The sequence below is a fragment of the Streptomyces tremellae genome (genome assembly GCF_039540215.1).
Lineage (GTDB): Bacteria > Actinomycetota > Actinomycetes > Streptomycetales > Streptomycetaceae > Streptomyces > Streptomyces tremellae.
In genome coordinates, this window is the sequence record NZ_BAABEP010000016.1 from 1 (window position 1) to 56,189 (window position 56,189).

Annotated in this window: 52 protein-coding genes and 3 pseudogenes (1 of these 55 running past the window's edge); 22 read left to right on the top strand and 33 right to left on the bottom strand. The window is 73.8% G+C overall.

Annotated elements, in window-relative coordinates; translation table 11 throughout:
* Window positions 1-175: 175 nt before the first annotated feature.
* Window positions 176-728, top strand: a pseudogene (locus ABEA77_RS13935) (GNAT family N-acetyltransferase).
* Between the two features lie 274 nt (window positions 729-1,002).
* Here ABEA77_RS13935 and ABEA77_RS13940 read toward each other — a convergent pair.
* The 6 genes and pseudogenes from ABEA77_RS13940 to ABEA77_RS13965 all read right to left on the bottom strand — a co-directional run bounded on the left by ABEA77_RS13940 (window position 1,003) and on the right by ABEA77_RS13965 (window position 8,959).
* Window positions 1,003-2,727, bottom strand: coding sequence for a type IV secretory system conjugative DNA transfer family protein (locus ABEA77_RS13940; protein WP_345646150.1), 1,725 nt, complete (start codon window positions 2,725-2,727; stop codon window positions 1,003-1,005).
* Window positions 2,728-2,731: 4 nt separating this feature from the next.
* On the bottom strand, window positions 2,732-4,189 hold the full coding sequence (locus ABEA77_RS13945; RefSeq protein WP_345646153.1) for an ATP-binding protein: 1,458 nt from the start codon (window positions 4,187-4,189) through the stop codon (window positions 2,732-2,734).
* Window positions 4,190-4,319: 130 nt separating this feature from the next.
* Entirely contained in the window at window positions 4,320-5,876 is a 1,557-nt protein-coding gene (locus ABEA77_RS13950) for an SCO6880 family protein (RefSeq protein ID WP_345646155.1), read from the bottom strand.
* A pseudogene (locus ABEA77_RS13955) lies at window positions 5,873-7,337 on the bottom strand (hypothetical protein). Before ABEA77_RS13955 ends, ABEA77_RS13950 begins: the two are co-directional and overlap by 4 nt.
* Complete coding sequence (locus tag ABEA77_RS13960) at window positions 7,327-8,166, bottom strand: hypothetical protein (protein ID WP_345646158.1); 840 nt, start codon at window positions 8,164-8,166, stop codon at window positions 7,327-7,329. The pseudogene ABEA77_RS13955 and the gene ABEA77_RS13960 overlap by 11 nt, the downstream one beginning before the upstream one ends.
* A 484-nt stretch (window positions 8,167-8,650) precedes the next feature.
* A complete protein-coding gene (locus ABEA77_RS13965; RefSeq protein ID WP_345646425.1) occupies window positions 8,651-8,959 on the bottom strand; it encodes a hypothetical protein in 309 nt (102 codons plus the stop codon).
* A gap of 566 nt (window positions 8,960-9,525) precedes the next feature.
* On the opposite strand from ABEA77_RS13965, the gene ABEA77_RS13970 reads away from it, so the two are divergent.
* The 5 genes from ABEA77_RS13970 (at window position 9,526) to ABEA77_RS13990 (ending at window position 14,694) form a co-directional block, all read left to right on the top strand.
* Window positions 9,526-10,074 (top strand): hypothetical protein, encoded by a 549-nt coding sequence (locus tag ABEA77_RS13970; RefSeq protein ID WP_345646161.1) that lies wholly within the window; start codon window positions 9,526-9,528, stop codon window positions 10,072-10,074.
* Window positions 10,071-11,894 (top strand): alpha/beta hydrolase, encoded by a 1,824-nt coding sequence (locus tag ABEA77_RS13975; protein WP_345646164.1) that lies wholly within the window; start codon window positions 10,071-10,073, stop codon window positions 11,892-11,894. The genes ABEA77_RS13970 and ABEA77_RS13975 overlap by 4 nt, the downstream gene beginning before the upstream one ends.
* A 92-nt stretch (window positions 11,895-11,986) precedes the next feature.
* The gene (locus tag ABEA77_RS13980; RefSeq protein ID WP_345646167.1) at window positions 11,987-12,445 is read left to right on the top strand and encodes a hypothetical protein; all 459 of its coding nucleotides are present in this window, start codon (window positions 11,987-11,989) and stop codon (window positions 12,443-12,445) included.
* Between the two features lie 67 nt (window positions 12,446-12,512).
* Window positions 12,513-13,526, top strand: coding sequence for an NlpC/P60 family protein (locus ABEA77_RS13985; protein WP_345646170.1), 1,014 nt, complete (start codon window positions 12,513-12,515; stop codon window positions 13,524-13,526).
* Window positions 13,527-13,920: 394 nt separating this feature from the next.
* Window positions 13,921-14,694, top strand: coding sequence for a phosphatase PAP2 family protein (locus tag ABEA77_RS13990; protein WP_345646173.1), 774 nt, complete (start codon window positions 13,921-13,923; stop codon window positions 14,692-14,694).
* Window positions 14,695-14,724: 30 nt separating this feature from the next.
* On the opposite strand, the gene ABEA77_RS13995 is transcribed toward ABEA77_RS13990, so the two are convergent.
* The 5 genes from ABEA77_RS13995 to ABEA77_RS14015 form a co-directional block, all read right to left on the bottom strand.
* Window positions 14,725-15,246, bottom strand: a complete 522-nt coding sequence (locus ABEA77_RS13995) for a sortase domain-containing protein (RefSeq protein WP_345646176.1) — start codon at window positions 15,244-15,246, stop codon at window positions 14,725-14,727.
* A gap of 164 nt (window positions 15,247-15,410) precedes the next feature.
* Window positions 15,411-16,436, bottom strand: coding sequence for a COG4315 family predicted lipoprotein (locus tag ABEA77_RS14000; RefSeq protein WP_345646179.1), 1,026 nt, complete (start codon window positions 16,434-16,436; stop codon window positions 15,411-15,413).
* Between the two features lie 236 nt (window positions 16,437-16,672).
* Entirely contained in the window at window positions 16,673-18,250 is a 1,578-nt protein-coding gene (locus ABEA77_RS14005) for an FAD-binding oxidoreductase (protein WP_345646428.1), read from the bottom strand.
* Between the two features lie 468 nt (window positions 18,251-18,718).
* Window positions 18,719-19,243: a TIGR03086 family metal-binding protein gene (locus ABEA77_RS14010; RefSeq protein ID WP_345646182.1), complete on the bottom strand. Its 525-nt coding sequence runs from the start codon at window positions 19,241-19,243 to the stop codon at window positions 18,719-18,721.
* A gap of 219 nt (window positions 19,244-19,462) precedes the next feature.
* Window positions 19,463-19,639 carry a hypothetical protein gene (locus ABEA77_RS14015; RefSeq protein ID WP_345646185.1) on the bottom strand — a complete coding sequence of 59 codons (177 nt, stop codon included), beginning with the start codon at window positions 19,637-19,639 and terminating at the stop codon, window positions 19,463-19,465.
* 182 nt (window positions 19,640-19,821) lie between these two features.
* Here ABEA77_RS14015 and ABEA77_RS14020 point away from each other — a divergent pair, with 182 nt between their 5' ends.
* Entirely contained in the window at window positions 19,822-20,679 is an 858-nt protein-coding gene (locus tag ABEA77_RS14020) for an SCO4651 family lipoprotein (RefSeq protein WP_345646188.1), read from the top strand.
* A 160-nt stretch (window positions 20,680-20,839) separates the two neighbouring features.
* Window positions 20,840-21,037, top strand: a complete 198-nt coding sequence (locus ABEA77_RS14025) for a hypothetical protein (protein WP_345646191.1) — start codon at window positions 20,840-20,842, stop codon at window positions 21,035-21,037.
* A 129-nt stretch (window positions 21,038-21,166) separates the two neighbouring features.
* Here the strand turns inward: ABEA77_RS14025 and ABEA77_RS14030 are convergent, their stop codons facing one another.
* Entirely contained in the window at window positions 21,167-21,529 is a 363-nt protein-coding gene (locus tag ABEA77_RS14030) for a metal-sensitive transcriptional regulator (protein WP_345646193.1), read from the bottom strand.
* 214 nt (window positions 21,530-21,743) lie between these two features.
* On the opposite strand from ABEA77_RS14030, the gene ABEA77_RS14035 reads away from it, so the two are divergent.
* Together ABEA77_RS14035 and ABEA77_RS14040 are read left to right on the top strand one after the other, a co-directional pair.
* On the top strand, window positions 21,744-22,364 hold the full coding sequence (locus ABEA77_RS14035; protein ID WP_345646196.1) for a DUF47 domain-containing protein: 621 nt from the start codon (window positions 21,744-21,746) through the stop codon (window positions 22,362-22,364).
* A gap of 5 nt (window positions 22,365-22,369) precedes the next feature.
* Window positions 22,370-23,368 (top strand): inorganic phosphate transporter, encoded by a 999-nt coding sequence (locus tag ABEA77_RS14040; RefSeq protein ID WP_345646198.1) that lies wholly within the window; start codon window positions 22,370-22,372, stop codon window positions 23,366-23,368.
* Between the two features lie 182 nt (window positions 23,369-23,550).
* Here ABEA77_RS14040 and pstB read toward each other — a convergent pair whose 3' ends face one another.
* The 18 genes from pstB to ABEA77_RS14130 form a co-directional block, all read right to left on the bottom strand.
* The gene (pstB, locus tag ABEA77_RS14045; protein WP_345646200.1) at window positions 23,551-24,327 is read right to left on the bottom strand and encodes a phosphate ABC transporter ATP-binding protein PstB; all 777 of its coding nucleotides are present in this window, start codon (window positions 24,325-24,327) and stop codon (window positions 23,551-23,553) included.
* Between the two features lie 35 nt (window positions 24,328-24,362).
* Window positions 24,363-25,442, bottom strand: a complete 1,080-nt coding sequence (gene pstA / locus ABEA77_RS14050; RefSeq protein ID WP_345646203.1) for a phosphate ABC transporter permease PstA — start codon at window positions 25,440-25,442, stop codon at window positions 24,363-24,365.
* On the bottom strand, window positions 25,439-26,455 hold the full coding sequence (pstC, locus tag ABEA77_RS14055) for a phosphate ABC transporter permease subunit PstC (RefSeq protein ID WP_345646206.1): 1,017 nt from the start codon (window positions 26,453-26,455) through the stop codon (window positions 25,439-25,441). The genes pstA and pstC overlap by 4 nt, the downstream gene beginning before the upstream one ends.
* 136 nt (window positions 26,456-26,591) lie before the next feature.
* A complete protein-coding gene (pstS, locus tag ABEA77_RS14060) occupies window positions 26,592-27,743 on the bottom strand; it encodes a phosphate ABC transporter substrate-binding protein PstS (RefSeq protein ID WP_345646208.1) in 1,152 nt (383 codons plus the stop codon).
* Between the two features lie 841 nt (window positions 27,744-28,584).
* Window positions 28,585-29,007: an NUDIX hydrolase gene (locus ABEA77_RS14065; RefSeq protein WP_345646211.1), complete on the bottom strand. Its 423-nt coding sequence runs from the start codon at window positions 29,005-29,007 to the stop codon at window positions 28,585-28,587.
* Between the two features lie 96 nt (window positions 29,008-29,103).
* On the bottom strand, window positions 29,104-30,201 hold the full coding sequence (locus ABEA77_RS14070; protein ID WP_345646213.1) for a CHAD domain-containing protein: 1,098 nt from the start codon (window positions 30,199-30,201) through the stop codon (window positions 29,104-29,106).
* A complete protein-coding gene (locus ABEA77_RS14075; RefSeq protein WP_345646215.1) occupies window positions 30,188-32,449 on the bottom strand; it encodes an RNA degradosome polyphosphate kinase in 2,262 nt (753 codons plus the stop codon). Before ABEA77_RS14075 ends, ABEA77_RS14070 begins: the two co-directional genes overlap by 14 nt.
* 551 nt (window positions 32,450-33,000) lie before the next feature.
* Window positions 33,001-33,921 (bottom strand): mycothiol synthase, encoded by a 921-nt coding sequence (gene mshD / locus ABEA77_RS14080; RefSeq protein ID WP_345646218.1) that lies wholly within the window; start codon window positions 33,919-33,921, stop codon window positions 33,001-33,003.
* Window positions 33,914-35,446 carry a sensor histidine kinase gene (locus tag ABEA77_RS14085; RefSeq protein WP_345646430.1) on the bottom strand — a complete coding sequence of 511 codons (1,533 nt, stop codon included), beginning with the start codon at window positions 35,444-35,446 and terminating at the stop codon, window positions 33,914-33,916. Before ABEA77_RS14085 ends, mshD begins: the two co-directional genes overlap by 8 nt.
* Window positions 35,447-35,760: 314 nt before the next feature.
* Window positions 35,761-36,504: a response regulator transcription factor gene (locus tag ABEA77_RS14090; RefSeq protein ID WP_345646221.1), complete on the bottom strand. Its 744-nt coding sequence runs from the start codon at window positions 36,502-36,504 to the stop codon at window positions 35,761-35,763.
* Between the two features lie 115 nt (window positions 36,505-36,619).
* Entirely contained in the window at window positions 36,620-37,849 is a 1,230-nt protein-coding gene (locus tag ABEA77_RS14095) for a S1C family serine protease (RefSeq protein ID WP_345646224.1), read from the bottom strand.
* 147 nt (window positions 37,850-37,996) lie between these two features.
* Window positions 37,997-38,587: a TetR/AcrR family transcriptional regulator gene (locus tag ABEA77_RS14100; RefSeq protein WP_345646227.1), complete on the bottom strand. Its 591-nt coding sequence runs from the start codon at window positions 38,585-38,587 to the stop codon at window positions 37,997-37,999.
* Window positions 38,584-38,913, bottom strand: coding sequence for a YciI family protein (locus ABEA77_RS14105; protein WP_345646230.1), 330 nt, complete (start codon window positions 38,911-38,913; stop codon window positions 38,584-38,586). Before ABEA77_RS14105 ends, ABEA77_RS14100 begins: the two co-directional genes overlap by 4 nt.
* Before the next feature lie 101 nt (window positions 38,914-39,014).
* Entirely contained in the window at window positions 39,015-39,944 is a 930-nt protein-coding gene (locus ABEA77_RS14110; protein ID WP_345646232.1) for a beta/alpha barrel domain-containing protein, read from the bottom strand.
* 7 nt (window positions 39,945-39,951) lie between these two features.
* The gene (locus tag ABEA77_RS14115; RefSeq protein ID WP_345646235.1) at window positions 39,952-41,532 is read right to left on the bottom strand and encodes an AMP-binding protein; all 1,581 of its coding nucleotides are present in this window, start codon (window positions 41,530-41,532) and stop codon (window positions 39,952-39,954) included.
* A complete protein-coding gene (locus ABEA77_RS14120; protein ID WP_345646238.1) occupies window positions 41,529-42,551 on the bottom strand; it encodes an LLM class flavin-dependent oxidoreductase in 1,023 nt (340 codons plus the stop codon). The genes ABEA77_RS14115 and ABEA77_RS14120 overlap by 4 nt, the downstream gene beginning before the upstream one ends.
* Before the next feature lie 213 nt (window positions 42,552-42,764).
* Window positions 42,765-43,757 (bottom strand): Ldh family oxidoreductase, encoded by a 993-nt coding sequence (locus tag ABEA77_RS14125; protein WP_345646240.1) that lies wholly within the window; start codon window positions 43,755-43,757, stop codon window positions 42,765-42,767.
* A 73-nt stretch (window positions 43,758-43,830) separates the two neighbouring features.
* The gene (locus ABEA77_RS14130) at window positions 43,831-44,325 is read right to left on the bottom strand and encodes a flavin reductase family protein (RefSeq protein WP_345646243.1); all 495 of its coding nucleotides are present in this window, start codon (window positions 44,323-44,325) and stop codon (window positions 43,831-43,833) included.
* Between the two features lie 78 nt (window positions 44,326-44,403).
* Here ABEA77_RS14130 and ABEA77_RS14135 point away from each other — a divergent pair, with 78 nt between their 5' ends.
* Window positions 44,404-44,910 carry a MarR family winged helix-turn-helix transcriptional regulator gene (locus tag ABEA77_RS14135; RefSeq protein WP_345646245.1) on the top strand — a complete coding sequence of 169 codons (507 nt, stop codon included), beginning with the start codon at window positions 44,404-44,406 and terminating at the stop codon, window positions 44,908-44,910.
* A gap of 13 nt (window positions 44,911-44,923) precedes the next feature.
* Here ABEA77_RS14135 and ABEA77_RS14140 read toward each other — a convergent pair whose 3' ends face one another.
* Window positions 44,924-45,955 (bottom strand): LacI family DNA-binding transcriptional regulator, encoded by a 1,032-nt coding sequence (locus ABEA77_RS14140; protein WP_345646248.1) that lies wholly within the window; start codon window positions 45,953-45,955, stop codon window positions 44,924-44,926.
* A 292-nt stretch (window positions 45,956-46,247) separates the two neighbouring features.
* Window positions 46,248-46,937: pseudogene (locus ABEA77_RS14145) on the bottom strand (winged helix-turn-helix transcriptional regulator); the annotation flags it as partial.
* A 326-nt stretch (window positions 46,938-47,263) separates the two neighbouring features.
* Between ABEA77_RS14145 and ABEA77_RS14150 the strand changes: the two are divergent.
* From ABEA77_RS14150 to ABEA77_RS14185, 9 genes are all read left to right on the top strand, one after another.
* On the top strand, window positions 47,264-48,181 hold the full coding sequence (locus ABEA77_RS14150) for an alpha/beta hydrolase (RefSeq protein WP_345646251.1): 918 nt from the start codon (window positions 47,264-47,266) through the stop codon (window positions 48,179-48,181).
* Between the two features lie 73 nt (window positions 48,182-48,254).
* A complete protein-coding gene (locus ABEA77_RS14155) occupies window positions 48,255-48,509 on the top strand; it encodes a MoaD/ThiS family protein (RefSeq protein ID WP_345646254.1) in 255 nt (84 codons plus the stop codon).
* Between the two features lie 10 nt (window positions 48,510-48,519).
* Window positions 48,520-50,160 (top strand): hypothetical protein, encoded by a 1,641-nt coding sequence (locus tag ABEA77_RS14160; protein WP_345646257.1) that lies wholly within the window; start codon window positions 48,520-48,522, stop codon window positions 50,158-50,160.
* 256 nt (window positions 50,161-50,416) lie between these two features.
* A complete protein-coding gene (locus ABEA77_RS14165; RefSeq protein WP_345646259.1) occupies window positions 50,417-51,169 on the top strand; it encodes an LmeA family phospholipid-binding protein in 753 nt (250 codons plus the stop codon).
* A gap of 270 nt (window positions 51,170-51,439) precedes the next feature.
* On the top strand, window positions 51,440-51,550 hold the full coding sequence (locus ABEA77_RS33975) for a putative leader peptide (protein ID WP_366746903.1): 111 nt from the start codon (window positions 51,440-51,442) through the stop codon (window positions 51,548-51,550).
* 194 nt (window positions 51,551-51,744) lie between these two features.
* The gene (locus ABEA77_RS14170) at window positions 51,745-52,584 is read left to right on the top strand and encodes a sulfurtransferase (protein ID WP_345646262.1); all 840 of its coding nucleotides are present in this window, start codon (window positions 51,745-51,747) and stop codon (window positions 52,582-52,584) included.
* A gap of 95 nt (window positions 52,585-52,679) precedes the next feature.
* A complete protein-coding gene (locus ABEA77_RS14175; RefSeq protein WP_266770873.1) occupies window positions 52,680-52,967 on the top strand; it encodes a DUF1416 domain-containing protein in 288 nt (95 codons plus the stop codon).
* A 121-nt stretch (window positions 52,968-53,088) separates the two neighbouring features.
* Window positions 53,089-53,394 (top strand): DUF3099 domain-containing protein, encoded by a 306-nt coding sequence (locus tag ABEA77_RS14180; protein ID WP_345646270.1) that lies wholly within the window; start codon window positions 53,089-53,091, stop codon window positions 53,392-53,394.
* 272 nt (window positions 53,395-53,666) lie between these two features.
* Window positions 53,667-54,335, top strand: coding sequence for a TetR/AcrR family transcriptional regulator (locus ABEA77_RS14185; RefSeq protein ID WP_345646273.1), 669 nt, complete (start codon window positions 53,667-53,669; stop codon window positions 54,333-54,335).
* A 15-nt stretch (window positions 54,336-54,350) separates the two neighbouring features.
* On the opposite strand, the gene ABEA77_RS14190 is transcribed toward ABEA77_RS14185, so the two are convergent.
* The gene (locus tag ABEA77_RS14190) at window positions 54,351-55,211 is read right to left on the bottom strand and encodes a GNAT family N-acetyltransferase (protein ID WP_345646433.1); all 861 of its coding nucleotides are present in this window, start codon (window positions 55,209-55,211) and stop codon (window positions 54,351-54,353) included.
* Window positions 55,212-55,328: 117 nt separating this feature from the next.
* Here ABEA77_RS14190 and ABEA77_RS14195 point away from each other — a divergent pair, with 117 nt between their 5' ends.
* The gene (locus ABEA77_RS14195; protein ID WP_345646276.1) at window positions 55,329-55,691 is read left to right on the top strand and encodes a helix-turn-helix domain-containing protein; all 363 of its coding nucleotides are present in this window, start codon (window positions 55,329-55,331) and stop codon (window positions 55,689-55,691) included.
* Between the two features lie 72 nt (window positions 55,692-55,763).
* Window positions 55,764-56,189, top strand: the 5' portion of a protein-coding gene (locus ABEA77_RS14200) for a hypothetical protein (RefSeq protein WP_345646279.1). The gene runs 198 nt beyond the window's last position; 426 of the gene's 624 nt are visible here — the first part of the coding sequence; the start codon lies at window positions 55,764-55,766; its stop codon lies beyond the right edge, outside the window.

Genomic DNA, 56,189 nt, shown 5'->3' on the forward strand with positions numbered 1-56,189 from the left:
GGTACTGCAAGGGGGACCTTGTGGGAGAGTAGGTCGCCGCCGAACAGTTTTTGAAGATGATGAATGTGGGGAGGGCCTGCACCTGGGTGGTGCGGGCCCTTTCTGCGTTTGTGGGGCAGTCGGGGGTGGGGGCTTTTCGTTGCGGCGTTGCGGGGAGCCGAGGATCATCGGCTCCATGAACCATGAGATTCGGGCCGTACGGCCCGAGGAGTGGGAGAAGGCCAGGGAGCTGCGGCTGCTCGGCCTCCAGGACCCTGCCGCCCCCATCGCCTTCCTGGAGACGTACGAGCAGTCGCTCGCGCGGCCGGACTCCTTCTGGTAGGGAGCGCGTGGCCGGCCGGGGCGGGCGGGCGTGCCAGTTCATCGCGGAGGCGCCGGACGGGACCTGGTGGGGGGCGCTGACCGTGCTCGTGGAGGAGGCGGGCAGCCTGGACTTCCTGAACACCGTGATCAAGCAGCGGCAGGGCCATGTGGTCAGCGTCTTCGTACGGCCGGAGCAGCGTGGCACGGGGCTCATCGGGGCGTTGGTGGACGCGGGGCTCGCGTGGGCCTGGTCGTGGGACGATCCCCCGCTGGAGCTGGTGCGGCTCTACGTCCACGAGGAGAACACCCGCGCCCGCGCGGCGTACGCGAGGATGGGATTCGTACCGACCGGTCTTGAGATCCCGTTCGCGCCCGATCCGAGCGCGCAGGAGCTGGAGATGGCGCTGGAGCGCCCGCGCCGCTAGGGACCGGCCCGGCCGGTTGGCGGGGGCGGCGGTGGCGCTGCCAGGGTGGGCTGAGTAGTGGCCCTTCGCGCCGTCGGGAGTGGCCGCGGCGAGGAGTCCGGCGCTGCGGGCGCTGGGCCTCGTACTCCGTGCGCAGGCCGCGCCAAGGGGATTCCGGTGGCGCGCCGGTCGGCCTCCTCGTCGGACTCGTCGAAGGGCAGGCGGGTGAGTGGGGGAGACGTGCCGGTGGACGCCGGCGGGCGCGGCGCCGGCTGTCTTCCGGATGTCCGTCCGCTCAGGGGGCGTCGCTGAGGGTGTGGCGGGGCCAGCGGGTGCGGCCCTGTTCGCGGGAGCGCATCAGGGCGAGCGGGGGGAGGCCCTGTGCTCGGCCCGTGGCCAGCAGGTCCGGGAGCATCGGCAGCGGGGCGACCGCGGCGACGTCGTCGAGGACGAGGGACATTGGTGGGTCGAGCCGGCCGTCAGGTGACCTGGCGGCCATGCGGCGGCCGTGCTCGACCACGTGCGAGGCGAGAGCCGTCAGCAGCGGCATCGCGCCGGGGCGTGAGCGGGGGTCCTCAAGGGGTTCACCCACCACGTACAGTGTCCCCCCTTCCGCCGCGAAAGACTCCAGTGAGGCGGCGTCATTTCGGTTGAAGGTGACGGCGTCCCGGATGTGTACGGAGGAGAGCGCCTCCACCGTGCGGGCGGCCAACTGCTGGGCGATCTCGCGGCGTTCGCGGTGAGCGGTGAGGGCGCTCTCCAGAAGGCCCGCGTAGCCGGCGGCGGCCCTCGGGTGGGTCCGCAGGACGCGCACGGCCTCCTGGGTGCCGGTGCCCTGGGCCCACCGGTGCACCTGGCGGAAGGGGCGGCCCTCCACGGCGGCGGCGTGCAGCCAGCAGCGCAGCAGGGTCTCCGCGGTGTCGGCCATGGCCGCGTCGAGCGCCGCGTGCGGTCGTACGGGGGCCAGCAGGGCGATGGCGCGGTCGGTGGCGGTCGAGGGGTCCTCGCAGCCGGTGGTGGGCGACCAGCGCAGCCTGGCTGGGGTGTCGCAGAGGTGGCCGGGGTCGAAGACGAGGACGGGTCCGAGCTTGGCCCGCGCGTCCTTGGTCTCGTCCCACACGGCGGGATTGGAGGTGACGACGAGGGCGGGGCCCTCCGCGTCCCTGATCGCGGCGACCGCGGTGGGCCTGCGGGTGGCGGCGTCGCCGTAGTGGACCTGCTGCGGGGCGCGTTGGCCGGGCAGGGGGGTGGCCGGTGCGGCGGGGGTGTGGGGGGCCGTCTCCCGGGGTGTGCCTGGCGTGACCCCGGCAGGCGCGGGGGACGTCGCGGCGACCGGGTCCTCCGGGGTGGGAACCGCGGGCGGGACGGGTGCCGGTGGACGGGCGGGCTGTGCCGTGAGAGGGGCGGCGGCCGGGGGGAGGTGTTCGGTGGGGACTTCGTGCGCCGGGCGCGGGGGCTCGGGGCGTGAGGGCTCGGGGTGCCGGGCGTGCGGGGGGTAGCCGTACGGTTCCTGCGCGTACGGGCGTTCCGCGTCCGGGCGTTCCGCGTACGGACGGTGCGCGTCCGGCGGGCCCGCGTACGGGGACGGGGCCTCGGGGGTCGGGCGGCGGGTGCGGTGGGCGGCCCGTACGGCGCGCCAGCGGGCCAGGGTGCCGAGGACGAACACGGTGAGGACGGTCAGCACCATCAGCTGGCTGATGAGCAGGCCCCAGAACAGGCCGTAGCCGCAGAGCCGGTCCTTCGGAGTGGCGGGCCACGCGGCGGCCAGGTCGTGCGGGTGGGTGACCAGGGAGCGCATCGCGCCGGGGGTGCGGGTGAAGGCCACCCCCGGGGGCCAGGCGCCGTGGGTGAACAGACCGCCGAGCCCTGTCGCGGTCCACACGAGGACCGTCAGGCCGAGGACGAAGGCGATCAGGCCGATCAGGACGCCGTCGGGGATGCCGCCCTGGCGGCCACGCGACCGCCCGCCGCGCGGGCCGTGCGGCGGGCGGGGCTCCGGGTACGCGTCGTCACGTGCCATGGGCTCACGCCACCGTCGACTCTGACGACTCGTTGAGGCGCCGCTGGTGTTCGAGGCGGGCGGCGCGCTGTTCGGTCTCCCACTCGGCGGCCCTGAGGTCGTCGGGCAGCGACTCGTACGGCACGGGGTCCGCGTCGCCGCCCTGCGGTCCGGGGGCGGCGGAGTCCTCCGTCATGGCGCGGTCGGTGAAGACGAGCGGGCGCTCCGCCTCGGTGACGAGGTGCTTGACGACCTGCACGTTGCCGTTGACGTCCCACACGGCGATGCCGGGGGTGAGGGTCGGGATGATCTCGACGGCCCAGCGGGGCAGGCCGAGCACCCGGCCGGTGGCGCGTGCCTCGTCGGCCTTCTGGGCGTAGATCGTCCTGGTCGACGCCATCTTGAGGATGGCCGCGGCCTCCTTCGCTGCGGCGCCGTCGACCACGTCGGAGAGGTGGTGCACGACGGCGACGAAGGACAGGCCGAGACGCCGGCCGAACTTCAGCAGCCGCTGGAACAGCTGCGCCACGAACGGGCTGTTGATGATGTGCCATGCCTCCTCGACCAGGAAGATGCGCTTCTTCCTGTCGGGGCGGATCCAGGTGTGTTCGAGCCAGACGCCGACGATGGCCATCAGGATCGGCATGGCGATCGAGTTGCGGTCGATGTGGGAGAGGTCGAAGACGATCAGGGGCGCGTCGAGGTCGATGCCGATGGTGGTCGGGCCGTCGAACATGCCGCGCAGGTCGCCGTCGACCAGGCGGTCGAGCACGAGGGCGACGTCGAGGCCCCAGGCCCGTACATCGTCCAGGTCGACGTTCATCGCCTCCGCCGACTCGGGCTTGGGGTGGCGGAGTTGCTCGACGATGTCCATCAGCACGGGCTGGCGCTCGGTGATGGTCTCGTTGACGTAGGCGTGGGCGACCTTGAGGGCGAAGCCGGAGCGCTCGTCGAGGCCGTGGCCCATGGCGACCTCGATGATGGTGCGCAGCAGCGCCAGCTGGCCCGTGGTGGTGATGGCGGGGTCCAGCGGGTTGAGGCGGATGCCGTCGTCGAGTGCCGCCATCGCGTCGAGCCTGATGGGCGTTATCCCCAGCTCCTGCGCGATGAGGTTCCACTCGCCCGCGCCGTCCTCGCCCTGGGCGTCGAGGACGACGACCTGCCGGTCGCGGAAGCGCAGTTGCCGCAGGACGTACGTCTTCTCGAGCGCGGACTTGCCGTTGCCCGACTCGCCGAGCACGAGCCAGTGCGGGGCGGGCAGTTGCTGTCCGTAGAGCTGGAAGGGGTCGTAGATGTACCCCTTGCCGCTGTAGACCTCGCGGCCGATGATCACGCCGCTGTCGCCGAGTCCCGGGGCGGCCGTGGGCAGATAGACGGCCTGGGCCTGGCCCGTGGAGGTGCGTACGGGCAGCCGGGTGGTCTCCACAGCCCCGAACAGGAAGCTGGTGAACGCGTCCGTGATGACGGACAGCGGATCTTTCATCGCGGACCCCTTTCGGCTCGGCGGTCGTTCGGGTGGCGGACGTTCGTGTGGCGGTTGTGGTGGCTGTCGCTGTGGTGGCTGTCGCTGTGGTCGGGACGGCCACCGGGGTGGTGGTCGGGGCCGGTGGGTGTCACCGGCGGATGCCGGTGGCGAACGGCAGGGTGTTCACGAACGCCCTGTGGTGCTCGCGGTCGCACCACTCCAGCTTGAGGTACGACTTGCCGGCGGACGCCCTGATCGTCCGCTTGTCGCGGGCGAGGGCCTCGGGCGAACGGGACGACACCGTGATGTACCCGACGAGGTTGACGCCCGCGGCGCCGCTCGCCAGATCTTCACCCCGCTGGTCGAGCCGGCCGTGTGCGGCGATGTCGCGCGGGTCGACCGTGCGGTTCATCTTGGCGGCGCGGCTCGCCTCGGCCTCGTCGTTGGTCTTCTCGGTGAGCATCCGCTCGATGGCGATCTCGGTGGGCTCCAGGTCCATGGTGACGGCGACCGTGCGGATCACGTCGGGGGTGTGGACGAGGAGCGGGGCGAGGAAGTTGACGCCGACCGGGGTCATCGGCCACTCCTTGACCCAGGCGGTGGAGTGGCACCAGGGCGCACGGGTCGCGGACTCGCGGGTCTTGGCCTTGAGATACGTCGGTTCCACCGCGTCGAGCTCGGCAGGCCAGGCGTTTCGTTTCGTCATCGCCTGGATGTGGTCGATGGGGTGGTCGGGGTCGTACATCGAGTGGATGAGGGAGGCGAGGCGGGCCTGGCCGAGCGGCTGGCGCACCCGGATGTCGGCCTCGGCGAGGCGGGCGCAGATGTCGGTCAGCTCGCGGGCCATGACGATGGCGAGGCCCGCGTCGTGGTCGAGGCGGCGGCCCGAGCCGCTCGCCTGGCGGGCGGCGCGCGCCATGGCCTGGGCCTCGGCGGCCAGTTCGCGGTTGAAGTGCATGCACGCGACGAGGTAGGCGCGGTGCTGCTCGCTGGAGGTGGAGACCATCGACTGGAGCTGGTCGTAGGAGTCGCGCAGCCAGGCGGGGGCGTCGTGGTCGCCGCGCTGGGCGACGTCCTTGGCGTGCGCGTCCGGGTCGGCGGGCAGGGTGCGGGCGAGCATCTGGAGCCGGGTGACGAAGCCGTCGCCGTTGGCGACGTGCTTGAGCAGCGTGCCGAACCGGTCGACGAGGGCCTCCTGGTCCTCGCTGTCGCGGAGGCCGACGCCCGGCCCCTCGATCTCGATGGCCGCGGTGACCGTGCGGCGGTCGGCGTGCAGCAGTACGGCGATCTCGTCGGGGCCGAACGGCGCGGCCAGCCAGTTGACATGGCCGATACCGGGCGGCGGGCCGATCTCGATCTCGCGGCCGTCGAACGACGTGCCCGCCTCCATCGCGGAGGACCTGTACGTCGTGCCGCGCCGCAGGATGCGCTTGTAACTGCGGTTGATCTCGAACCACTTGTAGAACGTGCGGTGCTTGTACGGCACGTACACGGCGGCGAGTGCCAGCAGCGGGAAGCCCATCAGGAACACGATCCGCAGGGACAGAACCGGCACGATGAGGCCGCTCATCATGCCGAGGAACGCGCCGGCGATGATCAGGGCGATCTCGCCGGTCTCGCGGTTCTTGCCGACGATCGCGTTCGGCCTCGCCCGGCCGATGAGATACGTGCGACGGGGCGCGATCGGGTGGGACTGGGTGGTCAACGCCCTCTACCTCCTGCTGTTGGTGCCTGGGCCGCCGGCGCCGCCGCCCGTGGAGCGCGAGCCGTGCGGGGTGCCGCTGGTGGGGCTGCTGCTGCGGGGCGGGGGTGCGGCGGAGGGAACATGTCCGCCGCCTGCCCCGCCCCCGGACGGGCGGGAGCCGTGCGCGGCGACGCCGCCGCCCATCGGGTTGGCGGGCCGTGCGCCGCCGCCGTCCCCGCCGCCCTCGCCGCCGCCGCTGCGCTGGGGGGCGCGGCTGGAGTGGGTCTTGATGCCCTGGGCGACGAGGTTGGCGGGGGAGGAGATGACGGCGGCGGCCTGCGAGCCGTCCGTGGCCTGCTTGCGGCCCGCCCGCGAGGAGGCGATCTCGTCGCCGAAGCCGGGCACGAAGCGGTAGATCATGGCGGAGGCGAAGATCGCGAGCAGGATGATGGCGAGGCCGGAGACGACGGCGGAGAACGCGTCGGGGCCGCTGTCGCCCGAGAGGGCGCCGGCGAGGCTCAGGACGACGACGATCACGGGTTTCACCATGATCACGGCGATCATGATGCCGGCCCAGCGGCGCACGTGGCCCCACATGTTCTTGTCGACGAGGCCCGCGTAGACGACGGTGCCGAGGAGGGCGCCGACATAGAGCAGGGCGGCCCTGATGACGAGTTCGAGCCAGAGGACGCCGGCCGCGAGGATCGACACGAGGGAGACCACGATCAGCATGATCGGGCCGCCGCCGATGTCGCTGCCCTTCTTCAGGGCGTCCTGGAAACCGCCGAAGAACACGTCGCTCTGGCCGCCGGTGCTCTTGGAGATGACGTCGGTGACGCTGTCCACGGCGGAGACGACCGTGTACAGGATGAGCGGGGTGAACGCGGAGGCGAGGACGGTCAGCCAGAGGAAGCCGACCGCCTCGGAGATGGCGGTGGTCAGCGGCACGCCCCGGACGGCCCGCTTGGCGACGGCGAGCAGCCACAGGACGAGCGTGAGGATGGTGGAGGCGGCGAACACGACGGCGTACTGGCGCAGGAACGAGGGGTTGGTGAAGTCGACGTTGGCCGTCTCCTGCACCGCGGAGGACAGCTTCCCCACGGTCCAGGCGGCGGCGTCGGCGCAGCCCCGGCCGAGGGAGGAGAGGGGGTCGAGGGCGTCGGTACCGGGGAGGAGGCTGGAGGAGCCGCCACTGCTGCTGCCCTTGTCGCAGAGGTCGCTGATGGGGCCGGGGACCGAGTCGGCGCACTTGTCGCTCGGCGTCGGCGAGGGGGAGGGGGCCGCGGCCGCGCGGGCGGCGAGGAGGAACACGGCGGTCTGGGCGCTCACCAGGGCTGCCAGGAAGGACCGAGGGCGCGGCAGGAGCTGCCTGGCCGCGCGGACACCGGCCGGGCCCCGGCGTCGGCCGAGGGACGCCCCGTGATCGGTGGCAGGCGTGGGCGGGTGCGCAGGGCTGTGGGCGGGGCTCGGGCTACCTTGCATATGTGAAGCCTCCGAACTGCTCGACAGCCTTGCTGATCTGATCCGCTGTGGACGCGGCGTCGTCGCCGGGCACGGGGGCCGGGCCGTTCTTCTGCGTGTAGGCCGTGGCCTTCCACGCGCCGCCGGTCCGGCGCAGGTCGAAGGTCCCCGTCTTCCAGGTCGTGGTGACCGGGTTCTTGGAGTCCGTGCCCGCCATGCCGATGAGGCCCGTGTACCAGACGCTGACCTTGGCGGCGCCGGAGCTGTAGCTCTCGACCTTGGTGCCGACCGGGATGGTGCGGGAGACGAAGGTGGAGCCCTGGGGGGCGTCGCCGTGGGCGTCGAGGCCGAGTTGGGCGAGGAAGTCGGCGGAGTAGGCGGCGTCGAGGCTGCCGGTGAGCTTGGCCGCCGCGGAGGGTGTGTAGATGGTGTCGAGGATCGCGTGGCGCGTGTCCGGGTGGAACATGCCCTCGGAGCCCAGGGCGACCGCGTAGTTGGCGGCGGCGCTCGCGGCGCCCTGCTGGTCGTCGGCGAAGCCGGAGGGGATGCCCGTCGCGGCGTTCGCGGTGCCCTTGACCGGCTTGACGCCGCTCGGTGCCGTGGGGTCGGCCGCCGCTCCGCCACCCGCGCCCGAGCGGCCCCCGCCGGAGGCGGAGTCGTGGCCTCCGCCACCGCGGTTCGCGAAGGCGATCGCGGCGACGAGGAGGACCACGACGCCGACGACCGTGATGAGGGAGCGCGAGGCCCGTACGGGCCGCCTCGCGGGCCCGTAGCCCTCGTCGCCCTCGGGCAGGCGGGTGCGTGTCTGGCCGGGATCGCCGTGGTAGTCGTGCTCGTCGCCGTAGCTCATCGCCTGTCCCCTTCACCGTGCGCGCCGCCGCGTACGCCCATGTACGACGGTAGCCCCGCCGGGCCGCGCGCGGGGGTCCCGCGGTGACCGGGCGTCAGGGAAGTCGTTAACACCGTCCGCGATCGCGAAGCCCGCTGCGCATCGGTGCGCGGGGTCGCTCGCGCCGCGGGGCGCGGAGGCGCGGCCGGGGTCGGGGGAGGCATCAGCAGGCGGGACATCGAAGGGGCGCATCCTCAGCCGGTGGGCGCGACGGGCGTATTCGGATCGGGACTTGTGTCGGGGGCGGGTGGCCGTCGTGGGCCCTGGGCGGCCGGGCGGCGGGTGGCGCCGGTCGGGTGCGGGGAGGGGCCGCGTGCCGTGGGTGGGCCGTGGCCCCGCCGGGGTGCGGGTGGTCGGCGCGGTGGACCGTACGGGTCCGAGCCGGCCGGTGCGTGGTGGCCGGCGGCGGGGCGAGGGTGGTGACCCCGCCCCGGCCGACCGGCCGTCAGACCGCCATGCCGTACACGATCGTGAACAGGGTGCCGAGCGAACCGATGATGAAGACTCCGGTCAGTCCCGCGACGATCAGGCCCTTGCCCTGCTCCGCGCTGAACGTGTCCCGGAGCGCCGTCGCGCCGATGCGCTGCTTGGCCGCGCCCCAGATCGCGATGCCGAGGCAGAGGAGGATGGCCACCGCCATCACCACCTCGACCATGACCTTGGCCTCGTTGCCCAGGCTGGAGAACGGGCCCCAGTTGGGGGCGATGCCACCGATGATGGTGTCGATGTTGCCCTTGTCGGCCGCCAGGTACATGTAACTCACCGCCCCTGTTGGGTCTTTCGCTGCCCGCGCCCCCATGGCACGGGTCAGGTCCAATCATCGCTGATGGAACCCGCCCCGTACGCCGGTTGGTGGCTCTCTTTACCCGATCCCCGCACATATGACCGATAGTGTTGCCCTGACCTGGCTCGGAGCACCACGTGCGCGAATGCGGATGGTTACTCTGTGTATCACGGTGCGTGACTCCGGGCAATGACTGTCGTTGATACACCTCGGCGCAGAACCGGGCGGCCCGCCGCACGGCGGGCGCGGGCCCGCGGGGGCGCGGCGGCCCGGCGCTCCGTCAGGAGGCGTGCGCGCGCGTGCGGGAGCGCGCCGGGTCCGTCGTCCGGGTGAAGCGGAACGGGCGGGGGCGTGGGCGTCGCGGCGGGTCCGCGGCCCGGCGGGCACGGTGCGGCGGCATGGTCGGCGAGGGTACCGGCGCGCGCGTACGCCCCTGCGCCCCCTTTGCTCCCCGGGGCGTGGCGGGCCCGGTTTTGACAGAGTGCGGGCCCCCTGCTTCGCCGATGGGCGGCGAGGTGCCGTTCGAGGGCGCGGGAATGACGGAGCGTACGGCCACGCGCGTGGCCACCTGGCAGCAGCTGTTCGACGTGACGGGCTCGGTGGGGCGCGGTGTCCTGGCGCAGGACGCCTGGCGGGGCGCGCGCGGGCGCCGGCTCGCCCACAGCGACGAGGCGTGGACGGCCGCGGCGGCCGCGCTGCGCGGGGCGGGCGGCAGGATCGCCCCGGTCGGCGCGGAGTTCGCCCGTGCGCACGAGGGGGTGGCCGCCGGCCTCGGCGGGCTGGCCGCCGAGGGGGCGCTCGCGGACGTACGCGGCTCCTGGGAGCGGCGGTTCGGCGCGGCGGCCGTGGAGTGCGAGGAGGTGGCGCGTGCGCTGGTCGAGGCGGCGGAGGCGCAGGGGGCGCGGGAGGCGGTGACGCGGGGGTCGTTCGCGGGGGCGGGGGTGAGTACGGGGGCGTCGGCTGTTGCTGGTGCGTCGGGTGTTTCCGGCCACCCCGCCGGCGCGGCTGCGTCAGGTGCCGCCGGCGCCTCCGCCGTCGCGGCTGCGGCTGTTCCTGGCGGCGGCAGGGACGGCGGTACGGCGTGACCGCGGTGGTGGCCGGGGGCGCGGCGGCGCCCGGGAGCGGGCTGAGCTGGGCGGGCCTGCGAGACCTGCGGTGCGGTGAGTTGGAGGCCGCGGCGGCTGGGTGGGAGCGGGCCGCGCACCGGGCGGGCGATGCGCGGGAGCGGGTCGACCGGCAGGTCCTCGTACGCCTCACGCACGCGCAGGAGGGCGTCGCCGCGCGGGCCGCGGTGGGCAGGCTGCGGGCGCTGAGCGGGGACTTCGCGTACGCGAGTGCCGAGTGCGGGCTCGTCGGCTCGGCGTTGAAGAGGCTCGCCGAGGAGCTGCGGGGTGCGCAGCGGGCGCTGCGGGACGCGTTGGACGAGGCGGAGTCGCTGCGGTTCACCGTGCACGCGGACGGCTCGGTCGGGTATCCGGCCGCGCCGTCGTCCGGCGGGACGCTGTTCGGCGAGGCCGGGACCGGGGGCGGCGGGCTGGTCCCCGGGGGGCGCGCGGCCCCGGCCGCGCGGCTGCCGGTGGCCGGGGCCGGGCAGCCCCTGCGCTCCCCGAACCCCGGCGCCGCGCGGGCCCGCGAGGTCGCCGACGCGATCGGCCGCGCCGTGGCCCTGGCCCGCGCGGTCGACGCGCGGTACACGGCCGAGCTGCGCGCCCTGATGGCGGGGCACGCGCCCGGCGGCGCACCGGACGTCGCCGTGAGCGCGGCGATGCGGCGGGACGTGGCGGGCGACCTGCGCCGCGCCGTCCCGGCGGGCGCCGGGCCCGCCGGGGTCAAGGGCTGGTGGGACGGCCTCTCGCCCGAGCTGCGCGCGGCGTACGAGGAGGACTGCCCCGAGCTTGTCGGCAACCTCGACGGCATCCCGGCGGCCGTACGGGACCGCGCCAACCGCGCCAACCTGGACGCCCTGGTCGACCGTCTCGCGCACCGGCCCGACGACGCCTCGCGCGAGCGTCTCGCGGGGCTGCGGCGGATCAGGGAGCAGCTGGCCGCGGGCGGGCACCCGCGGCCGTTCCTGCTGGGCATCGGGAACGAGGGCAACGGCAGGGCGATCGTGGCCTTCGGCAACCCGGACACCGCGCGGAACGTCGCCGCGTACGTGCCGGGCCTCGGCACCGGCCTGGACGAGGACTTCGCCGACGGGGACTTGAAGCGGGCGCGGGACACGGTCCTCGGGGTCGAGAAGTTCGAGAAATCCGTCGCCGCGATCGCATGGCTCGGCTACGACGCGCCACAGAGCGCTGGGGTGGCGGGCATCGGCGCCGCGGAGGCCGGCGGGAGCGCGTACGACCGGTTCATGCGCGGTCTGGTCGCGACGAACGTGCATGACGACCCGCACCTGACGGCGATCGGCCATTCGTACGGTTCTCGTACGGTCGGCGCTGCCGCGCGGCTCCCCGGGGGAATCCCTGGCGCGGACGACATCGTCCTGGTCGGCAGCCCCGGCGTGGGGGTCGACCGGGCGGAGGACCTGGGAGTCGGGAGGGACCACGTGTTCGTGGGCGCGGCGGAGAACGACCTGGTGACGAAGGTGCCGTCGCGGGCCCAGGCGGCGGCGGGTGGTGCGGCAATGCTGCTCGGCGGGCCGATGGGGCCCCTGGCGGCCGGCATCGCGGGCGATCTCGCGGACCGGGGCGACGACGACCTCTGGTTCGGGCGCGATCCGGCGAGCGAGGCTTTCGGGGCCCGCAGGTTCGTCGTGTCGGACGGGCCGCTGCCGTTCTCGGACGGCGCTGTGCCCGCCCACTCGGGCTACTTCTCGCCGGAGAAGGACCTGGCCTCGGCCGACAACATCAGCGCGGTCGTGGGCGGCAGGCCACAGGACGTGGTGGAGCAGGTGCGCCGGTGACCCGGTGGCTCCCGGCCCTGCTTCTGACGGGTCTGCTGCTCGCCGGGTGCGGTGTCGCGGAGGGGACGGGCGGACGAGGAGGGGCTCGAACGATGAACATGCAGGAAGCGGCGGAGCAGGCGGATCGGATGCTCGACGGCACGCTGGACGCCGTACGGCCGCCGGTGCGCTGGACGCACCGCCCGACGACCACGGGCACGTGTGACGTCTGGCGCCGCCGGGCGGTGATGACGGAGATCTCCCCGCAGCGCCGGGGGGCGTTCCTCGGGGTGGTGGAGCGCTACTGGCGGGGCGCCGGTTACGAGATCAGCTCGGTGCGCAACAGCCGCGAGTTCCCCGCCGTCTACGCGAGATCGCCCGACGGGTTCGGCATCAGCCTGACCGTCGGCGGCAGGGGGCAGGTCTTCCTGGAGGCCGCCACCCCGTGCGTGCGCCACTCCGGCGTGCCACGCCCCCGTACCCCCGCCAACGGTCCCGACTACCAGGGCGGCCCCGTGCCGTGGCCGAACGTGCGGGACGACTTCTGGTCGTCCTCGGGCGCGGCCGTCTGAGTGGGGTGTTTCCCGCCTAAAATGTGCGGGTCACTGGCTCCGGGCCGCGGGAGAGGGGTGTCTGACGGTGCGCAAGACGTGGGTGGTCGGCGGCGCGGTCGGCGGGTGCGGGGCCGGGTTCGTGGGGCTGCTCGTCGTGGGGACGTTCGTGGCCGCCTCAGGGCTCGCGGGCGGCGCGGGTGGTGCGGTCGTCGGTCTTGCGAAGGGGGCGGTGCCCGCGGCGTACCAGTCGCTGGTGGAGCGCTTCGGCAACACGTGCTCGGCGATCAGCGAGCCGCTGCTGGCCGCGCAGATCTACCAGGAGAGTGGCTGGAATCCGACGGCCAAGAGCCCGGCGAACGCGTTCGGCATGGCGCAGTTCCTGCCGTCGACGTGGGCCGCGCACGCGGTGGACGGCGACGGCGACGGCGACCGGGACATATTCGACCCGGCGGACGCGATCGCCTCGGCCGCGGCGTACGACTGCGAGCTGGCGAAGAACGTGCGGCACGTGCCGGGCGACGTGACGGACAACATGCTCGCGGCCTACAACGCCGGTACGTACGCGGTCATCCAGCACAACGGCGTACCGCCGTACAAGGAGACGCAGGACTACGTCGCGCGGATCACCACGCTCGCCAAGAGCTTCGCGAAGCCCGTGGGGCGGGTGCCGCCGACGCAGCAGGCGGCGGGGGCGATCGACTTCGCGCAGGGCAAGCTGGGCACGCCGTACCTGTGGGGCGGCAACGGCACGCCTGAGCAGGGCGGAAGGTTCGACTGCTCGGGTCTGACGCAGGCGGCGTACCGGGCCGTGGGGGTGGAGCTGCCGCGCGTGGCGAACGACCAGTACAACGCGGGCCCGCACCCGTCGCGGGGCGAGCTGCTCCCCGGCGACCTGGTGTTCTTCTCCAACGACCTGTCCAACTCGCGGGCCATCCACCACGTCGGCATCTATGTGGGCGGCGGGTACATGATCGACGCGCCGCACACCGGCGCGAAGATCCGCTTCGACAAGATCGACAGCCCGGACTACTTCGGCGCGACCCGGGTCACCGCGTCCGGCGCCGCGTCGCTGCCGAAGGACCTGCCGGCGTCGGCGTGAGCGGGGTCCGCGTGAGGGATCTCCCCGCGCCTGCGTCGGCCGGGTCCGCCCGCGTCGGCCTGGGCCGGGTGCGGTCCGTGTCGCTGGGAGGGGGCCCGCGCCTCCTGCTGAGGCACCGTTGGGACGGGTGGGGCGCGAGAGGCGCGGGCCCTTCCACAGACGCTCACTCTGCGTCAAGTCGAGGCCCTGAGCTGGGGCGATGGGTCACTCTTCGATAACGTCATGGTGATCGTTCGGTGGAGTGCGGAACGCGGGCCGCGCGCAGGCCGTTCCCTGGACTGACTGCCCGTCGCCGACCGCCTGCCATGTGTCACATGTCACGCGCGGTGCGGCGGGTCCGACAGGGCACACGGCCGAGAGGCAAGGGCCAGGCAAGAGGCAAGGGGCCGCGGCAATGGCTGTACTCGCACTCGACGGTTCGAACCCCGATGTCAGCCTGCTCTACGACATCAACGGGCTGGCGCACAGCGCCCCCTCGTGGTTCGACCGCGCGGTGGAGTTCCTCGGGCGGTACGGCATCACGCTGGCCCTCGTCGTCACCGTGCTCGCCTGCTGGCTCGCGGTCAGGCGCCGCGGCTCCGTCCGCGACTCCGTGAGCGCGGTCGCCGGGCTGATCTGGGCGCCGCTCGCCGCGGGCGCCGCGCTGCTCGTCAACATCCCGGTGCGCCGCTTCGTGGCGCGGCCACGCCCTTCCGTCGACCACAAGGACCTCGACGTGCTGGTCTCCGGTCACCACGGCTTCGCGTTCGTCAGCGGCCAGGCGACGCTGGCCATGGCGATCGGTGTCGGTCTCTTCGTCGTGCACCGCAAGTACGGGCTCGCCGCGATCGGGCTCGCCGTAGTGGAGGGCTTCACCCAGGTCTACGTCGGCGTCCACTACCCCACGGACGTCGTCGGCGGCTTCGCCCTCGGCACCGCAGTCGCGCTGCTGCTCACGCCGGTCGCCATGGCGCTGCTGACCCCGCTGGTCTCGGCGCTCGCCGCGTCCGGGGCCGGCCGCCTCGTCAGGTCGCGTCGCGCCGGCGCCGGGCCACTGGAGACGGCGGACCCGGCGGACGCCGGCGAGGGCGGCGAGGACGGCGAGGGGGGCGCGAGACCGCATCACGCCGACACCCGCGAGCTGGGCGTGGGCGACCCACGGCCCGACGACACGAACCTCGCGGCCTGAGCCGGGTCGGCCGCGCCGCGGCCCCGCCTCTCAGCGACCTCCGCTCCCCGCGACGGCCACCGCGCTGACCACCACGTTGGCGTCCCAGTGGCCGTCTGGCCCGACCACCCCGCCGCAGGTGATCAGGCGCAGTTCCGCGTCCCGTGTCGGCCCGTACACCCGCGCCGTGGGGAAGCGGCGCGTCGGGTACGTGTCGACGCGCGTCACCCGGAACGCCACGCGGGAGCCGTCGCCGCGCTCCACGTCGACCCGGTCGCCCGGGTGCAGCCTGCCGATCCGGGCGAAGGCGCCGTCGCGCAGCCGCGCGGGGCCGACGCGCCTGCCGTGCAGATACGTGTTGCCCGGCGCGTCCCTGTGCCCGACGAAGACGGCGGGGCCCGGCCGGCCGGGCCGCGGGCCCAGCGCGTACCAGCCCGCCTTCGCCGCGTCCGCGAAGCCCGGCACGTCGAGGCTGCCCGCGGCGTCGAGCGCCAGTGGAAGCACGCCGGCGGTCAGGCCGAGCGCGGGGACGCGCAGCCGCACGGGCGCGCTGTCCGCGTCGGTGACCGGCACGGGGTGCGGTGCGGCCTTCGACCGCGGCGGCAGCGGGCCGGGTGACCCGGTGTGCGCGGGCCACAGCTGGAGGGCCAGAGCCGCCGCCGCGCACACCCCGGCGAGCAGCGCGAGCAGGGTGACGGCCCGGTGGAAGCGGGGCGCGGGCGCGCGGTTCCCGGCCGTCAGTGCTCACCGCCCGCCGGGGTGCCGCGCAGCCTGCGCACAGCCACGAGGCAGACAGCGCAGGCCGCGGCGGCGGCCCCGATGACGAGGGCGACGCGGGCCGCGACGGACGCGGCCGGCCGGTCGGCGACGACCGCCACGGGGTGCACCGCCCCGCCGCTCGCCGCGCCGGACGGCGTCACCTGGAGCGCCCCGACCGCGGCGGGCGAGGTCCGCGGGGCGGCCGGGACCGCTGCGGTGGACCTGGCTGGGGTGGCGGTCGGGGCTGCCGGGTGCGAGCGGGCCGGTGCGGCCCCCGTACCGGACGTGGCTGGTGGGGCTCCGGTGTGGGGGACAGCTGGTGGGGCTGCCGCGCGGGACCGAGTGGGGGCGCCTGCCGTCCGGGCTGGGGCCGGTGGGGCTTGGGTGTGGGAGGTGGCTGGTGGGGCTGCCGGGTGGGACGTGGTGTGTCCGGACGCGTGGTGTCGGGTGTCCGGTGGTGGCGTGGGGGCCGGGCGTTCGGGGCGGGAGGTCGCCGTGCCGATCTCGCCGCCGGCCGGCGGGAGCGGGGTGCCGTCGGGGGCGACCAGCAGGAAGCCGTCCACGAGCCCGCCCTCGGGGCGGTGGTGGGGGCGGTCCTTCGCGTAGTAGTAGAGGGGGTGGCCCGCGTAGACGACCTGCGGGAGGGCGCTGCCGGGGGCGTGGCGCGGGGTGTGGGTGACCTCGCCGGTGACGCCGCGGGCCCGTACGGGGGAGCCCACCGCGGGCGGGAAGAGGGCGGCGCACCGGCCGGTGCAGCCCGGCGTGCCGTGCCGGTCGGCCTCCCGCAGGTAGAGGGGGGCGCCGTGCGCGTCGGCGAGGGCCGCGCCCTCCGCCGTGCTGATCAGGGTCAGCTTCCCGGGCCGCGTCGGCCTGTCCACCGCGGTGGCGGTGCCCGCGGCCGACAGGACGAGCAGCGCGGCCGTGGCGGTCGCCGCGGTGAGCGCGCGGGGGCGGCGGGCGGGCGGGGCCGTGGGCAGGGGCGGAGGCGGCGCGGCAGCAGGCATGGAACCAGGCCATCCGCAGCCGCCCCCCGCGGCAACGCCGGTGAGCCGTCCGGGGGAACGGGCCGCGCCCCGGACACCCCCGGCGGCGGCCCAGGGAATCCCGGGGCCCTACAGCCCTTGGCTCCACCCGCCCCTGGCTCCGCCCGCCCTTGGCTCCACCAGCTCTTGGCTCCGCCAGCCCCGGGCTCCGCCAGCCCCGGGCTCCGCCAGCCCCGGGCTCCGCCCGCCCCTGGGGCCTACAGCCCCTGGGCGAAGGCGAGGAGGCCGTCCGGGTCGTACTGCTTCTTCAGCCGGGTGAGGCGGTCCGCGGCCGAGCCGTAGTAGGCGCTGCGCCAGTCGGAGAGCGTCGGGTCCGCGTAGTTCTGGTACGCCGCGCCCGACGCGTACCTGCGCAGCGCGCGGTGCGTGGTGCCGAGCCACGCGCGGTGGGCGCCGCCGGTGCCGGTCGGCTGCCAGGACGCCACGTACTGGGCGAGCATCCGGGAGCGGCGGTGGACGAACGCGGTCGCCGCGGGGGCGACGCGGTTCACGGCGCCGCCGAGCGCCGTCAGGGCGAGCGAGGCGCCGCCGCCCTGCGCGGCGGGCAGCCGGGTGAAGGCCTCGACCGCGCCGAGCAGCGCCCTGCGGCCCCCGGCGTCGAGCGACCTGTCGTAGAAGTCGGAGGCGGCCGCGTAGGTCTCGCGCCGCAGCGCGCCCTGGCCGGAGCGGCCCGGGAGCGTGCCGGGCAGGGCGCACTGGGCGCTGCTCAGGCCCGAGCAGCCGCCGAAGACCGCCATGGCGTCCTCGAAGCCGCGGGTGCGCAGGGAGACGGAGCTCGCGGGTCCTGGGCCGCCCGCCCGGTCGGCGAGCCGGTCGACCGCGGTGTGGAGGTCGGCCTCGCCGCCGAGGGAGAACACGCTCACCGAGGCGGTCGGCGCCACCCCGCCTGGGCCCGCGTCGAAGTGCAGCGACGACCAGATCTCGTCGGGCTGGTCAGGGCCCCACTCCTGCCAGGACGCGAGCAGGGCGTCCGCCCGCGCCCAGGGCCAGTTGAGGAACGCGACGACGCCCTCGGGCGCCGGGTGGGTGCGGAAGCGCAGCGAGGTGACGACGCCGAAGTTGCCGTTGCCCGCGCCGCGCAGGGCCCAGAACAGGTCGCTCTCGCGGGCGGGGTCGACGGTGCGGGTGGTGCCGTCAGCGGTGACGAGGGTGGCCGACGTGAGGCTGTCGCAGGCGAGGCCGTATGCGCGCGAGGTGACGCCGTGGCCGCCGCCGAGCGCGAGTCCGGCGACGCCGACCGTGGGGCAGGACCCGGCGGGGATCGTACGGCCGCGCTCGGCGAGCGCCCGGTAGACCCCGGCGAGCCGGGCGCCCGCGCCGACGGTGGCGCCGGTGGCGGTGGCCTCGACGGAGTCGAGCCGCGACACGTCGACGACGAGCCGGCCGTTGCCGCTCGACCAGCCGCCGTACGAGTGGCCGCCGCCGCGTATCGCGACCGGCGTGCGGTGCGCGCGGGCGAACGCGAGGCACTCCCTGATGTCGTCCTCACCGCGCACATAGGCGACCGCGGCCGGTTTCAGGCCGTCGTAGCGGGTGTTGTAGAGCTGCCGCGCGGTCGCGTAGTCGGCGTCGCCCGGCCGTATCAGGTCGCCGTCGAGGCCCTTGCCGAGCGCGCTCCAGCGGGGCGCGCCGGGGGATCCCGAGGACGGGGGCGGGCTGGTGGGGCGGGTGGTGCCCGAGGCGCGGCCGGGGCCCGGCGTGCCGTCGTCGCAGCCGGCCAGGGCGGCGGTGGCGGCGAGCGCCGACACGGCGACCAGCACGGACCTGCGCCGCACCGGCCGTTCCACGGCGGGGCCGGTGCCCCCGGGCGCCGGTGCGGACGCGGACGCGGGCGTGCCGCCGTCCGGCGCGGCGGTGGGACTGCTCATGTGGTCGACCCCTCCCGCGAAGGACAGAAGTGTGGGGATGTGTCCCGTGGGGAGCGTCCTTCGCCAGTACCCGACGGTACGAGGGAGGCGTCCCGCGCGGGGAGGGGGTGGCGGGAACGGGAAACGCGACGGCCGGAGGGGGCCGTGGGGATCCGCCGCCGTGCGGCAGGGGCCGGGGGCCGCGCCGCGTTGCGCCCGGAACCCGTGGCCGAGGCCATCATCACCGGGGTGGCCAGACCGAACGACGTATGACCACGTGCGGGCGGACCGGAAGCGGGACCGGCCGCTGCGGGATCGAGGGGTGGGCCGGCGGGAGGGTGCGGCCGCGCGCCCGCCGACGTGCGTGGGCGGACTGCCCGGCGCCTTCGGCCAGACTCAGACAGAGACTGTTCGACCCGACAGCGCGGCGAGCCGGTCGACGCCGGGCGCGTCCTCGGCCACCGGCTGCGGGTCCTTGAGATTCCGCAGGTGCGGCGGGAGCCGGGGGTTCATGAACTCGCAGAACGCGATGATGCGCTCCGCGACGGAGTCCGTGAACGACGGGACTCGTCCGGTGGCACGGCCCAGATCCCAGCCGTGGATGAGGTGTTCCATCGTCAGGATGTCGAGCGCCGTCCGGCCGGGCATGTGGCCGAGCCGGGTGGTGACCGTGCGCGCCGGGGCGTCCTCCTGCTCGAACGCCGCGACGAGCACCGCCGTGTTGTCCTGGAAGGCGGAGGTGGTCGGCTTGTCACCCCCGGTCATCGTGACCCGGAACCTCCGCTGGACGTCGAGCAGATGGTCCACGACCGCGTGGACGTCCCACTTGCTGCAGGGCGTGGGCAGCGACCACTCCTTCCCGTCGAGCGACTCGATGAGCCGCCCCACTTCACGGGCGACGTCGGCGGTCACTGCGGTCACGTGTGTCTGCGGTGTCGAGTTGCTCCGGTATCGAGCTGCCGGCGGGCGAGCGGTGCTCCCTGCCCACGACGCGGCTGCCCGCGCGCACCGTCTCGAAGCGCCCGGACCCCGCCTGGTGCGCGGGTGCGGCTGTCCCGGGCCGGCAGGACACCGGCCCGCCTTCCGGGCTCGCTCGTCACCCCGCTGGACCATGCCCGGCCTCGCGGCGGAGGCGCCGGGCTACGCCGTCGTCTCGTGGGTGCGGGCGTCGGTGCGGGCGAGGTCGCGGGATCTGCGGGCGGGGCCGCGCCAGCCGCAGGCGCAGCGCGCGGAGCAGAACGCGCCGCGTTCGACGGTCGTCGCGGAGTGTGGCGGGGTGGCGGGCTCTGGGGCGGTGTCGGGAGGCTGGTCGCACACGCCGTCCACCGTACTCGCGGCCGGAGCGTGCGGGCCCGGAGCGGCCCCCGGCCAACGCGTGGGGCCCGTACGGGACATGGGCCGCCCTGGCCGTGCGGCGTGACCGGTCGGCGCGCGGCGTCGTTATCCGGACCGTCAGGGGGTTCGGCACACGGCGGTCCGGCGCTGGGGGTTGGCAGGCGATGGTGGAGCGGCAGCGGGACCGCGGGAGGGCGCGGCGCGGGCACGGCGGCGGGCGCGCTGCCCTCGCGCTCGCGGTGATGGCCGGGATCGTGGCGTCGGCCTGCGGCTGCGGCGCCTCGGGCGGCGCGGCGGCGGACGGCGCGGACGGCGGCACGGCGGCCGTACGGGGCGCGGCGGGGACGCTGGTCGCGGCGGGCAGCGCCCGCGCGGTCACGTCGATGGAGATGGCCGCGGGCGGCACCCGGGTCACGATCCGCGGCGAGGGCGGATACGACTTCAGGCGCCGGATCGGCAGCCTCACGGTCACGCTGCCGAAGGACCCGACCGGCTCGCCCGAGCACCGGCCGATCACGGAACTGCTCTCGCCCTCACTGCTCTACATGAAGAACCGGGGCGCCGGGGTGCCCGCGGGCAAGTGGGTGCGGATCGACTCGGCGACCCTGGCGGACGGGAACCTCGTCACCGGCGGCGCGACGGACCCGCTGACCGCGGCGGAGCTGCTCGGCTCCGCGGGGAAGGTGTCCTTCGCCGGCACGGAGGACCTCGCGGGGACCTCCGTGCGGCACTACCGGGGCGTGGCGGACCTCGGCGCCGCCGCCAGGGGCGCGGCGCCGTACGCGCGGGGCGCGCTGGCCGCGGCGGTGCGGGGGAAGGGGTTCGGTTCGGCGGCGGTGCCCTTCGACGCGTACGTGGACGGCGAGGGCCGGCTGCGCAAGGTCAGGCAGCGCTTCACCTATCTCAACCAGGGCAAGCCGGTCACGGTCGCCTCGACCACCGTGCTGTACGGCTTCGGCGCGCGGGTCTCCGTGCTGCTGCCGCGCGCCGCCGACATCTACGCGGGGCGCGTCAGGGACTGACGCCCGCGGCCGGGGCCGGAAGAGGGCCCGCACGGCCGGCCGGGGCCGGCCTCCGCGGCGGGGCCGCTCGGAAAGATGGGCGCCAAATGGTCCGGAAGTGCCATGCGCGGTGCGTGTCGCCCTCCGTACGCTAGGAGGCCGACACGGACCGAGAGAGGTGATGCACGTGGCTCCGTTGCGTACGCCGATCGTTCAGGACCACGTGGCCCTCGTCGAGATCGAGTTGTGCGGAGAGTTGATGATCGCGGCGTCGGCCGCGGACGGGGACCGGCTCAGCCCCGACCGGATCGACGAGGTGCTGAGGACGGCGGCCGAGCGGGCCGCGAGGCTCCGGCAGCCCGTACGGGACTGGCAGTGACGCCTCGGCTCCGGACCGTTGAGAACCGGCCATGCCCCGGAGCCGGGCGTCGGCCCGCGAGGGTCGGATATCTCACGTGGCGGTCGGGTTTGCCGCGTGCCGCGGGCTGGGAAACCGGACGTGTCGGCCTCAGGTGCGCAGCAGGCGGGCGATGGCCTGCTTGGCCTCCTCCACCTTCTCGTCGATCTCCGCGCCGCCCTTGACGGCCGCGTCGGCGACGCAGTGCCGCAGGTGCTCCTCAAGGAGCTGGAGCGCGAAGGACTGCAGCGCCTTGGTGGAGGCGGAGACCTGCGTGAGTATGTCGATGCAGTAGACGTCCTCGTCGACGAGCCGCTGGAGGCCCCTGATCTGGCCTTCGATCCTGCGCAGCCGTTTGAGGTGCTCGTCCTTCTGCTTGTGGTAGCCGTACACCTGGTGGCCGTGGTGCGGGCCGGGGGACGGCGCGGCGGAGGGCGGTTCGCCGGTCGCGCCGGTCGCGTCCGTGGTCGTCATGGCGTCCTCCGTGGTCAGCCGCGCGGCGGTCCGCGGGGACCGCCGGTGTCCGTTTGCAGGAGTGGCGAGGTATACCCCCTGCGGGTATATGGTACCTCTACGGGGAGCTTCGGGCAGGGGGTCCTTCAGGGCGGCCGTCCCGGATGAGCGACACTGGCATCCCGCTCATCTAGCATCGGCCTGACCGAATCCCATGTAACCCCGAGGACTCCAGGTGCGTTTTCGTCTGACCCCCAGGGAGACGAGCTTCTACGACATGTTCGCCGCGTCGGCGGACAACATCGTCACCGGCTCCAAGCTCCTGATGGAACTCCTCGGTGCGGACTCCTCCGCGAAGGCCGAGATCGCAGAACGGATGAGGGCCGCGGAGCACGCGGGTGACGACGCCACCCACGCGATCTTCCACCAGCTGAACTCCTCGTTCATCACGCCCTTCGACCGCGAGGACATCTACAACCTCGCGTCCTGTCTCGACGACATCATGGACTTCATGGAAGAGGCGGTCGACCTGGTCGTCCTCTACAACATCGAGGAGCTGCCGCGGGGCGTCGAGCAGCAGATCGAGGTCCTCAGCAGGGCCGCCGACCTGACGGCCGAGGCCATGCCGCACCTGCGGACGATGAGCAACCTCACCGAGTACTGGATCGAGATCAACCGGCTGGAGAACCAGGCCGACCAGATCCACCGCAAGCTGCTCGCCCACCTCTTCAACGGCAAGTACGACGCGATGGAGGTGCTCAAGCTCAAGCAGATCGTCGATGTGCTTGAGGAGGCCGCCGACGCGTTCGAGCACGTCGCGAACACGGTGGAGACCATCGCGGTCAAGGAGTCCTGAGCTTCGTGGACACCCTCGCGCTGATCGTGACCATCGGTGTCGCGCTCGGATTCACCTACACCAACGGCTTCCACGACTCCGCGAACGCGATCGCCACCTCCGTGTCGACCCGCGCGCTCACCCCGCGCGCCGCCCTCGCGATGGCGGCGGTGATGAACCTGGCCGGCGCGTTCCTCGGGCAGGGCGTCGCCGAGACTGTCAGCAAGGGCCTGATCGGCACGCCCCACGGCGACCAGGGGATGGGCATCCTCTTCGCCGCCCTCGCGGGCGCGGTCGCGTGGAACGTGGCGACCTGGCGGCTCGGACTGCCGTCGTCCTCGTCGCACGCGCTGTTCGGCGGGCTCGTGGGCGCGGCGCTGGCCGGCGGCAGCGCGGTGATCTGGTCGGGGGTGGTCGAGAAGGTCGTCATCCCGATGTTCCTCTCGCCCGTGGTCGGGCTGATCGTCGGCTATCTGGTGATGCTGGCGATCCTGTGGCTGTTCCGCCGCTCCAACCCGCACAAGGCCAAGCGCGGCTTCCGCATCGCCCAGACCGTCTCGGCGGCGGGCATGGCGCTCGGGCACGGCCTCCAGGACGCGCAGAAGACCATGGGTGTCGTGGTGCTCGCGCTGGTCATCTCGGGCGAGGAGGACTCGACGGCCTCCATCCCGGTGTGGGTGAAGATCGTCTGCGCGCTGATGCTCTCGCTCGGCACGTACGCGGGCGGCTGGCGGATCATGCGGACGCTGGGGCGGAAGATCATCGAGCTGGATCCGCCGCAGGGGTTCGCCGCGGAGACGACCGGCGCGTCGATCCTCTACGTGACCTCGTACATCTTCCAGGCGCCGGTGTCCACGACCCATGTGATCACTTCGGCGATCATGGGCGTGGGTGCGACCAAGCGGGTCAACGCGGTGCGCTGGGGCGTCGGCAGGAACATCGTGATCGGCTGGTTCATCACCATGCCGGCCGCGGGTGCCGTCGCGGCGATCGTGTACTGGATCATCAAGGCGGTCTTCGGCTGAGGCGGCTGCGGCCCCCGAGACCCCTGCGGCCTCCGAGGTTCCTGAGGCCCCTGCGGCGCTCGGGCCGTGGTGGCCGCGTGCGGACGCGGTACGGGCCCGCCCTCCGCGGAGGGCGGGCCCTTCTCGTCCCGCGGTGGCACCGCCATGCAGCACCGCGGAACGTCTCGGTCCGGCGGCCTGGGTCACCCGAAGCGGCCGGAGATGTAGTCCTCCGTGGCCTGGACGGACGGGTTGGAGAAGATGCGCTCGGTCTCGTCGATCTCGATGAGCTTGCCGGGCTGGCCGACCGCCGCGAGGTTGAAGAAGGCCGTACGGTCCGAGACGCGGGCCGCCTGCTGCATGTTGTGCGTCACGATGACGATCGTGAAGCGCTCCTTGAGCTCGCCTATCAGGTCCTCGATCGCGAGCGTCGAGATCGGGTCGAGCGCCGAGCACGGCTCGTCCATCAGCAGGACGTCCGGCTCGACCGCGATCGCGCGGGCGATGCACAGGCGCTGCTGCTGGCCGCCGGAGAGGCCGGCGCCCGGCTTGTTCAGCCGGTCCTTGACCTCGTTCCAGAGGTTCGCGCCGGTCAGGGACTTCTCGACGATCCCGTCCAGCTCCGACTTGCGGGTGCGGCCGTTGAGCCGCAGGCCCGCCGCGACGTTGTCGTAGATGGACATCGTCGGGAACGGGTTCGGCCGCTGGAAGACCATGCCGACCGTGCGGCGCACGGAGACCGGGTCGACCCCTGAGCCGTACAGGTTCTCGTCGTCGAGGAGGACCTTGCCCTCGACGCGGCCACCGGGGGTGACCTCGTGCATCCGGTTCAGGGTGCGCAGGAAGGTGGACTTGCCGCAGCCGGACGGGCCGATGAAGGCCGTCACCGTACGGGGTTCCACGGTCATCGAGATGTCGTCGATCGCTCGGAAGCCGCCGTAGAAGGCGCTCAGTCCGCTGACGTCGATGCGCTTGGCCATGGGTACTGCTCTCCATCTGGTCTCGGGTGGCCGCGTCAGCGACCGGACGTCTTCGGGGCCTTCCAGCGGGCGATGCCGCGGGCGATCAGGTTCAGGATCATCACGAGGATGATCAGCACGAGGGCCGCGGCCCAGGCGCGGTCGTAGCTCGCGGTGTTGCCCAGGTTGTACTGCTCGTAGATGTAGAAGGGCAGCGACGACTGCGGGCCGTTGAACGGATCGTTGTTGATCACCTGGCTGCCGAAGACCAGCAGCAGGACCGGCGCGGTCTCGCCCGCGATACGGGCGACGGCCAGCACGATGCCGGTGATGATGCCGCCGATGGACGTCGGTATGACGATGCTGGTGATCGTGCGCCACTTGGGCACGCCGAGGGCGTACGACGCCTCGCGCAGCTCGTTCGGGACGAGCTTGAGCATCTCCTCGGTGGAGCGCACGACGATCGGCATCATCAGGATCGTCAGGGCCAGCGACCCGGCGAAGCCGGAGAAGCCGAAGCCCAGGATGAGGATCCAGAAGGACAGGATGAACAGGCCGGCGACGATCGACGGGATGCCCGTCATGACGTCGACGAAGAACGTGATGGCCTTGGCCAGGGAGCCCTTGCCGTACTCGACCAGGTAGATCGCGGTGAAGACGCCGATAGGCACGGCGATGACGGTGGCGATGCCGACCTGTTCGAGCGTGCCGATGATCGCGTGGTAGACGCCGCCGCCGGGTTCGGTGCCGAGCACGCCGCTCATCGAGTGGCTGAGGAAGGCGCCGTCGAGCACCTTCACGCCCTTCGCGACGGTCGTCTCGATCAGGGAGACCAGCGGGACGACCGCCAGGATGAAGCAGGCGTAGACGAGGCTGGTCGCCACCCGGTCCTTGGCCTGCCGCCGGCCGTCCACGGTCCGCGTGACGACGTAGTTCGCGGCGACGAACAGGACGAGCGCGATCAGGCCCCACTGGATGCGGCTGCTCAGACCGGCGATCGCGCCGATGCCGCAGCCGACGAGGACCGCGGCGACGGCGAGGGCGAGCGGCGTCCAGCGGGGGAGCCGGTTGCGGGCGAGCGGCGAGCCGGGCGCGCCGGCCCGCGCGGTGTCGAGGTCGTTCACGGTGTGGCTCATGCGTCGACCCCCGAGTACTCCTTGCGGCGCGCGATGATCAGGCGGGCCGCGCCGTTGACGATCAGCGTGATGACGAACAGCACCAGACCGCCGGCGATCAGCGCGTCCCTGCCGAAGTCGGTGGCCTCGCCGAAGTGCGCGGCGATGTTCTGGGCGAACGTGCCGCCCTGCGGGTCGAGCAGGTGCAGCGAGAGCACCGAGGAGGACGAGAGGACCGTCGCGACGGCCATCGTCTCGCCGAGCGCGCGGCCGAGTCCGAGCATCGAGGCGCTGATCACGCCGGAGCGCGCGAACGGCAGCACGGAGAGGCGGATGACCTCCCAGCGGGTCGCGCCGAGGGCGAGGGCCGCCTCCTCGTGCATGCGCGGAACCTGCCGGAAGACCTCACGGCTCACGTTGGTGATGATCGGCACGATCATGATCGCGAGCAGGATCGACACGGTGAACAGCGAGCGCGCGGCGGAACCGGGCGACGACTGGTCGAAGACGTAGGTCCAGCCGAAGTACTTGTCGAGCCAGAGGTCGAGGCCGTTCATGTGCGGCACGAGGAACAGCGCGCCCCACAGGCCGTAGACGATGCTGGGCACGGCCGCGAGCAGGTCCACGAGGTAGGCGAGCGGCGCGGCGACCCTGCGGTGCGCGTAGTGCGTGATGAACAGCGCGATGCCGAGGGAGACCGGCACGGCGATCGCCATGGCGATGATCGAGCTGACGACCGTGCCGAAGGCGAGGACCGCGATGCCGAACACCGGCGGGGTGCTGTCGGCGTTCCACTCGAAGGTGGTGAAGAAGTTGCCGTGGTCCTGGGAGATCGCGTTGACCGCGCGGTAGGTGAGGAAGCCGGCGATGGCGGCCATCACCACGAGCAGCAGGATGCCGGAGCCCCCGGAGAAGCCGAGGAAGATCCGGTCGCCCGGGCGGAGCGCGGGGCGCTTCTCGACGCCGCCCTCGGCCCCGTTCGGCGGGGTGGGCGGGCTCGGTGGCGGCGCGTCGGCCGTCTGGGTCATGTCCATAGATGTGTCTCCGGTCTGGTGGGGGAGCAGCGCTCCCCCGGCGGCGGTGCACCGGATGTACGCAGGCCCCGCGGGGCCGGGAGCCATGCGGGGCCTGCGTACATGGATCAGCGGACGGGGTGGGTGGCCCCGCGGGTCAGGAGAGCGAACCGATCGCGGTACGGACCTGCGTGGCGATGTTGTCCGGCAGCGGCGCGTAGCCCAGCGAGCTGATCTGCTTCTGGGCGTCGTCGCTCGCGATGTAGTTCAGGAAGGACTTCGTGGCGTCGAGGGTCGCCGCCTTGTTGCCCTTGTCGCAGAGGATCTCGTTGGTCACCAGGGTGATGGGCCAGGCGCCCTCGGCCTTGGTGGTGTAGTCGAGCTGGAGGGCGAGGTCGCCGCCCGTGCCGACGACCTTGGCGTCCGCGACGGCCTTCGACGCGGAGTCGGCGCTGACCTTGACCGGGGCGGAGGCGCCGGTGTCCAGCTGGACCGTCGGGAGCTGGTTGGAGTTGGCGTACGAGAGCTCGGCGTAGCCGATGGCGCCCGCGGTCTGCTTGACCTGCGAGGCGACGTTGGCGGAGCCCTGCGCGGACTGGCCGCCCTTGGCCTGCCAGGTCTGGCCGCCGGAGAAGGGCCAGTCGCTCTTGGCGGCGGCGATCAGGTACTTGGTGAAGTTGTCCGTCGTGCCGGAGTCGTCCGAGCGGTGGAAGGGCTGGATCGCCGTGGCGGGCAGCTTGGCGCCCGGGTTCAGCTTGGCGATGGCCGGGTCGTTCCACTTGGTGATCTTCGAGTTGAAGATCTTCGCCACGGTCGGGGCGTCCAGCGTCAGGTCGTCGACGCCGGGGACGTTGTAGATCACCGAGATCGGGCCGCCGACCATGGGCAGGTCGATGGCCTGGCCGCCGGAGCAGACCTTCTTGGACTGCGTGATCTGCTCGGGCTTGAGCGGCGAGTCGGAGCCCGCGAACGCCGTCTGGCCCTGGAGGAACTGCTGCACGCCCGCGCCGGAGCCGATGCCCTTGTAGTTGATCTGGGTGCCGGAGCAGGACTGCATGAAGTTCTTGACCCACTGGTCCATGGCGTTCTGCTGGGCCGTGGAGCCGGAGGCCAGCAGGTTGCCCGAGCCCTTGCCGCAGTCGATGGCACCCGCGGCCGGGGAGGCGCTCGTGCCGCCGGAGGCGCTCGCGCTCGCGCCGCTGCCGCTGCTGTTGTCGTCCGAGCCACACGCCGTGAGAACCAGGGCGCCTGACACGGCGAGGGCACCGAGCGCGGTGGCACGCAGCCCGTTCTTGCGCAGAAGCTTCACTTCGGGTGTTTCCTTCCAGGAGCCGCCGTTCGTCTCGGAATGTGATGGCGGCGTGCGTCGGGTGAGCCGGTCCCGCGCCGTGGGGCGCGTCACCTGGTAAGCCCGAAATTAGGCAGATGAGGTGAAGCCGTCTGCGGGGTGAAATGAACGAGGGGTGAACCGTGGGGGACGGCCTGGTTCGGCCCCGGCGTCTAGCGCCCGAAGGTGTCGGTTCGGCCGTCGCCGAGGTGTCGATTCAGGCGCGCTTCCGCCTCCCGCGCGGGCATCGGCGGAACGGCGCGCCGTTCCCTGCCGCGTGCCCGCCCGCCGGGCGCGGGCGTACGGGCGCGGGCGTCCGAGTGCGGGCGGCCGTCCCCTCGGGTGGCGCTGCCGCTGCCGCTGCCGCTGCCGCTGGCGCTGCCGCTGGCGCCGGCCGTGCGAGCCGTCGCCGGGGTCCGGCCGAGGCGGGTCCGAGCATGCCAGGGCGGGCCCAGGGCGCGGGGCGCGGGGCGGTGGCCCGCTCGGCTGCCGCCGGGCCCGCGGGCCGGACCGAGGGCGGTTCAGGCTGCCGGGCCCTGTGGCTGAGAAGCACCCGCGCAGGGGACGGGGCGCCGTGGTGCCCGTGGTGTCCTTGGTGTCCTTGGTGTCCTTGGTGTCCGTGGTGTCCGTGGTGCCGGGGTGTCCGTGGTGCCGTGGTGTCCGTGGTGTCCGTGGTGCCGTGGTATCCGTGGTGCCCGGGGTGCCCGGGGTGTCCGTGGTGTCCGGGGTGCCGGGGGTCGGCTGGGTGGCCGGAGGCCGGTCGGGACCGGATGCGCACCGTTGGCATCGGTGCGTCAGCCGGTGGGCGCGGGTGCAGGGGTGGTCAGGTGTGGTCGGGGGCGAGGCGGTCGAGGAGGGCGCGGTCGCGGGGGTGGGTCAGACGGTCGCGGGCGGCGGCGGGCGGGAGCCACAGGACGCGGTCGACCTCGTGGTTGGGGGCGAACGCGCCGCCGCTCTCCTCGGCCGCCCAGTACGTGACGGACTTGGACCGCCCCTCGGCCTCGTAGCGCACCGTGCCGAGGCACGGGCCGGTCACGCAGTAGTGGCCGGTCTCCTCAAGCACCTCGCGCAGCGCCCCGGCCAGTGCGCTCTCACCCGGCCCGAGCTTGCCCTTCGGGTGCGACCAGTCGTCGTACTTCGGCCGGTGCACGAGGCAGATCTCCACGGTGCCGCCCACGCTCCGCCACAGGACGCAGCCGGCGGCGAGTACCGTGCCGTCCGGTCCCCCGGGATCCGCTGCCGTCATGGTCACCGCCGTTCACGTCGCGTCGTGGGCCGCACACCGCTGGACCGTATGCCCCGCGGGTCCGGGGCCCATCCGCGCCCGGCAGGGAAAACCGCCTCAGTGGGCCGCGACCGCGGCGGACTGCTGCCACAGCCGCTGGAACGCGAAGCGCGCCGCCTCGACCTCAAGGCGCTGGTCGGCGTGGAGCACGCCGAGCGCGTACGCCGTCGCCGGGGCGATCCGCGGGGTGCGGGCCGCGTTCGCCGCGGCGGCCGCGGCCTCCGCCGCGTCGCGGTGCCGGTCGAGGGCGCGGCCCGCGTCCGCGAGCAGCGGGTCGGGGGCGCCGCCCGCGCACCACACCTCCTCCGCGTAGCGGTGCAGCCGCAGCAGCTGCCGCACCTGGTGCCAGGGCGCGTCCTGCGCCTCGCCTTCCGAGGCCGTGGACAGGCCGTGGACCAGGGCCTCCGCGTTGTACGGGTGGGCGGCGCGCGCCAGCGGGAGCGCGGCCACCGCGTCGAGGAGCTGCCGCCTGGTGCGCCCGCCCGGCACGCCGAGCGCGTCCGGCGCGGCCGTCGCGGCGGGCGGCGCGAGCGGCACCTCGGAGGCGAGGACCGCGACCGCGTCGGCGACGGCGTGGAAGCGCGAGGAGCCGAGGGCCTGGAGCGTCGCGGAGTGGGCGCGGGTGCGCGCGAGGGTGAGCTGCCGGTCGAGCAGGGCGCCGGCCCGGGAGGCGCCGACCGTGAGCGTGCCGGGGGGCGGGGCGTCGGGCAGCGAGCCGTTCGCCGCGCGGGCGGCCGCCGCCGCGCGAGGCCGCGCGGCGGCGCCTGCGGCCTCCGCCCCGCCCGCGGGGGCCGCGCCCGCGGGCGCGGCACCGACGCCCGAGAGCCTGGCGAGCGCCGCGACCAGGCGGTGCAGGCGGGCCGTGCAGGCGTGCTCCTGCGCGAGTGTCCCCGAGAGCCACGCGAGCTCGGCCCGCAGGTGGTCGGCCCACCCGGGGTCGAACATGTTGCGGTAGGTGTACAGGGTGCCGCTGATCCGGCGCGCCGAGCCGCGCAGGGCACGGGCCGCCTGCTCGGCCGCCGCGGTGTCGGAGCCGCTCTCGCCGTACAGCCGCAGGCTGCGCAGGAAGTCGCCGGCCCGGGAGTGCAGGTACCGGGAGAGCACCTCCCCCGCGGCCGCCGTCAGCTGGTCGGTCTCGGCTTCATGGTGCTGCACGCCGGCGCCTCCGGGCGTCAATGAGCACTTCCTGTACGTGCCGCAGGGGCAGCCCCTCCGCGTCCGTGGCGTGCCGCGTCCACTCGCCGTCGGGGCCGAGGTGCCAGGAGGAGGTCTGGTCGGACATGCCGGTCTCCAGGAGCCGGGTCAGCGCGGCGCGGTGCGCCGGGTCGGTGACCCGTACGAGGGCCTCTATGCGGCGGTCGAGGTTGCGGTGCATCATGTCGGCGCTGCCGAGCCACACCTCGGGCTCGCCGCCGTTGCAGAACGCGAAGACGCGGGAGTGTTCGAGGAAGCGGCCGAGTATGGAGCGCACCCGGATGTGCTCCGAGAGGCCGGGGACGCCCGGCCGGATCGCGCAGATGCCGCGCACCCAGATGTCGACGGGCACCCCCGCCTGCGACGCGCGGTACAGGGCGTCGATCACGGCCTCGTCCACCATCGAGTTGACCTTGATCTTCACGTACGCGGGCCGGCCCGCGCGGTGGTGCGCGGCCTCCTTGTTGATCCGGGAGACCAGGCCGTCCCGCAGGGACTTCGGCGCGACCAGCAGCCTGCGGTAGGTCTCGCGGCGCGAGTAGCCGGAGAGCCGGTTGAACAGGTCGGACAGGTCGGCGCCCACCTGCGGGTCGGCGGTGAGCAGGCCGAGGTCCTCGTAGAGCCGCGCGGTCTTCGGGTGGTAGTTGCCGGTGCCGACGTGGCTGTAGCGGCGCAGGGTGTCGCCCTCCTGCCGCACGACCAGGGAGAGCTTGCAGTGGGTCTTCAGGCCGACCAGGCCGTAGACGACATGGCAGCCCGCCTCCTCCAGCTTGCGGGCCCACTTGATGTTGGCCTGCTCGTCGAAGCGCGCCTTGATCTCCACCAGGACGAGGACCTGCTTGCCCGACTCGGCCGCGTCGATCAGCGCGTCCACGATGGGGGAGTCGCCGGACGTGCGGTACAGCGTCTGCTTGATCGCGAGGACGTCGGGGTCGGCTGCGGCCTGTTCGAGGAACGCCTGCACGGACGTGGAGAACGAGTCGTACGGGTGGTGCAGCAGCACGTCCCGCTCGCGCAGCGCAGCGAAGATGTCCGGCGCGGACGCGGACTCCACCTCCGACAGGTCGCGGTGGATGCCCGCGATGAACCGGGGGTACTTCAGCTCGGGCCGATCGAGGGAGGCCACGCCGAACAGCGCCGTCAGGTCGAGCGGCCCCGGCAGCGGGTACACCTCGGCGTCCGACACCTTCAGCTCGCGCACCAGCAGGTCGAGCACGTACGGGTCGATGGACTCCTCGACCTCCAGGCGCACCGGCGGGCCGAAGCGGCGCCGCATGAGCTCCTTCTCCAGCGCCTTGAGGAGGTTCTCGGTGTCGTCCTCCTCGACCTCCAGGTCCTCGTTGCGGGTGACCCGGAACATGTGGTGCGCCAGCACCTCCATGCCGGGGAACAGCTCCTCCAGGTGCGCGGCTATGACGTCTTCGAGCGGCACGTACCGCTGCGGGGACGCTTCGAGGAACCGCGAGAGCAGCGGCGGGACCTTGACGCGGGCGAAGTGGCGGTGGCCGCTGACGGGGTTGCGCACCACGACCGCGAGGTTCAGGGAGAGCCCCGAGATGTACGGGAAGGGGTGCGCGGGGTCCACGGCGAGCGGGGTGAGGACGGGGAAGATCTGCTGCCGGAAGAGGGTGAACAGGCGGGCCTGCTCCTTCTCCGTCAGCTCGGGCCAGCGCACGATGTGGATGCCCTCGTCGCCGAGGGCGGGCGTGATGTCCTGCTGGTAGCAGGCCGCGTGCCGGGCCATGAGCTCCCGCGAGCGGGTCCAGATCAGGTCGAGCACCTCGCGGGGCTGGAGCCCGGACGCCGACCTGGTGGCCACGCCGGTCGCGATGCGGCGCTTGAGTCCGGCGACGCGGACCATGAAGAACTCGTCGAGGTTGGAGGCGAAGATCGCGAGGAAGTTCGCGCGCTCAAGCAGCGGGGTCGCGGGGTCCTCCGCGAGTTCGAGCACCCGCTCGTTGAACGCGAGCCAGCTGCGCTCCCGGTCGAGGAACCGTCCGCGCGGGAGCTGTTCCGCGCCCTCGGGGGCACCGCCCTCCTCGTAGGTGTCGAGGTCGGAGTCGAGGTCCGGCTCCAGGTCGGAGACGGTGCCCGCGACCGCGCTCGGCCGGTGCGCGGCGAGGAGTCCGACGGAGGGCTGGGCCGCGGGCCCCTGGGGGCGCGCGGGCGTGGGCTGCTGGACCGGTACCTCGGCGGGCTGCTGGCTCATGTCCCCATTCTTCCGCGCGGAGGGGGCGCCGGTCGCGTTGGAGCGAGCGGGGGAGAAGGGGTTCCTGCCGTTCTGGGTGGGGGGCACAGCGGGCTGCATTCAGCGAGGGTCGCAAGAGCCGCTGAATGACCGGTGACGAGGAGATGACGTGAAGGAAAGCGAGCCGCTACCCCCAGGGGCCGCGCCCCGCGCCCCCGGCCTCCGCGGCGCCGGGCCGAGGCGCCCGGGTACGGCACCGCGGCGGCGCGTACGGGTACGGGGGCGTCCCCGGCTCCCGGGAACACGGGGGCAGGCCGGCGTGGACGGGTGCCGGGTCACGGGGATCGGGCCGGCGCGCCCGGGTGCCGGAGCAGGCGGGTCGGCGTGCCCTGGTGCCGGAGCAGGCGGGTCGGCGTGCCCTGGCGCCGGGGTCGGGGCACCGGGTCGGCGTGCCGGGCGTCGCGGCCGGACGGTGCCGCCCGCGCCCGGGGGGCCACAGCGGGGCGCCGGGCGCGGAGTCCGGGTGCCGGGTGCGGCGGCATCGGGGGCGGCGCGGCCCTCCCCCCGCCCGCTCAGAGCTCCGTGCGGTACATCAGGTCGGTCTCGTAGGTGGTGAAGCCGAGGCCCTCGTAGACGCGGAGGGCCGGCGTGTTGTCGCCGTCCACGTAGAGCATCGCCGTGGGCAGGCCCTCGGCCGCCAGGTGGCGCAGGCCGATCGCGGTGAGGGCCTTGCCGAGGCCGCCGCCCTGGGCGGCCGGGCTGATGCCGACCACGTAGACCTCGCCGAGCTGCTCCTGCGCGTGGACCTTGGTCCAGTGGAAGCCGATCAGCTCGCCCGCGCGCTCCGCGAGGAAGAAGCCCTTCGGGTCGAACCACGGCTCCGCCATGCGGTCGTCGAGGTCGCGCTGTGTCATGCCGCCCTGCTCGGGGTGGTGCGCGAACGCGGCCGCGTTGAGCGCGAGCCAGGCCGCGTCGTCCGCGCCGGGCACGTACGTGCGGATCGCGACGCCCGGGGGCAGCGCGGGCTCCGGGATGTCAAGCGGCGTGAGCGGCCGCCGCAGCTGGCGCAGCTCGCGGAAGAGGCTGAGGCCGAGCACCTGCGCCAGGTGGCGCGCCGCGGGCTTGCCGCCGTGCGCCCAGACCCGCAGGCGCCGTCCTGACGCCGCGAGCAGCGCGTCGCCGAGTGCCCTGCCGTGGCCGCGGCCGCGCCACGACGGGTGTACGAGCAGCTCGGCGGCGGGCGCCTCGACCGGGTCGCCGCCGTCCAGCTGCGCGTACCCGACGAGGGTGTCGCCGACCGAGAGCAGCACGTGCCGCACCCCGGGCCGCGCCCCGCCGCGCAGCTGGAGCCTGCCCTGTTCGGAGACGGCCTGGAGGCCGTCGGATGCCGCCGTGTCGGCCAGCAGGCCCAGCACGGCCGCTGCCTGGTCGTCCGTGAGCGCGTCGAAGGTCCTCACCCGCCGTGCGGGCTCGCGAGCTGCTGCGTCAGTCATGCGACGAGGGTACGGCGCCCCACCCGCCCTCCTCGTCGCCCGGGGTGCCGCCACGGGCGCCGTCGGGCGCGCCGTCCCGGTTGCCTCCGGGGGCGTCGGGCGGGACGTCGGGCGGCGGGGTCGGCGCCCCGGGCAGCCGGATGCGCGCCACGGTGCCGCCGCCGTCCGCGGGTTCGAGCGTGATCTCACCGCCGGCCTGCTGGAGCGTACGGGCGACGATCGCGAGCCCGAGCCCGGAACCCGGCAGCGAGCGGGCGGACGGCGAGCGCCAGAAGCGCTCGAAGACGTGCGGCAGGTCCTCGGGCGGGATGCCCGGCCCGTGGTCCCGCACGGTCAGCACGCCCGCGCCGTCGAGCCGCACCTCCACGCTGCCGCCGGGCGGGCTGAACTTCACCGCGTTGTCGAGGACGTTGACGACGGCGCGCTCCAGCGTCGCCGGCTCGGCCCGTACGTACCAGTCGGAGGTCGTCGCGTCGATGGCGAGGTCGGGGCCGCGCAGCCGGGCGCGGCGCAGCGCCTGCTCCACGACCTCGTGCAGCGCGACCACCCGCACCTGACCGGGCGCGAGCGCGTCCGGCCTGGACAGCTCCTGGAGGTCGCCGATGAGCGCGGCGAGCTCCGACATCTGCGCCTTGACGGACGCCATCAGCGCCCTGCGGTCGTCTGCGGGGATGGCCCGCCCCGTCTCCTCGCTGCGCGCCAGCAGCTCGACGTTGGTGCGCAGCGAGGTCAGCGGGGTGCGCAGCTCGTGGCCCGCGTCGGCGATCAGCTGCGACTGCCGGTCGCGGGAGGAGGCGAGCGCGGCGGTCATCGAGTTGAACGACCGGGAGAGCCGGGCGATCTCGTCCTCCCCGTCGACGGGGATGCGGACGCTGAGGTCCTCGGTGCGCGCCACGTGCTCGACGGCCCTGGTGAGCCCGTCCACGGGCCGCAGCCCGGTCCGCGCGATCCACAGGCCGGCCGCGCCCGCGCCCAGCACGCCGATCCCGGCGACGACGGTGAGCAGCAGCGCGAGCCGGTTCAGCGAGGTCTGGATCTCGTCGACGGGCCGGGAGATGCTGACGGCCACCACCCGCAGCGGACTGCCGGGCGGCCCGTAGCGGATCGACTGGAGCCGGGTGTGGACCTGGACCTGCTGGCCGCTCTCCGTCGTGCTGGTGTGCACAGGCGACTCCGGCGCGTTCTGCCGGGCCACGGCCACGTCCTCGGCCTGCACCTTCACCGGCTGCGAGCCCACGGCGACACAGCGGGATCCGTCGTCGAACACCACCTGGAAGTACGCGAAGGCCTGCTCGGAGCCGGACGGCGCGGTGCCGCGGCCCGTGGAGTTCTGGCTGGAGTCCGAGTTCGAGCTGCTGCCCTGGTTGCAGGTGTCGATGGCGCTGGAGATCTGGCTGCTGGGGGCGGTGCTGTTGCGCAGCGAGTTGTCGAGCTCGTTGCGCAGCTGGCTACGGGTGAGCAGCCAGCTCGCGACGGCGACGACGGCGACCGCGATCGCGACGGCGGCGGCGACGAGCAGCGCCATCCGCGAGCGGATCGGCAGCGCGCCGAAGCGGCGTACGGGCGCGGTGAGGCGGATCGCGAGGTTCGTGTGGCCGCGGGCGGGCCGCGCCGCCGCGGGCTCGTGCCGCTCGCCGTGCGGGCCGCCGACCCCCTCGGTGTCGTCGGCGCCGGTCTCCGCGGGGCCTGGGACTTCGGGGCCTGGGTCTGCGGAGCGGGGGCCGTGGCCCGTGCCGAAGGAACCGGCGCCGGTGCCTTCGGCCCGCGTGCCCTCCGCGCCGCCCTCGACGGGCCCCGTCGAGCCGTATGTGCCGTCCCGGCGCTCGCGGGAGGGATCCGTCATGCGCCGCCGCCGGGGTTGTCCGTGCGCAGGACGTACCCGACGCCGCGCACCGTGTGGACGAGGCGCGGCTCACCGCCGCCCTCCGTCTTGCGCCGCAGGTACATCACGTACACGTCGAGGGAGTTGGAGCTCGGCTCGAAGTCGAAGCCCCACACGGCCTTGAGGATCTGCTCGCGGGTGAGCACCTGGCGCGGGTGCGCGAGGAACATCTCCAGCAGGGTGAACTCGGTGCGCGTCAACTCGACGCGGCGCTCGCCGCGGGTCACCTCGCGGGTGGTCAAATCCATCCTGAGGTCCGCGAAGGACAGCACGTCGTCCTCGGGCACGGCCGTGGCGCCCGACGCCGACGCCAGGTAGGAGCTGCGGCGCAGCAGGGCGCGGATGCGCGCGAACAGCTCGTCCAGCTCGAACGGTTTGACCAGGTAGTCGTCCGCGCCCGCGTCGAGTCCCGTGACCCGGTCGCCCACCGTGTCGCGGGCGGTGAGCATCAGGATCGGCACCGTGGAGCCGCCGTTCCTGAGCCTGCGGGCCGCGGTCAGGCCGTCCATGCGGGGCATCTGGATGTCCAGCACGATCAGGTCGGGGGCGTACGCCTCGGCCTTGGCCAGGGCGTCGAAGCCGTCGACCGCGACCTCGGTGCCGTACCCGTCGAAGGTGAGGCTGCGCCGGAGCGCCTCGCGCACCGCGGGTTCGTCGTCCACGATCAGAATCCGCTGGGTCTCCGCCTCGGCGGAACTCATGTCGCTGCTCCCTCGTCCGTCCCTGCCCTCAGTGCCGCCGACTCCCTCGACGTCGTATCCGAAGGTAACGGAGTGCGCCACGGGGTCCGTCCTCTCCCGGTGCTGGGCCGTCGCGTCAGTTCGCGGAGCTGCCGCCGTCGCGCAGCGAGGCCAGGTCGGCCTTGACCGTGTTGACGGGGATCGCGAAACCGAGTCCGACGCTGCCGGCCGAGCTGGAGTCGCCGCTCGTGCTGCCGCCCGATGAGGGCGCGTACATGGCCGAGTTGATGCCGATGACGTCGCCGTTCATGTCGAGCAGCGCGCCGCCGGAGTTGCCGGGGTTGAGGGACGCGTCGGTCTGGAAGGCCTTGTAGGTGGTGGTCTGGCTGCCGGTGTCGCCGTTGAACTGCTGACCGCCGAACTCGAAGGGCCAGTTGTCGCTGCCGCCGCCGCTCCCGCTGCCGCCGCCGAACAGGCCGTCGCCGTCCTGGCCCTGCTCCTGGCTCTGGCTCTGGCTGTCGCCGTCCTCCTTCGGGACGGTGACGTCGCGGTCGAGCGCGGAGATGATGCCGCTGGTGACGGTGGACTGGAGGCCCTGCGGGGAGCCGATCGCGACCACCTGGTCGCCGACGTGCACGGAGTCCGAGTCGCCGAGGGCCGCGGTCTTCAGCCCGCTCGCGCCCTGCAGCTTGATGAGGGCGAGGTCCTTGTCCGGGTCGGTGCCCAGGACGCTCGCGGTGTACGTCTTGCCGGTGCTCAGCTTCACCTTGATCTGCGAGGCGCCCGACACGACGTGGTTGTTGGTGAGGACCTGGCCGTCCGAGGTGATCACGACGCCCGAGCCGATCGACTCGCCGCCCTGCGAGTCCGCGGTGATCTCCACGATGGCCGGGGTCACGGCCTGCGCGACGCCCGCCACCGTGCCCTTGCTGCTCTGCGAGACGGTGGTGCCGCTGACGCCGACCGTGGTGCTGGCGTTGGGGTTGCTGTCGGCGTTCTCGGTGAGCACGGTCGCCACGCCGCCGCCGACCACGGCGGCCGCGAGCGCGACCGCCGCGACCAGGGCGACGGGGCCGCGGGCCCGTCGCCGGCCCTCGCCGTGGCCGTGGTGCCCGCCGTCGCCGCCGTCCTGGCCGGGCGCGTAGGCGGGCGGCGGGGGGAAGCCGCCGGAGGAGGAGCCGCCGTACGCGGGTTCCGTGGAGGCGGCGTAGGGCGAGGCGGGGGCCCCGGCCTCGGAGCGTTCGGAGAATGACGCGTACGGCTGCTGCGGGGCCTGGTGAGGCTGCTGCCGCGCCTGCTCAGGCTGCTCGCCGAAGGACTGGTCGTCGCTGTGCTGGCTTTCGCGGTGCCCGAAGAAGTTCGTCATGGCTATGACTTTCCGACCGTGACATGAAAAGACTATGAGGGCGCTGTGAGAAGCCCGACAGAAGTCCGTATGCCCGATATAAGGAAGCCCCCGCGGTCGCCGCACGGAGCACCCGGAACCCCGCGACGCCCGGCGAGCAACGGCTCCTCAGGCGCCGAGGCCGCGCAGCGTCCGGATGACGAGGCGGCGCACCTCGTCGGCGCCGACCGGCGCTGCGCGCGTCAGGAGCACGAAGGCCGCGGGCCCGAACAGGACGTCCATCGCCTCGTCCGGGTCGAGGTCGTCCCTGACCTGTCCGGCGGCTGCGGCCCTGCGCCAGAGGGGCGCGAGTTCGTCGCGTCGCGGCTGGAGGAAGTACGCGCGGAAGTACGCCGCGCCCTCCGGTTCGAGCGCGCAGCCGGCCAGCAGTTCACGGAACGCGGCCCCGGCTCCTTCACGGGCGTAGAACGTGATGGTGGCGACAGCAGTCTCGACGAGGTCCTCGACCGGGTCCCCGGACCGCGGGGCCTCGACGGCGCGCGCCGCGAGGGTGCCGAACGCCTCTGCGGCGATCGCCGTCTTCGACGGCCAGTGCTTGTAGATCGTGGCGGTGCTGACCCCGGACTCGCGGGCGATCCGGTCGACGGCGACCGCTCGGAAGCCCTCGGTCGCCAGGATGTGCGCGGTCGCCTCGATGACCAGCGCGTGCGCGCGGCGGCTGCGCGGACGATCACTGACGGTGCGGATTCCCCTGGTCACGAGGTCAGGTCCTCCGCCGTCAACCCGCCTGGCGAGGAGGAGAACCCGTCGAGCCTGCCGAAGACCGGGTCCCACTCGACGATCAGCAGGCCCTCGACGATGCCGTGGCGCCAGAACGGGTCGGTCTCCAGCACGGAGCGCAGCTCGCTCTGCGAGTTCGCGGCCATCACGAGCCACCCCTGTCGCACGGACGTGCCGACCGACGGGCCCGACGCGACGACGACGCCCGACGCGACCTGCTGTTCGATCCACTCCACGTGGGGCTTGACCCAGCGCTTCCAGCCCTCCTCGTCCGGGTGCTGCAGACGCACGATGAACACTGCCATCGAAGACTCCTCTTCCTCGTCCTGCCGGCGGGCGCGCGGCGCGTCTCCGGGGCGCCCGCAGCCTGGGCGTCGCACCCATCGTACTGAAGTGCTGTTTCACTTTAGTGGGAGCCCCGGGTGCCCCAGGAGAAGTCGAGGGGCGCGCCGGGGCCGTCAGGTACGCGGCCCGTATGCCTGACGAAGCCCCTGCCGGCGACGCCGACCTCGGTGGTGAGCCAGTTCGCCGTATCGACGAGCCGCGAGAGGTCGACGCCCGTGTCCACGCCGGACAGTTCGAGGAGCTGCACAGCGTCCTCGGTGCACAGACCGCCGCCGCGACGGCCGGGCAGCGCCGGGTGCCCGCCGCCGCCCGCCAGCGAGGTGTCGACGGTGCCGACTTCCGCCTCGATCAGCGGGAGCAGCGCGGCGAGTCCCATGCCGCGGTCGTCGTGAATCTGCACGGTGAGGTTCTCCGGCGGCACGAACGCGGAGGCCGCGCCGACGAGTTCACGGATCTGCGGCGGGGCCGCGTACCCCGCAGAGTCGGCCAGGATCCAGTGGTCGACCCCGATGTCCTGCAGTCGGCGGGCCAGCGGACGCAGGTCCGCGCCGGTGCGCGCGGGCCCGGTCGGGCCGCCCCACGCGAAGATGATGTAAGTGCCGAGCACGGTGCCGCTGCCTGCCGCGAGCGCGGCCAGCCGTTCGAGTTCGGCCAGCGAGTCCGCTGTGGAACGGCCGATGTTGGCGTGGGCGAACTCCTCGTCCGCGGAGAGCAGAAAGGCCGCGGAGTCCGCCCCGGCCTCGATGGCGCGAGCCAGTCCGCGCATGTTGCCGACACAGCAGTCGAGGCGCACGTCCGGTGCCTCACGCACCGCGGCGAACACCTCCTCCGCGTCGGCGAGACCGGGTACCAGATCGGGCCGCACGAACGAGGAGAGTTCGAACGCTCGGACACCCGCGTCGAGCAGGCGCCCCACCAGCTCGACCTTCACCCCTGTCGGTACCGCATGGTTCTGGAAGGCCAGCCGGGGACCGATCTCACGGATACGCATGGCGGCCTCAGATGTTCCTCGTCGGTTCGTACCCCGCGGCCTGCGCGTCCCACGCCCCCGACCTGCCGTGGCCGCGGAGGTCGTGCTTGCGCACCTTGCCTGTCGGGGTCGCGGGCAGCTCGTCCACCACGCGGTAGTAGCGCGGCACCATGAAGCGGGGCATCGAACGGTCGCAGTGCGCGAACAGGTCGCGCAGGTCCAGGTCGTGTCCCGCCTCCGGCTGGACGACCGCGAGCACCTCGTCCTCGCCCAGGTCGGACGGTGTGGCGACGGCGGCGGCCGCGACCACCCCCGGGTAGTCGAGCAGCACCGACTCGACCTCGTGGGACGAGATGTTCTCGCCGCGGCGGCGGAGCGCGTCCTTCTTGCGGTCGAGGAAGTAGAAGTAGCCGTCGTCGTCCCGGTAGCCGAGGTCCCCGGTGTGCCACCACAGGTCACGGACCGTCTCCAGGGTCGCCTCGGGGCTGCGGTGGTACCCGGAGAACATGACGTACGGCTCGCGGGGCCGGTACACGATCTCCCCGGGCTGCCCGGCCGCGGCGGGCCTGCCGTCCGCGTCGTGCACCTCCACCTCGGAGGACCGGGTGGGCAGGCCGAGCGAGCCGACCTTCCGCGCGTCCAGCGGGTTGTACAGCACGTTCTTGATCTCGGTCAGTCCGTAGCCCTCGACGAGACGTACGCCGAAGCGCTCCTCGAAGGGGTGCAGTATCTGCGCGGGCGCGGGCGCGGCGAACGCCTTGCGCGCCCGGTGGTCCCGGTCGCGCGCGGACGGTGGCCGGGCGAGCAGCATCGGCAGGATCGAGCCGAGCGCGTGGAACTGGGTGACCCGGTGCGCGCGCACCTCGTCCCAGAACGCGCCCGCGCTGAACCTGCGGCCGAGCACCAGGGTGGCGCCCGCGGCGAGCGCGTGCAGGGACAGGTTGACCTGCGCGGCGCCGTGGAACAGCGGCAGGCAGGTGTAGAGCCGCTCGTCCTGGGCGGTGCCCATCTGGGCCGCGCACTCCGTGGCGGCCACCACCTGCATACGGTTCGGATAGACGACACCCTTGCTGCGCCCGGTCGTTCCGGACGTCAGCATGATCGCGACGGGGTCGCCCGCGCCGACGCGCGGGAGCGCGGTCGCCGGATCCGCGCCCGCCAACAGGGCGTCCCAGCCGACCACGCGCACCCCGGGCGGCACCCGGTGCGGCGGGGAGTCGAGCAGCACGACGGTGCGCAGCGCGGCCGGCGGTTCGGCGAGTTCCGCGACCAGGTCGAGCAGCGCCGCCTCGGTGACCAGGATCCGCACGTCCGTGCTGCCGAGCGCGTGGGCGAGGAACTGCCCCTTGTAGGCCGTGTTCAGCGGGACCTCGACCAGACCGGCCCGCGCCGCACCGAACCAGGCGAGCAGGTACTCGGTCCTGTTGGGCAGGAGGATACCGACCGACTCGCCGGGCGCCGCGCCGAGCGCGATCAGGCCGCGCGCCACGGTCGTGACCCGGGAGTCGAGCTCCGCGTAGGTCAGTTCGGTGTCCCCGAAGACGCAGGCGGTGCGGTGCGGGTGTTCCTCGGCGCGCGCGGCGAGCAGCTCGCCGACCGTCTCCGTCATGACAGCTCCCTCTTGGCGCGGCGCACGAAGTCCTCGAGGGCCGGGTCCCACCCGGCCTCGGCGCCCGTCGTGACGAGGAACGCGTCGACCCCGAGGTCGCGGTAGCGGCCCAGTGTGTCCAGGATCCGCTCCTCGGTGCCCACGAGCGCCTGCGAGTTGGCGAACCCGCCGAGCAGCTTCGTCAGTCCGGTCCAGAAGCAGTCGTCGTGCAGCTCCCTGTCGGTCAGTGCAAGGGCCCGCTGCCTGCCGACCGACGTGTCCGTGGCCGACGAGCGGAGGAACTGCCCCGAGGACTCGGCGATCTGCCGCTCCACAGCCCTGGCCTGCGCCCAGGCGTCCTCATCGGTGTCCCCGACGAACAGCCGCAGGCTCAGCGAGTACCGCAGGCCGCGGCCGTGGGCCGCGGCGGCCGAGGCCACCCGGTCGATGCGCTGTTTCGTCCCCGCGAACGGTTCGCCCCACAGCATGTAGAGGTCGGCGTGCCGGGCGCCGAAGGCGACCGCGTCGTCGCTCTCTCCGCCCATGAACACGGGCACCTGCCCCTGCACCGGTTTGGTCAGCAGCTTCACGGCCTCCGCTGTGTAGTAGTCGCCGTGGTGGTCGAACGGCTCCTCCGCGGTCCAGGCCCGCCGTACGACGTCGAGGTACTCCGTGGCACGGCGGTAGCGCTCCGCCTTCGGCAGGGAGTCGGACTCGCGGCGCAGGTCCTTGTCGGAGCCGCCCACGACGACGTTGATCGCCAGCCGGCCGCGGGCGAGCACGTCGAGGGTGGCGAAGTAGCGGGCCGCTGCCACCGGGGGCATCACGCCCGGCCGGTGCGCCACGATCGGCGAGAACCGCTCCGAACCCGCCAAGGCGAACGGCGCGGTCGCGTGGTTGTGCGGCCAGGTGGAGGAGTAGCCGATGAGGACGCGGTCCACCGCCTCGGAGCGGTCCAGTGCGCGGATCCGCTCCAGCATGCGGTCCGGTTCGGTCTCGCCGGCCTGGAGGGGCTGCAAACCCGTGAAGAAGTCGACCATCGGATTCTCCGTACGTTTCTTGTCGGGCGGCCCGGGTGGGCGGGCCGCAGGTGGCTGACCGGTCCGGCCGGACGGGGGAGCCGCTCCGTGCGCGGAGCGGGGGCCGGAGGCCGCGCCCGTCGGTGCCGACGGACACGGGGATGCGGGGATGGGACGGCGCTCGGCCCGCGGGGTGCGTCCGCGGGCGGCCCCGGCGCTGGGTCGCCTCGGGTCTCAGCTGTGGCCGGCCTCCCTGCGGAGCGCGGCGACGACGGCGCCGGGAACCTCGATCGTGCCCCGCCGCAGAGTCCGCTCCCGGCAGGCCGCGGAGCGGTCGAACGGCACGCGCACCGCGCCGCCGCCCTCGACGGGCCTGGTCGCACGCACCGCGGCGGCGAGTTCTGTGACGCGGCGCGCGTACGCCCGCGCGTCGGTCAACCGCTCCGGATCGAGCAGCAGGACGAAGAACCCGCAGTCGGAGAGGCCCGGAGGATCGGCCGCGGCGCCGCTCATCATGCCGAGGAGCTGTACGACCAGAGCGAGCCCTGAGCCCTTGTGGCCGCCCCAGACGGCGAAGGCGCCCTCCAGCGCCTGCGCCGGGTCGAGCGTCGGCGCACCCGCCGCGTCGTACGCCTGCCCCGGGACGAGCCGCTCGCCGAGCCGGTCCTTCAGCACGGCCTCGCCGTACATGACCGCCGAGGTGCCGATGTCCCAGATGACCGGCGACGGGTCGGCGGGGAAGCCGAAGGCGATCGGGTTGGTGCCGAAGCGGGCCTCGGTGCCGCCGAACGGGGCCACCATCGCGGGGCCGCTGCCCGCGATCATGCCGAAGAACCCGGCTCTCGCCGCCCTCTCCAGGTAGTAGGAGAACATCCCCGTGTACCAGGTGTTGCGTGCGCCGACGACGGCCATTCCGTGGGCGCGGGCCTTCGCCGTGGCGAGTTCGAGTGCGTGGGCGCCGACGAGGTAGCCCACGTGGTCGCCGCCGTCGACGGTCGCCGACACCGGGGTCTCGGCGACCGTGCGGATCGACCGCGGGGGCGCCGCGGCCGCGCGTTTGCGTTCTACGACGGACAGCGCGCGGGCGAGTCCGCCGAAGCCGAGCCCGCGCGTCTCGCAGTCGACGAGGTGGTCGGCGATGACCGCGGACTCCTCGGCGGTGTGGCCTGCACGGGTCAGCGCGGCTTCGACGAGGAGACGGGCGTCGCGCAGGGGCAGTGTGGTCATGAACCGGCCTCCGCGGAAAGGCGGAAAGGGGGATGGGCAGGGTGTGCACGGGCCTCGCGGGGCGGCGGACGGATCAGGCCGCCGCGACGTGGTGGTAGCCGCTGCGCAGGAAGAGAAGAGGGTCGGCCGTGCGGACGGCGGCCAGGTCGTCGACGCGGCCGACGACGATGTGGTGGTCGCCGGCCGCGTGGATGGCCTCGACGGTGCAGCCGATCCAGGCGACCACGCCGTCGAGCACGGGGTCCCCGTGCGGCCCCGGCTGCCAGTCGAGGTGGGCGAACTTGTCGCCGCCGGAGACCGCGAGCGCACGGCAGACCTGCTCCTGGTCTGCGGCGAGCACGTTCACGCAGAAGGTGCCACGCCGTGCGACCACCGGGAACGTCGAGGAGGTCGTGGCCGGCAGGAACGCCACGAGCGGCGGGTCGAGCGAGACCGAGGTGAAGGACGAGACGGCCATGCCCACGGGCCCGCCTCGGGCGTCCCGCGAGGTGACCGCGGCGACGCCACTGGGGAAGTGCCCAAGAACCGACCTGAACCGGGCGGAGTCGATGTCCGAGCTTGTAAGCATGCTGGCAACATATAAGCATGCTTACGCTTTGGCAAGGGGGTGAGCATGTGCTGGTGGCCCCGGCGCTACGCTGCTGACGTGACTGATCCGCTGCCCCCCGTGGAACCGCTCGACGCTCGCAGGGCGACCGACATGGACGAGGCGTCCTCGCTGATCGACGCGGTCTTCCGGCTGGAGCGTGCGGTCACCAGGATCGGCAACGCGCGGCTGAGGCCGTGGGGCATGACACTGTCGAGCTACACGGCGCTGCGCATTCTGGCGCGGCAGCCGCACCTCACGCTTGCGCAGCTGGCCCGCCGCTGCTACGCCAGACCGCAGACGATGACCCGCATGGTCACCCAGCTGGAAAGCCGCGGCCTGGTCGAACGGAGCGCGCACCCTGAGAGCGAGCGCGCCCTGTCGCTGCGGGTCACGGACGAGGGACTCGCAGCGCTGCGGGAGATGGGCGTGGAGGTGCTCAAGGTGAGCGACACACTCAACTCCCTGCTCGACCGGGAGGCCATCGCCGCCACCGACCGGCAGCTGCGGCAGGCGGCCCAGGTGGTGGAGAAGGAGGTCAAGGAGATGGGGCAGACGGCCGGCTGAGCGCCCGCCCCGGTTACGCGCAGCCGCAGGAGCGGCGGACGATCAGCGCGGAGGGGAACTGCCGCACGCGGCCCGTGCCGCCGTCGCGGCGCCCGGCGATCCGCAGCCCGTCGTCGAGCACCAGGTCGACGGCGGCCCTGGCCATCGCTGGGCGGTCGGAGGAGACGGTCGTCAGCGGCGGGTCCGTCAGGGCCGCCTCCTTGACGTCGTCGAAGCCGGCGACCGCGAGCTCGCCCGGCACGTCGATCCGCAGTTCGCGCGCCGCGCGCAGCAGCCCGATCGCCTGGTCGTCCGTCGAGCAGAAGACGGCGGGCGGCCGGTTCGGGCCCGAGAGCAGCTCCAGCGCGAGCCCGTAGGCGTCGTAGCGGTTGTACGGGGCTTCGAACAGGCGTCCCTCGGTGGACCTGCCGGACTCCAGCATGGCCCGCCGCCACCCCTCGACGTGGTCCGCGACCGGGTCGCCCACGGACGGGGTGGTCTCCACGCCGCCCAGGCAGGCGACGTACGCGTGGCCGTGCTCCAGCAGGTGCCTGGTGGCGAGCTGGGCGCCGCCGACGTCGTCGGTGACGACGGCGACGTCGTCGATGGACTCGGGCCGCTCGTGCAGCAGCACGACGCGGGCGTCCCACGCGTCGATCTCGGCCGCCGCGCCCTCGCTCGGACCCTGGGCCACGAGGATGAGCCCCGAGACCCGCATGCCGAGGAACGCCCGCAGGTAGTGGACCTCGCGCTCGCCGCGGTAGTCGGAGTTGCCGACGAGCACCATCTTCCCGCGCTCGGCCGCGGCCTGCTCCACCGCGTGCGCCATCTCGCCGAAGAACGGCTGGCGCGCGTCGGGGACGATCATCCCTATGAGGTCCGTACGCCGGGACGCCATGGCCTGGGCGACCCGGTCGGGCCGGTACCCCAGCTCCTTGATGGCGGCGAGCACCCGCTCGCGGGTGGCCGGGGCGACCGGCCGGGGTCCGTTGTTGATGACGTAGCTGACCACCGCGGTCGACGTCCCCGCAAGTCGTGCCACATCGTCCCGCGTCACCTTGGCCACGGACGGAGTCTACGCGGGAGGAACCGCGCCCACGCCGCCCCGTGCGGCCGTCTCACCTGGTGGGCGCTCCGGTACGCCTGAGGGCGGCCCCGCCGCGCGGGGCCCGCCCTCAGGCGTACCGGATGGCCGTGGCGGCCCGGGGGCGCGGCCGGGGCCTTTCGTCTGGATCATGCCGGGCTCGTGTGCCCCGGCACCTCCTCCAGCCTCCGGCCCCGGGCCCCGGGCACCGGGCCCCGCTCCCGGATCCGCCCCGGTCCACCCGATCCTGGCGAGGGCCCTAGGCCATGGCCATCTGGTCGCTCGACTCCGGCTTCTCGGGGGACACGAAGCGGTAGCCGACGTTGCGCACCGTGCCGATCAGCGACTCGTGCTCGGGGCCGAGCTTCGCCCGCAGGCGGCGTACGTGGACGTCGACGGTGCGGGTGCCGCCGAAGTAGTCGTAGCCCCAGACCTCCTGGAGGAGCTGGGCGCGGGTGAAGACCCGGCCGGGGTGCTGCGCCAGGTACTTCAGCAGCTCGAACTCCTTGAAGGTCAGGTCGAGCACCCGGCCCTTCAGCTTGGCGCTGTAGGTGGCCTCGTCGACCGACAGGTCGCCGTTGCGGATCTCGGCGGGGCCGTCGTCGGAGGTGATCTCCCGGCGTCCGGTGGCGAGCCGGAGGCGCGCCTCGACCTCGGCGGGGCCCGCCGTGTCGAGCAGTACGTCGTCCACGCCCCAGTCGGCGGAGACCGCGGCGAGGCCGCCCTCGGTGACCACGAGGAGCAGCGGGCAGCCGGGGCCCGTGGAGCGCAGCAGCTGGCACAGCGAGCGGACCTGCGGCAGGTCGCGGCGGCCGTCGACGAGGATCGCGTCCGCGCCGGGGGTGTCCACGAGCGCGGGCCCCTCGGCCGGCGCCACCCGCACGCTGTGCAGGAGCAGGCCGAGCGCGGGCAGCACCTCGGCGGAGGGCTGGAGGGCGTTGGTGAGCAGGAGGAGGGAGCTCATCGGGCCTCGCCTGCCCCGGTCGTACACGCGGAGCACGCGGGCCGCGCGGGGCCCGTGGTGCTCCCGGGCCTGTCGTGGCGGGGCCTGCCGCGGCTGTGGCGGGAAGTGGGGTGATGGTCCGGTGATTGCTTGCCCATGACGTCGGTTCCTCCTCGGTCCCTGCGGTGGGGGCAATGCCGTGCGGTGCGGGCGGGGCCGGGGAGCGCCGTCCGTACCGCATGGGTGACGTTGTTCCATCCGTTCATCTGCTTGTAACACCAAGCAGAAAACGCAAAAGGACCCGGTGGCTGCATCGCCGGGTCCTCTTCCCCAGCAGAATAGCCCACATGTGTGCCATGTCAGGAGGGCGATACCGCAGATCATCCGCATCGGGCGGTCCGCCGGGCGCCGTGCGGGCCGTCCTCGGCACGGAGGACGGCGTCAGGATCGAGGCGATGTACGCGCCGTGTACGGCGGATGTCGCAGGTGACAGCCGTGTGGACGGCGGCGCTCACCCACGTGTCGCCGATTCCGCGCACCGCACCGCCGTCGTCGTCGCCCACGGCTTCACCGGCAGTGTCGACCGCCCCGCCGTGCGCAGGGCCGCCGGGGTCTTCGCCCGCGGCGCGGCCGTCGTCACGTTCTCCTTCCGCGGGCACGGCGCCTCCGGTGGCCGCTCCACGGTCGGCGACCGCGAGGTGCTCGACCTGGCGGCCGCGGTGCGCTGGGCCAGGTCGCTCGGGCACCGGCGCGTGGTGACCGTCGGCTTCTCGATGGGCGGCTCCGTCGTCGTACGCCACGCCGCCCTCTACCGGGACGCGCCCGACGCGAGGCCGGACGCCGTGGTCTGCGTGAGCAGCCCGGCGCGCTGGTACTACCGGGGCACGGCCCCGATGCGCCGCCTGCACTGGATCGTCACCCGGCGCCTCGGCAGGGCGGTGGGCCGCTTCGGCCTGCACACCCGCATCTACCAGCACGACTGGGACCCCGTACCGCTGCCGCCGGTCGCCGCCGTGCCGCTGGTCGCGCCCGCGCCGCTGCTCGTCGTGCACGGAGACCGCGACCCGTACTTCCCGCTCGACCACCCCCGGATGCTGGCGTCGGCCGCCGCCGAGGGCACGGCCGAGCTGTGGATCGAGCCCGGCATGGGGCACGCCGAGAACGCGGCGGGCGACCCCCTGCTCACCCGGATCGCGGCCTGGGCGGCGGATGCGTCCCCTGTGCCCGCGTCCCGCACCGGAGGGGCGCCGGAAGGGCACACGTGACCGAGCACCCCGCCGCGTCGGCCATCATGGAGGCCGACGGCCGGCCGACGGAGGCCGAGAGGGAGGTACCGCGATGGCGGCGGGCACGATCCGCTACTGGGCCGCGGCGAAGGCGGCCGCGGGGGTCGCCGAGGAGCCGTACGTGGCGGACACCCTGGCCGACGCGCTGGCGGGCGCGCGGGCGAAACACCCGGGTGAACTTGAGCGCGTCCTCGCGCGGTGCTCGTTCCTCGTCGACGGCCTCGCCGTCGGGACCCGCGGGCATGAGACCGTACGGCTTGCCGAGGGCGGCACGGTCGAGGTGCTCCCGCCGTTCGCAGGAGGGTGAAGCACACAGCATGAGCAGCGATCAGCAGGACCCCCGCCACGGGTACGAGGGCCACGGCGGGTACGACCCGCGCGCGGCAGGACCCGGACACCCGGGTGACGCCCGGGGCCCCGCGTACGGGCAGGGGGACGGCCGCTACGGGGCGAGACGGTACGAACAGACCCCTGCCCGTAACGGCCGCGACGGCCAGGACGCCCAGGACGCCCAGTACGCCGCGTACGCCCGGTACGCCGAGGACGCCGAGGACAGAGAAACCACCACCCAGACCTGGCAGGGCCAGACCTGGGACACCGCCACCCAGCCCGCCGTCCCGTGGCCGGGAGCCTCCGCGCAGCCGCAGGGGCCGTACGGCCCCGGGCAGCCGCAGTACCCGGGTGCTCCCGGGCAGCCGCGGCCGGAGCAGCCGTACGGACGGGGACAGGGCCGGGCGCGGCAGCCGTACGGACAGACCCAGGACCAGGCAGGACAGCCGTACGGTCCTGAGCAGGGCCGGGCGTACCCGCAGCAGCAGCCGCCCTACGGCTCCGCCGCCGCGCCGTACGGCGGGTACCGCCCCGGCGCGGGCGGGCCGCCCTCCGCGGCCGAGGAGACCGCGCTGCCGGCCGCGCCGGGCCCCGGCGCCCCCGCGCAGCCCTCCGGCGCGTACCCGCTGCCGCCCGAGGTGCCCGCACCGGCGCAGCAGCCGCCGGCGGCCACCGGCCAGGGGCCGTACGCGGCACCCACGGAGGTCCTGCCCCCGGTCCCCGCCCACGCGGGTCCCGGGCAGGCGGGACCCGCCCACGCCGGGCACCCGTATCCGGGAACCGGCGCGCCCGCGGGCGCGCCGCGGACTCCGCCGCCCGCGGGCGGCGGGACCGACGGCTACGGCGCCCCCACCACCCTCGGCAACGCCCGCGTCACCGACGCCCAGCGCGCCCGCGCCGAGGGCAGGTCGCCGATCATCCCGCCGGGCATCCAGCCCGCGGGGCTCACCGCCGCGCTCGGGCTGCTGCTCGCGGGCGGCGCCGCGCTCGGCCCGTACGCGCTGCTCGTGCCCGTGGTGGTGCTCCAGGCGGTCACGGCGGCCGGCTGGTTCCGGCTCAACGGCATGTGGCCGGCCCGCCAGGGCATCGCGCTCGCCTTCCTCGGCGGCCTTGTCGCCGACGCCGCCGTGCTCGCGCTCGGCAGGGGCGACGCGCCCGCCGCGATCATCGGCACCCTCGGCGTGTGGGTGCTGCTCACCGTCGTGCTCCAGCTGCGCAGCCACGCCGACCCGGACACCCGCCTCACCGGCCTGCTCGCGACCGTCGTCTCGGCGGCGCTCTCGATCGTCGCGACCGGGCACCTCGGGGCGGCGCCGCACGCCGTGGTCGTCGGTGCGGTCGCGGTGGCCGCGGCCACCGTGGTCAGGGCACTGCCGCTGCCGGGGCCCGCCTCGGTCGTCGCCTCGCTCGTGGTCGCGGCGGGCGCGGGACTGCTCATGGGGGCCGTCACGGACCTCGGCGGGAAGGGCGCGCTGCTCGGCCTCGCCGCCGGGGTGTGCGCGCTGATCGGCCTGCGGGCCGCGAGCTACGACTACCCGTCCAGGTTCGTCCACATGACCGCGGGCGTGGCACTCCCGCTGACCGCCGCGGCGCCCGCCGTCTACCTCCTGGGACGGGTGCTCGGCTGACCGCGCGCGGCCCCTCGGGCCGCCGCCGGGTGGACCGATGGCCTAGGGTCGCCGTCACCACGGGGAACGCGGGGGAACCCTGGGAACACGGGGGAGCCCGGGGAACACGGGGAAACCGGGGAAACCGGGGAGCCCGGGGCCCGGGGAAACCGGGGAAACCGGGGAACACAGAACGCGAAGCACGAGAGACACGGCATACGGGGAGCACGGCCGCGCCGACAGGGGCGCGGCCGACGACTTGGGGGGACACCGAGAGATGCGCGCACTGCGGATACTGCTGATCTTCGTCGTGGTCGTCTGCGGTCTGTTCGTGGCCGCGGACCGGCTCGCGCTGCACTACGCGGAGGGCAAGGTCGCCGACCGCATCCAGTCGAGCCAGCACCTCGACACCAGGCCGAGCGTCTCGGTGAAGGGCTTCCCCTTCCTGACCCAGGTGGCGGGGAAGTCGCTCGACGAGGTCGACGTCGGCCTCGGCAGCCTCACCGCCTCCGCCAACGGCCACGACGTGCGGGTCACGGATGTCAAGGCCGTCCTGAGGGACGTGCGGATCGACAGCAGCTTCTCGTCCGCGACGGCCGGCACGGCCGACGGTTCGGCGCGCCTGTCGTACGGGGACCTCGCCGCCGCGGTCCCGCAGGGCGCGACCGTCTCCTACGCGGGCCCGGAGCGCGCCGCGAAGGGCCAGGTCAAGGTGGTCGCCAGGGCGAAGGACCTGCTGGATGCCCTGCACATCCCCGACCCTTCGGGCCTGGTCGCGCAGGTGCTGGGGGACCGGACCCTGACCACGTACGCCAAGGTGACCATGGCGGACGGCGCCACGGTCCGGCTCGACTTCGACGACATCTCGGGCCTGCCGGTGCCCGGCCTCGCCGACCAGATCAAGTCGCTGATCAACGCGAAGCTGAAGCTGGACGGCCTGCCGTCCACGGTGACGCTGGACAAGGTCACCGTCTCCGAGGACGGCCTCCGCTTCTCCGGCACCGGCACGAACGTCGCCCTGGAGGGCTGAGCCCGGGACCGCGCGGCGCCCAGGGCCAGCGCCGGGGCGCCCGGTCGCGGGGGCCGGCGGTCCCGCCGGCCCGGCCCCGGGGCGGCCCGGCCGGATAATGAGACGACCTGTCCGCTCGCGCGCCCCGCGCCGGCGCACGACCCCGCACCGGCCCCGCCCCGGTGCCCCGTGCGCCCCGCACCGCCCTCCTGTACCGCATCGCGGACATTCTCGTCTCAGCATGCGACACGCCGGTGACATGGGCGTGTGCGCGTCCCTACGATCGGGACCATGGAGCGACGGGTGGATCTGCGAGTGGATCTCACAAAGCGGCGGGCAGTAGACCTGTGCCGCGTTGCCACCATGCTCTGTCGCGACGCTCAGCCGGTACCCGCACGCTGAGGAACGCCGGGGCGGCCGTGACCGCCCCGCGCCCGTGACCTGCGGCCGCGTACCGAACCCCCGCCCTGCTGCCAGGGCGGCCCGCGTCTCGCACCCGCCCTTCCGCGCTGCCCAAGGCGGCGCGGGGAGCAGGAGGAGCCGGGAGGCAAGCCCCCACCATCACCTCGCCGAACACTGCCCCGGAGGGAAACAGCATGAGCCGCACCGACGTCCTGGTCGACGCCGACTGGGTCGAGTCGCACCTCGACGATCCGAAGGTTGTCGTCGTAGAGGTCGACGAGGACACCTCGGCGTACGACAAGAACCACATCAAGAACGCCGTCCGGATCGACTGGAAGCAGGACCTCCAGGACCCGGTGCGCCGCGACTTCATCGACCAGGAGGGCTTCGAGAAGCTCCTGTCCGCCAAGGGCATCGCCAACGACGACACCGTCGTCCTGTACGGCGGCAACAACAACTGGTTCGCGTCCTACGCGTACTGGTACTTCAAGCTGTACGGCCACGACAGCGTCAAGCTGCTCGACGGCGGCCGCAAGAAGTGGGAGCTCGACGCCCGCGAGCTGGTCGAGGAGGTGCCGCAGCGCCCCGCCACGAACTACAAGGCCAAGCCGCAGGACACCTCGATCCGCGCGTTCCGCGACGAGGTCGTCGCCGCGATCAACAGCCAGAACCTCGTCGACGTGCGGTCGCCCGACGAGTTCAGCGGCAAGCTGCTCGCCCCCGCGCACCTGCCGCAGGAGCAGTCGCAGCGCCCGGGACACGTCCCGTCCGCCCGCAACATCCCGTGGTCGAAGAACGCCAACGACGACGGCACCTTCAAGTCGGACGAGGAGCTCAAGCAGCTCTACACCGACGAGCAGGTCGACCTGTCGAAGGACACCATCGCCTACTGCCGCATCGGCGAGCGCTCCGCGCTGACCTGGTTCGTCCTGCACGAGCTGCTGGGCGTCCAGAACGTCAAGAACTACGACGGCTCGTGGACCGAGTACGGCTCGCTCATCGGCGTTCCGATCGAGCTCGGCGCGGCGAAGTAACCCGTACGCGCCTGCGGGGCGCCCTGCCGGGGCGCCCCGCACCAGACCGCGCGTCGCACCCGACCGCGACCGCCCTACCCGGAGGACGAAGAAGCATGTGTGGAGCGAAGGCCGGCGGCCCCGACGCCTCGACGATCAAGCCCGGTGAGACCACGATCCAGGGCCAGGTGACCCGCGACGGCGAGCCCGTCACCGGTTACGTGCGCCTGCTGGACTCCACGGGCGAGTTCACCGCGGAGGTGCCGACCTCGGCGACCGGGCAGTTCCGCTTCTACGCGGCCGAGGGCACGTGGACGGTGCGCGCCCTGGTCCCGGGTGCGACGGCCGACCGCACGGTCGTCGCGCAGACCGGCGGCCTCGCGGAGGTCGCGATCGCGGTCTGAGCGCGCGCAGCACGTCGGCGCGGGGCCCGTTCCCTCGGGGGGAGCGGGCCCCGCGCCGCTGTGTTCCCGGGCCCCGGGCCAGCGCTGGCCGGGCTCCTCGGGCCGGTCGTACGCTGAAGGTATGTACACGCGACGGCGTCGTCGTTACTTCGCGCTCATGTGCGGATGCCTGGTCCTCTTCATCTCCGCGTGGGCGTTCGTGCGGCTGTGGTCGGTCCCGGCCGCGGTCGCGATGTGCGTGGTGGCGATGGTGATCCCGCCCGTCGCCGCCATGGCGGGCAACGGGCGCGGGCGCGGTGACCGCTGGTGGGACGAGACGTCGGGCGACCCGAAGTCCGACGAGTGGTGGGACGAGCTCGACGGCAGGAAGCCACCGGCGGGCCGCGGCCCCGAGGACGACAAGAAGCACCACAGGCGCAGGCCCTGAGGCGCGCCGTACCTCTCCCGGCACGGCAGCCCTCGACGTCCGTCGGCGGCGCGGCCCTGCAACAGACGTGCGAGCGGCCGTGTTTCGGGTGACGCCGCGCGTCCACCGGGGCCAGGGGAGGCCCCCGGTACGATCATGCCTCCCGGGGACGGCCGCCCGCGCCGGACGGGACAGGCGCCCCGCCCGCGTGGCCGCGCCCGCCGGGCGCCTGTGCCCGCCAGGGCCGGTCAGCGCCACCGGCGGAAGGATGCAGATGGAACGGGAGGTTCGCGATGACGGCCGTCGGTGAGGCCGGGGGCGGCGGTGCCGCGTCCGCGCAGCCGGCCGTCAAGGACCCGGGCACGGTCAGACCCGGCGGCCGTACGGCCCGGGTGCGCGCCGCCGTGCTGCGCGCCGCGTGCGACGCCCTGGCGGAGCACGGCTTCGGCCGGCTCGACCTCACGGACATCGCGCGCCGCGCCGAGGTCGGCAAGACGACCGTGTACCGGCGCTGGTCGACCGCGGCCGGGCTCGTCGCCGACCTGCTCGACTCCATGGCGGAGCAGTCCGTGCACCGCGGTGACACCGGCTCCCTCGAAGGCGACCTGAGGGCCAAGGCCCGCCGGGTGGTCGCGACGCTCAACGACCCGCGCCAAGGCCCGCTGTTCCGCGCCGTGATCGCCGCCTCCACCGGCGACCCCCGCACCGCGCGTGCGCTGCGCCGCTTCTACGGGACCCGCGTCGAGGAGTGGGCGGAGTGCGTGCGTCTCGCCGTCCGCAGGGGCGAGGTGCCCGAGGGCACCGACCCGCACGAGGTCGTACGGGCCGTCTCCGCGCCCCTCTACCACCGCGCCCTGATCAGCGGCGAGCCCCTGGACGACCGCGCGGCCGACCGCGCGGTGGCAGCGGTGCTCGCCGCGGCCCGCGCCGGCGTCTACACGCGGGCCGCGACGGCGGACTGACCCGCGCGCCCCGGCTCAACGCGCCTGTAGCGCACCGCCGGCGAAGGCGAACCCGGTGAACTCGGCGAGCGGGACGTACCCGACGCGCCGGTAGAGGGCGTTGCTCGTACGGTTCGCCGGGTCGGTGAACAGCACGACATCCCGCGCGCCGGCGGCCAGCGCGGCCCTGCTCACCTCGACCGTCACCGCGCCCGCGTACCCCCGGCCACGCAGGCGGGCCGGGGTGTGGACGGGGTCCACCCGGACCATGCCGCCGACCATCCGCGTCGAGCCCGCCATCGACACGGGCGTGCCGTCCGGCGTCTCCCAGAACGTGAACTCCTTGTCCGCGAACCGCGAAACGGCCCAGGACGCGGCCGGCGCCTCTCCCACGTCTGCGAGGAACTCGTCGCACCAGCCCACCACGTGCTCGTGGTCCCCGGCGCCCGCGCGCCGCCCCTGCCCGGCAGGAGGCGGCCCCGGCAGCGTGAGCGTCCCCAGCCGGTGCAGCCGCCCCCGCCAGAACGGCGCCGCAGCCGCGCCCGTGTGCCGCTCCCAGGCCCCGGCGAACGCGGTGGCCGTCCCGTGGTCCGCGGTCACACCGCCGAGCGGCACCCCGTCCCCGGCCAACCGCCCGGCCAGCCCGTCCGCCTCCCGCACGCCCAGCGGCGTGACCGTGAGCCGCAGGTGCCGGGGCGGCCGGTAGCAGACGCCCCGCACCTCGCCGTCCGCCTCCAGCCACCCGAAAAGCGTCCCCGCGCCGTCCCCGCGGGCCCGCAGCTTCTCCAGCGCCGTGAGCGGCGTGTTGTGCAGCGCGGCCCGCGACCGCAGAAACCCCCCGACCCGCTCGACGAACCCGCCGATGTCTCCGGTGAAGAACCACTCGCCCGCGCCCATGCCGAGGATTCTCGCCGCCCGGGGCGGGCGCATCCAGCGGGCCGGGACGACCCCGTGCGCGTGCTGCTGCAAGCGGGGACGCTTGCAAAAGTTAGCGGGCGGGTGCAGGGTGGAGGCATGGCAGCACTCAACGTCGGCAATGTCGGGGAGTACCTGCGGGAGCAGCGGCGCAGCGCGCAGCTCTCGCTGCGGCAGCTCGCCGATGCCGCCGGGGTGTCCAATCCGTATCTGAGCCAGATCGAGCGCGGGCTGCGCAAGCCGAGCGCGGAGATCCTCCAGCAGCTCGCCAAGGCGCTGCGCATCTCCGCGGAGACGCTGTACGTGCAGGCCGGGATGTTGGACGAGCGGGAGCGGGAGAGCGTGGAGACGCGCGCCGCCATCCTCGCCGACACCTCGATCAACGAGCGGCAGAAGCAGGCCCTGTTGCAGATCTACGAGTCGTTCCGCAAGGAGAACGGCGCGGGGGCCGACGCGCCCTGACCGGGCGTCGCGCGGCCCGCGGTGCTGTCGTACGACCCTCCCACCCTCAACCGATCCCGGAGGTTGACCGACATGGCCATCACCGATGACCTGCGTAAGACCCTGACCGACCCGACCCCGCTCTACTTCGCCGCCGGAACCGCAGACCTGGTCGCCGAGCAGGTCAGGGAGCAGGTCAAGAAGGCGCCCGAGCGGTTCGAGGCGGTGCGCAAGGTCGACCCGCGCGCCGTGCAGGAGCAGGCGGCCGAGCGCGCCCGCGAGGCGCAGGAGCGCGTACAGACCAGGGTGACCGAGCTGTTCGGCTCGCTCGACCGCGACCCGCGCAAGCTGGGTGAGACCGCGCAGAGCCTGGCGCTGCGCGGCGTCGGGGCCGCCCTGGAGTACGCGGTGAAGGCGCGCGAGACCTATGTGCGCGTCGCCGAGCGCGGCGAGCAGAGCGTGCGCGGCTGGCGCGGCGAGACCGCCGAGGACCTCACCGACATCGCGGTCGCCGTCGAG

Coding starts and splice junctions, on each gene's coding strand:
- ABEA77_RS13940 (WP_345646150.1), bottom strand. CDS start 2,727: ATGGCACGTGACGACGCGTACCCGGAGCCCCGCCCGCCGCACGGCCCG.
- ABEA77_RS13945 (WP_345646153.1), bottom strand. CDS start 4,189: ATGAAAGATCCGCTGTCCGTCATCACGGACGCGTTCACCAGCTTCCTG.
- ABEA77_RS13960 (WP_345646158.1), bottom strand. CDS start 8,166: ATGAGCTACGGCGACGAGCACGACTACCACGGCGATCCCGGCCAGACA.
- ABEA77_RS13965 (WP_345646425.1), bottom strand. CDS start 8,959: ATGTACCTGGCGGCCGACAAGGGCAACATCGACACCATCATCGGTGGC.
- ABEA77_RS13970 (WP_345646161.1), top strand. CDS start 9,526: ATGACGGAGCGTACGGCCACGCGCGTGGCCACCTGGCAGCAGCTGTTC.
- ABEA77_RS13980 (WP_345646167.1), top strand. CDS start 11,987: ATGAACATGCAGGAAGCGGCGGAGCAGGCGGATCGGATGCTCGACGGC.
- ABEA77_RS13990 (WP_345646173.1), top strand. CDS start 13,921: ATGGCTGTACTCGCACTCGACGGTTCGAACCCCGATGTCAGCCTGCTC.
- ABEA77_RS14000 (WP_345646179.1), bottom strand. CDS start 16,436: ATGCCTGCTGCCGCGCCGCCTCCGCCCCTGCCCACGGCCCCGCCCGCC.
- ABEA77_RS14020 (WP_345646188.1), top strand. CDS start 19,822: ATGGTGGAGCGGCAGCGGGACCGCGGGAGGGCGCGGCGCGGGCACGGC.
- ABEA77_RS14025 (WP_345646191.1), top strand. CDS start 20,840: ATGCACGTGGCTCCGTTGCGTACGCCGATCGTTCAGGACCACGTGGCC.
- ABEA77_RS14030 (WP_345646193.1), bottom strand. CDS start 21,529: ATGACGACCACGGACGCGACCGGCGCGACCGGCGAACCGCCCTCCGCC.
- pstB (WP_345646200.1), bottom strand. CDS start 24,327: ATGGCCAAGCGCATCGACGTCAGCGGACTGAGCGCCTTCTACGGCGGC.
- pstA (WP_345646203.1), bottom strand. CDS start 25,442: ATGAGCCACACCGTGAACGACCTCGACACCGCGCGGGCCGGCGCGCCC.
- pstC (WP_345646206.1), bottom strand. CDS start 26,455: ATGGACATGACCCAGACGGCCGACGCGCCGCCACCGAGCCCGCCCACC.
- ABEA77_RS14065 (WP_345646211.1), bottom strand. CDS start 29,007: ATGACGGCAGCGGATCCCGGGGGACCGGACGGCACGGTACTCGCCGCC.
- ABEA77_RS14075 (WP_345646215.1), bottom strand. CDS start 32,449: ATGAGCCAGCAGCCCGCCGAGGTACCGGTCCAGCAGCCCACGCCCGCG.
- mshD (WP_345646218.1), bottom strand. CDS start 33,921: ATGACTGACGCAGCAGCTCGCGAGCCCGCACGGCGGGTGAGGACCTTC.
- ABEA77_RS14085 (WP_345646430.1), bottom strand. CDS start 35,446: ATGGCGCTGCTCGTCGCCGCCGCCGTCGCGATCGCGGTCGCCGTCGTC.
- ABEA77_RS14090 (WP_345646221.1), bottom strand. CDS start 36,504: ATGAGTTCCGCCGAGGCGGAGACCCAGCGGATTCTGATCGTGGACGAC.
- ABEA77_RS14095 (WP_345646224.1), bottom strand. CDS start 37,849: ATGACGAACTTCTTCGGGCACCGCGAAAGCCAGCACAGCGACGACCAG.
- ABEA77_RS14105 (WP_345646230.1), bottom strand. CDS start 38,913: ATGGCAGTGTTCATCGTGCGTCTGCAGCACCCGGACGAGGAGGGCTGG.
- ABEA77_RS14110 (WP_345646232.1), bottom strand. CDS start 39,944: ATGCGTATCCGTGAGATCGGTCCCCGGCTGGCCTTCCAGAACCATGCG.
- ABEA77_RS14115 (WP_345646235.1), bottom strand. CDS start 41,532: ATGACGGAGACGGTCGGCGAGCTGCTCGCCGCGCGCGCCGAGGAACAC.
- ABEA77_RS14120 (WP_345646238.1), bottom strand. CDS start 42,551: ATGGTCGACTTCTTCACGGGTTTGCAGCCCCTCCAGGCCGGCGAGACC.
- ABEA77_RS14125 (WP_345646240.1), bottom strand. CDS start 43,757: ATGACCACACTGCCCCTGCGCGACGCCCGTCTCCTCGTCGAAGCCGCG.
- ABEA77_RS14130 (WP_345646243.1), bottom strand. CDS start 44,325: ATGCTTACAAGCTCGGACATCGACTCCGCCCGGTTCAGGTCGGTTCTT.
- ABEA77_RS14150 (WP_345646251.1), top strand. CDS start 47,264: ATGTGTGCCATGTCAGGAGGGCGATACCGCAGATCATCCGCATCGGGC.
- ABEA77_RS14155 (WP_345646254.1), top strand. CDS start 48,255: ATGGCGGCGGGCACGATCCGCTACTGGGCCGCGGCGAAGGCGGCCGCG.
- ABEA77_RS14160 (WP_345646257.1), top strand. CDS start 48,520: ATGAGCAGCGATCAGCAGGACCCCCGCCACGGGTACGAGGGCCACGGC.
- ABEA77_RS14165 (WP_345646259.1), top strand. CDS start 50,417: ATGCGCGCACTGCGGATACTGCTGATCTTCGTCGTGGTCGTCTGCGGT.
- ABEA77_RS33975 (WP_366746903.1), top strand. CDS start 51,440: ATGGAGCGACGGGTGGATCTGCGAGTGGATCTCACAAAGCGGCGGGCA.
- ABEA77_RS14170 (WP_345646262.1), top strand. CDS start 51,745: ATGAGCCGCACCGACGTCCTGGTCGACGCCGACTGGGTCGAGTCGCAC.
- ABEA77_RS14175 (WP_266770873.1), top strand. CDS start 52,680: ATGTGTGGAGCGAAGGCCGGCGGCCCCGACGCCTCGACGATCAAGCCC.
- ABEA77_RS14180 (WP_345646270.1), top strand. CDS start 53,089: ATGTACACGCGACGGCGTCGTCGTTACTTCGCGCTCATGTGCGGATGC.
- ABEA77_RS14185 (WP_345646273.1), top strand. CDS start 53,667: ATGACGGCCGTCGGTGAGGCCGGGGGCGGCGGTGCCGCGTCCGCGCAG.
- ABEA77_RS14190 (WP_345646433.1), bottom strand. CDS start 55,211: ATGGGCGCGGGCGAGTGGTTCTTCACCGGAGACATCGGCGGGTTCGTC.
- ABEA77_RS14195 (WP_345646276.1), top strand. CDS start 55,329: ATGGCAGCACTCAACGTCGGCAATGTCGGGGAGTACCTGCGGGAGCAG.